Origin of the sequence: Pedosphaera parvula Ellin514 (assembly GCF_000172555.1) — a bacterium.
Taxonomy (GTDB): domain Bacteria; phylum Verrucomicrobiota; class Verrucomicrobiia; order Limisphaerales; family Pedosphaeraceae; genus Pedosphaera.
Window position 1 is genome coordinate 1 of record NZ_ABOX02000051.1, and the last position, 54129, is coordinate 54129.

Here is a 54129-nt window from a genome sequence, read left to right on the forward strand (position 1 = left end):
CCTTTGATCCCACGAAATGGCTCAGGCACGTTCTCAAACATTGCCTGCCGCACACTTTGATCCTGGTAAAAGAACGAAAACCGGTTCATCCACTCCATTGGTCGCAGAGCGTCCAATGATTCGTCGTAAAGCGTCGCCACCATCTCAGCGACTGATTTCTGTGCAGTGGGACCTGTTATTACAGCCGTCCATGTCTCCTTCTGATTCGGCTGCATCTTCGAAGTAAAATGTTCCCACGTGACTTTTAATTCCTTGTTGCTCCATGGCACTTCGACGCGGCGCGATTCCAAATAGGCCCGGTTCTCGCGCACCTGCGTCACATGAAGCGTGAAGCCGCCCCGCATCTCTTCACTCACCGCCTGCCTGATGAGCGACTGCGTTTGTCCCGGCTTCGTCCAATAACGCCGAATAATTTTATGCCGATGTTCGATCTCCACCATCGCCCTGCCCTCATCATAGCCTGTTCCCCATAACGCGGTCATCTCGGCTCCAGGTTCCAACGTCCAGGCGGGTGCGGCGACAACATTTGGAATCTTGATGGAGAGTTTGTTCGAGTTCGGATCCAGAACCGTAACCGGCAGAAGCGCCGTCACTTTCTTGCCAAAACGATCCTGGGTTTCCAGCAGCGCACGATATGCCCCCACGCCCAGTTTGGTGGAAACTTGCGCCTCTCCATTGGTTCCTGTGGTGAATCCCTTTTCCATTACCATCTCACCCAAAGGCCACGACTTGGGATCTGACCAATCCACGTTGGTTGCACCCCTGACTGCAAACTCATATGGCTCATATTCCTTAAGCGGAGGACGCTGCACTTTCTCAGGCTGCTTGAGCCTATAAATTTTCACCGAACCTTCTGCGACCTGCCCTTTATCATCCAGCGAAGTTGCTTTGATTGTAATATCGACGGGCTTTTCCGCGGTTTGCCAGTCCTCTGCAATCATCGCGGCTTTGAGCGCTGTGTAGCCGGCATTCACGACAGTTTCTGCCGACCGGGTTTCCCCTGCGCTGTCGGTCACATCGGCATAAACCTTAAATTGAAAGGTCGGTTCATCCTTTTCCGGCACGGACAAATCGGGCTTGGCTGTGAATTCCACCTTAAACGAACCATCCACCTCAGTCTTCACAGTAGCATGCAAAATTTCCTGACTGGATTCATTTCGCATCGGCCTTCTCCACGAATAATAGCCCCACCAGATGGGATACTGCACCTCACGGACCACCCGCAATTGCACGTTGGCTCCATCCACCGCCGCTCCGGTGTAGCTCATCGCATGACCTTGAAGTGAGACCTTCTGGTTCAGCTTGGCACCTTCCTTGGGCGTATCCAATGTCACCTGAAACTTGGGCCGCTTGTATTCCTCCACATTGAAGTTCGCCTGCCCTGTCGGCCCATTCTCGACACGGATTTGCATCATGCCCATGAGTCGATCGCGCGGCGCGGTAAAGCTGCCGGAGAAGGAACCATAGTCATTGCATTGCACCGCCTGCCGCGCGATTTCCTTGCCATTCAGGTCAGCAAACACAACCTTCACCTGCCTGCCTTTGAGCAATCGATAATTGTTGGCTTTCGGATTGGCACTCAGGCAAATGCCCTTATAGCGAATCGTCTGCCCCGGACGGTAAATGGCGCGATCCGTGAAGAATACGGTTTGTTCAAATTGTTGTTCCGGCTCACCTCCGTAGTACGCCGACTTCTCCATGGTGCCCAGTTGTTCTCCCTGGTGCTTTACCAAAAAAACGTAGCTCCGATATTGAGGCACAGACAAAGAGAAGAACCCGTTCGTATCCGTCGTTTTCGCCGGCTCAGCCACACGGTTTCCCTGGTTATCCAAATACCACCCTTTTACTTCCGCGCCGGCCAACGGTTCACCTGAAATGGCATCCAACACGAATCCTTCCAGCCCTTCCTGCGTCGAACGGGTAATCAGCGAAAGTGTGCTCACCCAAACATCGCTGTAACTTACCACGTTGTCCGTTCCACCAAATGCCGGATCGTGACTGGCCAGGATGAAATAAAAGCCCGGCTTCAAATTCTCCGGAGCGGGCAACTCGATTTGGCTCTCTTTATAATCGGTCGTTGCCGGCAGGTCAGCCGACCACTCCAGCACCGGCTGTTTTTGCAGCAACTCCTTGCGTTCCGCATCATTCAGGCTCTCCGGTCGACTGTGAGTTTTCTCGAGAAATTGATTCCAGTCATAAGCCACCGCACGGAAATACACCTTCGTTACGTTGCGATAAAACACCTGGATTTTTGGCAACGGCTGATTCCAAACCCTCTCCGTCACGATCCTTGATTGCTTCATTTCAATAGTCGCGATCAAATTCCGGCATTCTTTGCCTCCCGGACTGTTGGGAAACGCATGCACAGCTCTCAAGGCTGCCTCTCTCGCCTCCACCAGTTTGCCTTCCTGCTGCAGGAGACTCGCCAGTTGAAACGACGCCTCAGCCGAAATCTCATTATCTCCCCACTTATCAATGAACCGTTTTAGCGCGATCCGAAAGCGACTGTCCTTCTCCTCCCCGACCGCACTGTTTTTCCCATGGATCAATCGCTCCAAATCCACATCCACGAAGGCTGTCTGGTCGGCATCGCCCTTATGAAACTGCATCAAGTCTTGATAAAGACTTATGGCCCTCACTGCGGGTGCGTTGGTGTCCGTTCCTGCGGATTTCCACGCCATGAATTTCTCCGCCTCATCGAAGATGGGGCTGTCAGCAGAAATCTCGAATGCATCCTCCGGCTTGGCTGCGGCCTGTTCTGCCGATGTATAGAAGGTTAATGCTTCATGCGCGATGAAGTCATACAGTGTGGGGCGATACTTATCCGGCAAGGTTCCTTTGACCAGCAGGTCGTCATAGGCACTGACTGGAATCCGCTTCAAAGTATCCGCTGCCGAGAGCGCCTTTTGGAATTGCCTGTCAATCTCCTCGAATAACCTCTTCAAATCCCACGTGGTAAAATCCTTTCCCGGCGGCTGGGCGGTCGCGGTCCGTTGCATGAACCGCCACTGGTTCATTTGAAAATATTGCCAATACCACTCCGCCAGAATGGTATCGAGCAGCGGAACAATTTCCTTCGGTGCCCTGGCGATCTCCGCCTGCAACCGCGTTATTTTCTCCTCTGGTTTGTTTCCTTGAATCTCTCCTTCCAACGAGATTTTTTTCGCGATCGCCTTGGCTGCCTCTCCGTAAGCTTTATCCTTCAACGCTGCGCCTATAATCGGCTCCAGCTCTTCCAAGGCAGTTTTTGGCAACCCCTTCTTCACCGCCTCATCTACCTTGTGCCATTGCGCATCTCGCGGCCCCGCCTCCACGTTTAGGCACATGACCAAAGTGAGTAGCACCACCAGCCAGCTTAAATTCCTCATAATAGTTCCTACACCCGTACAAAGACCATGCCACTGCAGGCATTCCTGCCGTGACTCTGACATCATCATTCAAACCTCATTCCTTTTTCCCGGACGAATCCTCCTTATCAAAAATCTCGTAAACCTTGCCTGCAAGCACAAACTGAACATTTGATCCCAGCGCCAGCCATTGCGCCGTCTCTGGATGCTGTTTCAACAACGTAAAATATTCTGGCGACCCAAATTGCACCCTCACTTTTTCCTTCTGGGAAGACTTTTGAATCTCCGAATCCACCCAGGCACTTCCGTTCTCGAAGAAGTTTTTTCCGCCGACGAACTGCCCCTGTTGTGTGGAGTCCATGGCCTTCCTCGTCGAGTCACCTAAGCCGGTGCTTGTCGCGGGCGAACCTGCTACTGGAGGTGCTGCGGGACTTACCGAATTGTCACGAGACAGGTTACGCCCTGCTTCATAGGCACCATTTTGGATGCCCCACGAAGATGAATTTGCCGACTTCAGAGCCAGCCCGGACCGCGCCCCCGCTACCGCTCCAAGCCCATCTGCTTTCATTCTAAACTCGTTATAATTCAGAGACAGTTCCCGCCTAGCCTCACTATCGTCGGTCAACCGGGGCATTGATTGCATCGATTGTGCAACTCCGCGCTTGGATTCATCTTCGACTATCAAGTAAGCGGTGTAGGGCGTGACGATCCCATACTTTCGAGCCAAATCTGTCACTTCATCCTTCAGTTCCGAACTCTCCCCGTGGAGCCGAATTTCATCCAGCAAATAGCCCACTCGCCTGGTCGCCCAAAGCCGTGGAATAAAATCATGCTCGTCTGCATGCTCTGGAAAATTTAGGTCGTAGGTAAATTTCTTTTTATCTCCATTCACGTCCCCATCGATAACCGCGGCGGAACTGCCTTTGCCCGAATACCGGCCCACAAGCACCAGTTGTTCCCCCTTGAACAAATCAGGCAGTGGCGAAGGATACATTTTGGTCGTGCGAATATCTGCCGTAAACTTCAGTTTTGGATTTGCCAGCACCGGTTCGTTAATCTTGGAGAAGAAGCTCGAAACCTTCACTTCCAGATCTTCCTCCGGCAGCACGTATTGGCTGAATGCCCTGGTCTCTTCCGCGATCCTATCCAGCAGATGCGTGTTCACATCGGTGCCAATGCCGAAGCAGAAAATCCTCCGCTTTTCCTTGTTTCGCTCCTGCATGCCTTTGAGGATTTGGTCCTCGTCAGTCGTTCCCACTGTTGGCAGTCCATCGGTTAAGAATACCACCACAAAGGGTCTGCCCTCTTTGGATTCAAGTGACAATGCCTTTTTCAACGCCTCATCAATCGCCGTGCCTCCCATGGCCTTGAGATTCTTGATAAAGTCACCTGCTTTCTCCCGATTCTCTTTGGACACTGCCGCTAACTTATCGAATAAGGGCTCGCTTTCGGTGGAGAATCGGATAATTTCAAACCTGTCTCCATCGTTCAAACTCTCCACGCAAAACTGCAGCGCTTTTTTTGCCTGCTCCATCTTTTTGCCGGACATCGAACCGGACGTATCGAGTACAAACACCACATCCTTGGAAACGATTTGCTTTGCCTTCGCATCCACGCCGGGCGAAGCCAACAAAAGAAAATAACCATCCTCATCACCCGTTTTGTAAGCCATGAGGTTGACCCCGATTTCATCTTTTTCTGGAGCAAAGTACAATTGCAAATCAGCATCCGGCTTTACCTCACTCGCTTCATATCCCACCGTCGCCCGATTCGATCCGTCGCGTTTGACCTCCACCTCGTGACTGGGTGAATAAATGGTTTTGAGTGGGCGTTTGCTCTCCACATTTACTTTCACGCTCACAGATTTAATGGGCTTGGAGGAATATTTGCCCGCATTCATCGGCAGGACGTAATTCAACAAACCGGAATCGAGCTTCAACACCTGGGTGTAGGAAAGCGTGATGCGCTTTTTGCCATTCGGTTCAATAGGAAAGATTTTTAACTTCAGAACATCGCGTCCTTCGTACTCCATCAGCGCCGGATCTTTCATCTTCCGCACAATGCCTTCGTAAATATCCCGCGCCTTCTCGGCCTTCAGTATCTCCGCCTGCACCGGCTTGCCATCGATTTCCATCGAAAACTTGTCGATTTGCGCTCCCTTGGGAATTGGGAAAATGAACGTTCCTTCCAGGCGTTGGGAATTGGGATTGTAAAATTCCTGGTCGATGGTCGTTACTGCCACCTGATCCGTGATTTTCGTCTGAACCTTCTCAGACTGAACCTCCAACGGACAAAACCGATACACTCGCGTTTCATGCCAGTACGGAGGGGGAATGGGACGAGGTGGCCAAGGCCCGGGAGGAGGAATCGGGACAGGTGGAATTGGTCCTGGTGGAAGGATGTGGGAGGCGGTTGAATCACCTTCCCCATCAACAATAATGACTCCAGCCGCATAAGTTGGCAGGATTGCTGCCATCCATCCCAATATCACCAGTAACAGCCAAATCCGTCGCTTCATGACATATTAGACGGAGGCCTGATGAAAAATGCTCCCGAAAAAATTGGGAGCATGAGCTACAAAGAATAGCAGGTTATTTGGACGAATTTCGAGACAGTCCCTATTTCCCAGCGTCTGCCACTTGCAGCAATGTGAAGTTCATCTTCTGCCGGATGCCGGTTGAAAGCGATTGCCCGTGAACGTTCATTTTCAAGGTCATGTTATTATCCTCCAACGTGCCGACGCCCATACCGATTTCCGGATCGAACCAACTCTTTCCAGAAATCTTTCCACCCTCGACGGTCATGACCATGGGTGACGCCTGAGTTGCTCCCGGTTTGGATGTGATGTCCCCATCAAAAGTGACGACGGCGCATTTATGATTCTCATGCTGTTCCCAACCGGTGAAGGTAAACTTTATGTTGGTAATCAGCGTTCCCATTATGGGCAAGTTCATTTCCGTTTTGACCGGCCAGACGTCGCCGATCTTTAGTGGCTTTTCCGGCATATACTGGGAATCCACCCTCTGCTTCAAGATGTCTTCATTAACCATCCCTTTAAACATCTGTTGCAACTCGGGGGAGGCATCTGCAGTCATTCGTTTGAGCAGTTCATCCACCCCCTCGACCTTTTCGACGCGGCCTTTGGCATCTGTGAGAAACTTTATTTTTGCACCGACCATTTTCCTCATGCTGGCAGCTCCCGGCTTGGCGGCGTCATCTTTTGCATCAGCGGTTGAATCAAAGCTCAGAACTTCACGATCCCCCATTTTTGTGCTCACCTTTTGCGAAAGGAATTCAAGCTCCAGTTCCTTGCCGCCGCCTTCCCGCTCCTTCAACGTAGAAACGGCATAATCCTGCACTTCTTTGGTATCGCCTCTCATGGGCTGTGGCAACTGGGAACCGCTCGTTTCGCTGATCTCGGTCAGAACCACCCGGGTGGTGTATTTTTTACCCACAACCCATTTGAACCGCATCTCGACCGGCTCATTGGATGCCGGAGAAGTGGCTTCAGCCTTTGCCTGCGTGCCGGCCTCCCTGGCAATTGCTTCCTTTTTTGAGCATTCCCCGACCAGCACAGCCCCGGCCATTATTACGCAGCAAATAACCTTATGTTTTTTCATAGTTGTTGGTGTTCTTCACGCTACCGTCGCGTGTAAAACGATAAAAACAAACGGGAGCAGCTTTAACAACTTGTTTCCACCGCTCCCGCCCCCTCGCCTCCCTGGCACCTTTTTAATACATCCAATTTTCCGCCTTCTCCCTGACGCGAGTATTCATTATCTCACCACTGGGGGAGCGGACATTACAAAAAGCCGCGCTGTTTGGAGTCGGGCAGCAAGGCTTGAAAGTGGGAGGAGTATTTATTGAAGCCGGAGCCGGTAAAAGCGGGTTCGGTTTCCGGCGGGATTCGTCATCACGTTCTGACCGTTGATTATCTCCACGGCATCATTAGCATTTGTCCAGGCTCCACTTCCCAGGCTCGAAGTGGTCTCCAGGACATATCCTGCCGCTTTGTACGGCCAACTCAATGTATCGGTTCCGATTCGCAGTTTTGGCGCAGGCACATCGCCATCCAAAACCCCATCGAGGTCGCGATCAATGGCCATGCGCACGCCCGAACCTGGCGGCACTCCCATAACGGTGAGCCGACCGCCGGCTTGAATTTTTTGGATCAGTTGCGTCCTCGAAAGCACAACATCTCTGGTGGAGTCCGGAGTATAATTTCTGGTGATGGGCTTATAAAGCAGACCACGCAGCCTGCCATCAATGACGCCTTTTACAACAAGGTCGATATTGGTCACTGCTGCCTGTGCTTCCAGCAAGTTCCAGTCGTTTGAAATACTCAGCGTGCTGACGTTGGTCGACGCAACCGTACGCGTGTAGCCAACCGCGGGCGCTGTTCCGGTATCAAAGCATTGCACGAAGGCCCCGAGGTTCGCTTTGATGGTGGCGTTGCTTCGTATGTTTGCAAACACCGGACGGGACAGGAACGTGTTCAGGTTGTCATCATTGCCATCGTGCGTGAGTCCAAAGCCTCCAATGCTGTTAGTGCCGGGCGCACTATTGAAACTCATTTTTTGATAAACGTTCCGCAGCTGCGGGACTTTGAAGTCCTGCGATTCCTCCAAAGCCACCGCCGGAATGACAAGTTTGGTTGAACCTGGCCCGGGCGGAGCGTTGTGGCAGGTGTTGCAGGTCAATCCGAAATTATAATTATTGGTCAGAAACAGGCCGCGGCCTGCAACCGCGTTACCACCCGCGAAGCTGGTGGGATAGCTGCGATCGAGGTTTTGGTTTGGATTCGGTTGAAACTTGATGGTGTTGATAAACGAACGATAGGCATCCATGTCCGCGGTGGAAAGCGGAGTGCCGCCCATCAGGCTGCCAAAAGCTCCATCGAAGTGCAGGAAGTTCGTGCGGTCTCCCCGCCAATGATAGGGCTCCATTCCAGCCAGACCACGCAAAGTCTGGGTGGTCATCGGTCCTTTCATGGGATGCTCCTGCAAAGTGATCGCAATTCCATTCGTGGTGAGAGTATTGACTGATTGCACGCTGCCATTGGGATCACCCAAGTCCCAGGCGAGCAAATCCATTTCGGCGTCAATGTGACAGGCAGCACAGGCGGCATTGCCGTTGCCGGAAAGTTTGGCGTCGTAAAGAAATCCGCGTCCATTGCGAATCACGGTCGGAGTAGGATCATAGCTGCCCACGGGAATTTCCTTCAGCACCGTGTTGGAACTGGTATCGACGAGAGTCAAGGTATTGGAAATGCGATTCAGGACGTAGAGGCGTTGGGCACCGGCATTAAGCGCCAATCCGCGCGGGCCGCGCTTGCTTTTGGAGTCTGTAACGGAACCAGGAGTCGAGCCAATCTCGATGCGGGCAAGAACATTTCCGTTTGGGTCCACCTTGCCAACCCTGTCTGTTCCAAAGGCGGCGACGTAAAAGTAATTGCCGGTTGGATCGAACACAATTCCCGTGGGCTGCGCCAAGGCGTTGGTTTTGGCGGGCAGGTTCGGCAGGACGCTGTAATTGACGCCGGGATTCAGATCAAAGTATGTGGAGACGCCGTTGGTTATATTGATGCGGGTCACGCGATTATCCACGATATGTGCGCGGACGTTTGGCTCAAAATGAATGAGATTCCTCGAATCGGTATTTGCGATAAACAGGTCTCCACTTCCCGGTCGGATGGCAATTCCGAGATTTACCGTGCCCACGTTTGTGAAGTAGCGGGAAATCGTGAGTTTGCTGACGTCAATCTCAACGACATCATTGTCCGGCATTTTGTAAGCCACATGGTTGGTGCCGGGATTGTGCGCGTCTACGATCAAGCCCACCTGCGGTGGTGCAGGAAGACTCGTATTCGTCGGCTTGGATTGGGGAGGTGCGCTGGCTGGTGGAATCAGCGTGGTATGATTTCCTGAGAGCGCAAACACCGCATAAACCTTCGTTTCGTTCGTGTTGACGGCCAAGGCGCGGGGATTTTCGCCAAAAAGCGGGATGCTCGCCAACTGAACGTGATTGGTCACATCGAACACAACCACGCGATTTTTGCGTGCCGCCGTCACAAAGGCCTTGCCACCAGCGAAAACCACATCGGCCGGTTCATCCTTCACGTACAATGTGTCCACCACCATCTTTTGGGAAACTGAAACAATGCTGACGCTATCGGAGACTTCGTTGACCACCCAGACTTCGTCCGGAGTTCTTGGATTGACCGACACCGGTTCCACGCCGACAGGAATTTCTGCAATCAAAAGCGGATTGGAGGGTTTGGTAACATCGAAAACGGAAAGTCGCGCATCGGGGGTATTCACCGCAAACAACCTCGTGCCGTCCTGCGATAATCTTACCGGGCTGGTTTGTTTGCCTTCAAAATTGACGTAACTGGTTTGTGCAAAGATGCCGTTCGACAGGCAGATGAAGAGGCAGCGCAAAAACCATAATGAGAGCCTTTGTTTTGGATGCTGATCAAACCGGTTTGATTGGTCGGGCATAAAATTCCAAACAGCGAATGTGCTGACAGATGGTCTGTGGGGACATGGTAGGCAACCAGAGCCGCGTTTCAAGCCAAATGGCCAGGCGTCAAATAAGCAGGTCAATTTTCAAATACAGGAACGCTGGGCAGGTGCAAGAAGATGAGATGCTTGCAAAACCAGTCTTTTGGAATAATACTCGCTTAAGTTTTGGAGAGACCGCTGTTCAAGGCAATGAACAAACCCAGTCCTCTCTTATGCGTAAATCCATAAAGGCAATCAACCGAGCGATTCGGCGACTCACAGCCACGGAGCTGTGTCCAACCATCCGGTGGGATGATATCCTTCGTATTGAAGCCTTGGGTACGGATGCCTTCGGTGCTTTCGAGATTTCCCTCACCTTCATTTACGCCGACAACAGCGAGGTCTCAATTTTCGTGCACCACAAGGGCTACGATAAGATTCTGGAGTCATTGGCTGAACGGTTTCCTTCGATTCCATCAACATGGCATGACGAGATGGCGCAACAACCCTGGCATGTTGAGCGGGTCTTGTACGAGCGAGATTGAATTCCTAATTCTCGCGCTGGATGGGATCCAAATAATCCAGGCAACCCAGCCTCTCCAAGGAAAGGTCCCATTGGACTTGACCGGCCATGTTCTCCACGCTTTGCTTTTTGGCTGGAAGAGACATCGAAAAGGATGGAAATTCTCAAAAAAACACGTGGAAAGGATAAAGCGACGAAATATGAAATACTTTGTGTATGTTTTTGCTTTTATAGTTGTGGTCACTCGCGGCTTTTGCGCCGATCAGAACAACTCTCAAGCAGGCACGAATGGTGTCGTCTTTCGGAAGCCTTTCACACTCACGCTGCATGTGGACAAAGAGCATTATTACGAGGAGGAATTTCCAGGAATTCCTTACGTACACAAGGGCAATGTGTATCTTTTTAAAGGGGATTCATTTGGCATCAACCTGGACATCACCAATAATACGATTCGAAATGTCGTGTATCAGGCAGACACCAACAAAGCAGCAGTGACTTTGCAATTCACTCAAGATGTAAGCACCAACGGCGAGGCAATGATGATATTGGTGATCAAAAATAATACAGATAGAAAGCTGTTCTTTGATGCCCTGATGACCGTTCCAGGAAAAAAGAATGCTCTGAAAACCTCAATCCTCCCTGTTCGTCCCGGTTTGGTCAACTACGAGTCCTGGGGGCATCCAATCATTCAGTTGATGCTACGCAATATCAGTCTCAATGAGAAGACCGGGACTGAAGCACGCACTTCAGCGAATGGGAGCCAATCGACCAAGTCGGCTACAAATCAAACGCCAACGACTTCTGGCTCTCATCGTTAGACCTTGAGATGGCTCTGCCAACACGCTTGCGGCTGCAATAAAGAACGCTACAGTGGCTGAGCAGTGAGCACAACCGAGAGCATCAAAGCCAATTCCCGAACCACTCCGCCTTGGGGCGAGATTGCGCGCCAGCCGGTGTTTGCCACCACTCATTGGTCTGTGGTCCTGACGGCAGGGCGAAATGATCTTCCCCAGGCGCAGGATGCCCTGGAAAAACTTTGCCAGACCTATTGGTATCCACTCTACGTTTACGTGCGGCGGCGGGGATATGCCCAGGTGGATGCCGAGGATCTGACACAGAAATTCTTCGAGTGGTTGCTGGAGCGAAACTGGCTGGGACAGGCGGACCAGCAACGCGGTCGGTTCCGCTCCTTCCTCCTGACCAGCTTGAGCCGGTTCCTGGCGAACGAATGGGACAAGGCCAGGGCGCAAAAGCGGGGTCGTGGCCGGGTTGTGTCCCTGAATTTCGAAGACGCAGAAAATGGCTGCGCCCGGGAGCCGGTGGACAACGTCAGCCCGGAACAGAGTTTTGAATGGCGTTGGGCGCTGACCTTGTTGGACCAGGTCCTAAACCGGCTCTGTGCTGAATATGCAGCTCAAGGGAAGGCGGAATTATTTGCGGAACTGAAACCATGCCTGTTGGGCGAACGTGCGGCGCAACCCTACGCCATGTTGGCGTCCAAGCTGGGTATGACTGAAGGTTCGGTAAAAGTGGTGGTGCACCGGTTGCGTCAGCGGTATCGGCAATTGCTCCGGGATGAAATAGCCAATACGGTGGCAACACCGGAGGAAGTTGAAGAGGAATTGCGTCACTTATTTACCGTGCTGGCAAGACGATGACTGAGGTTGACCCTCTCAAAAATATTCCCTCAACACGGAGTGCTCTTATTTCCTGTGTAACCTTTCACCTGCTTTCCTTTATAACAGGGTGAAAGAATTAATATGGATGCAACCCAGATTTGTCCAACCTGCGGAAAAGCGGTAGTTCCAGACGCGCCGCAGGGCCTCTGCCCGGAGTGCCTGATAAAATCCGGTTTTGAAACCAAGGCGGGGAACGAACCTGCGGGCGGAAAATCGGCCTTTGTGCCACCCACTGTTGAGCAGATTGCCAAACTTTTTCCGCAATTCGAAATCAATGAACTTCTTGGCCATGGTGGCATGGGTGCGGTTTATAAAGCCCGCCAGCCACGATTGGACCGCTGGGTGGCGTTGAAGATCCTGGCACCGGAAAGACAGACTGACCCGCAATTTGCGGAACGATTCGAACGCGAAGCGCGTGCCCTGGCCTGGTTGAATCATCCAAACATCGTCACGGTTTACGACTTCGGCGAGACGCAGGGACATTATTATCTGCTGATGGAGTTTGTGGACGGGTTGACACTGCGCCAATTTCTGCAAGCGCGAAAACTCTCGCCGGAGGAATCGTTGATCATCATACCGCAGATTTGCCAGGCGCTGCAATACGCCCACGAGCATGGCATCATTCATCGCGATATAAAGCCGGAAAACATCCTGATCGACAAAGATAGCAACGTGAAAATCGCCGACTTCGGCATCGCCAAGCTTCTCGATCAGGAACCGCAGAATATTTCGCTCACCGGTGCACAGGACGTGATGGGCACACCGCATTACATGGCGCCAGAACAGATCGAGAAACCGCAAACCGTGGATTATCGCGCGGACATCTATTCACTGGGTGTCGTGTTCTATGAAATGCTTACCGGCGAACTGCCGCTCGGAAATTTTCAACGGCCATCGCAAAAAGCTCACATAGATGTGCGCCTCGATGAAGTGGTGCTGCACGCCCTGGAAAAGGATCCGGAACGTCGTTACCAAAAAGTTAGCCAGGTAAAAACGGACGTGGAAACCATCGCGGCGACACCTGATCACGTGGAGCCTCCCATTTCGCGCACTCCGCCGCCAATTCCAAAAGCGACACCCCCTCCAACGGGAATGTCCTTCGGCTGGAAAATAGCAATTGGGATTGCCGGGCTTGGTGCGGCTCTGTTGCTCATTGCTGTTTGCGTAGTTCTATTTTTTGCCGGAACGAAGCCGAAGCAATCCCAGACGTTGGCGGCAGGCGACCTCGTCAGCTCGAATGCATTCTGGAACTTGTTGAACGCAGACCAGCGTCTCGTGGTGCAATATACCGACTACAAATTCCACAAGTATTTTGACGCGCGCACTTTTGAAGGCTGGTCGAACGAGGAGCGCACCAATCTGGAGCGGCGGCTGATTGACACAATCAAAGGACCCCATTCAGAGGAGTATTACCTGGCCATCAATTCACTCGCCTCTTTGCATTCCACGAACGCGGTGCCTCTCCTGCTGGAGATGGCATTGGACCATAGAGCCTCGATCGTGCGGTTGGAGACCAGTAACCGGCACCGCTGGATGGCCATTCGCGCAATGGGTATTATTGGAGACCGGACCGTCGTGCCCAAATTGATCCACCTGCTTTATCACAACAATCCACACATTCGCTGGTGGGCACAGGTTTCCCTGGTGAGGCTGACCAGCCAGAATTTTGGCACCGATTGGAAGGCGTGGGGAAGTTGGTGGAGTTCCCAAAACCGGCAACCGCCATTCAATTCAGAGATCATTCATTGGTGGCGGGGTCAGGCTGAACCAAATCAACTCACCAAAGAATTCGCAGAAGCCGATCCAAAATTTCTTAAAAACCTCGAAGCCAGCCTATACAAAATGGGGTTTCCGGGCACGTTGACAAACGCGGCTATGGACACCGGCAAGGCGCAGGCAATTACAACACCAACAACCAACGCCCAAACCAACTCCATGACTCCTACATTGGACATTGATCCTGGCGACGGCACGAAGGCCATACAAAATCCGACCGAAGCCAACATTCGCAAAGCCGTAGCCTCACTCCGAGGCGATGCCGAGCCCGGCTTTCTAATTCTTCACAAGGACGCTGAAAACATGCTTCAGGCTACTTGCCTGGCGAAGGATTCCTTTACCATACAGTTACAGGAAGGCGGCGAGCAGCATCAATATCAGGCCACGAAAAATCTTTCCGCTGATACCACCACGAAGTTGTTGCTTGCCTATCGAAACGGTGACCCGGACTGGAAGATGTTCGCGGATTGGAAGCCGCTGTAATAGGACCGATACGCCGGATTTACGTGCGTCGAATAATTGACGCATTCAGTTTGTAACCTCTCGTCTCCTTTCCTTTATAGATTGGTGGAACTGATCTGCCTCGCGTAAACCACCGGGGCCATCAGTCCCACTAACAACTTAAAATTATGACAGAAAAATCTGATAAAAAACGGCTCATTGCTTTCCTTCTCTGCTTCTTCCTGGGAGTATTTGGCGCTCACCGGTTCTACGTCGGCAAAGCAGGCACTGCCATTTTACAAATTTTTACCTTCGGCGGCCTGGGCATCTGGTGCCTGGTGGATGTGATTATGATTCTCACCGGTTCATTTAAAGATAAGCAGGCCCGCAAATTGGAAGATTGGAAATAAACTCTCCTCATAAAAGGGGCGTAATTATGAAAATTCAACAAATCATTCCGTTATTGGTGTTACTTGGTTTTTGCGCCGCCAGCGCACAAACGATTAATTCAACCGCCACCACAACCGCGACAACCAGGACAAAGACCATGAGCTACAAATTGACGTTTTTCGACAGCCAGAAAACCATACCCAGCCCAACCGAAGCCGATATTCGGGCAGCCGTGACTTTGCATAAAGACGACTTCGGCCCAGTATTTATAATTGGTTTGGATGGCACGCACGGTTTTATTCGCGTCATTGCAGAGCAGGACAGCCATTTTTCATTTCAATACACCGTTGATGGGAGTGTTGTTTACATTTCCACAAAGGAAACCTTTTCAATTGAGGATGCAGTAAAGGTTTCGACAGCATATAAGAACGGTTCCGCAGATTGGAAGAAGCTGGTGGATTGGAAAGAACTCAAATAGTAAAAACCTTGTGTGACCTGACAAGAAAAGGAATGCAATTAACTAAATGACACCACGCTTATGAAAACATTGATCTTTGCCCTCACCGCGATTTTGGTCCTCCGATTGCAACCGTTGCTGGCGGCATCGCCAGATGAAGAGGCGCGATTTGTCGCAGCCGTCAAGCAGGCTTTTGAGAAGCGTGACGCCGACGCTTTGATGACGCTTACCTGTTGGGATAGAGTGCCTGACAAATTCAAAGCGAGTGGCAGGAAGCAATATGCCAGAGATGCCAGGCAGGGAGCCACGGACTTCACACTCACGAATCCAGACCCAAACGAGCCTGATCTTGTTTGGAAAGACACAGATGGCGTCTCGTATCGCTCGAACCTTTCAGTCGTCAAGCAGTTCAAGATTACATTTACAAAGGGTGGCGAGTTCAAAGATGGCACGTATCCGGTTGGAGAGAAAGATGGGAAGTTATATTTGTTGGAACCAGCACCCGTAAAATGATGCCTCGCGAGTGGGAGGTGGCTCAGCTTTTTTCGTAGGCGGTTTATATCACCATGCATTTTTTTCCATTTATTTTCGACTCGCAGCTTTGACCTTCGGCCTGGAAGGACAAGGACCGTGGCGCCAAAAAGGATGAGATGCTGCGCTTGCAAAAACAGGTTTTTAGGATAAGACTCGTTTCACTTATGGAGAGCCCAGTGCCGAAGCCGTTCATCAAGGTCCTGCTCAGTCTGCTTGTTGCTTGTGCCCTGTTTAGCTCATGCGAGACGGCGACAGTGGTTTCCACGCCGATTCAACCCGGCATGACCAAGGCCGAGTTGCGTTCCAACTTCGGCCCGCCGATTCGGAAGGTCGTTAATGATGATGGCAGTGAAGATTGGTTTTACCACTTCAGTTGTGAGCGCACACATACAGGGTCGTTCGTTGAATCTTCAGTCACGCCAGGAGACCCTTCACTCAACTATGGAACGAGTTCTTCCTGGTCGATGACCTTCAACGAGGGAGTCATCCGCCTCTCGAAAGACGGCGTGGTCACCGGCCAGATTCCACAGGGTCAAATCGTGCGATGGTGAAAGTGCCCGGTAGATCCGGAGAACCCGCCATCGAATGTCACATTATGAGAGCACCGAAGATCAATTTACATCGGATGCGCAATCGACCAACTGACGCTCAACTCGTGATCTTTTGGTCTCCATGCCAAAGTCTGCCTGCATGATCCTTGCCCTTGGCGCAGTCATCATCGGCGCGTTGGTGACGTCGATTGCATTTCTGCCGCCGCCGGGACGCCCCAATGTCACAGTGACACTTCTCGGTTATACGAATGACGCCACTGGCACCCGGCTCGCAAGAATTGCGGTCAACAATCTGAGCGCCTCCGCAATTCGGCGAGCTGCTCTCTACCACATTCAGATTCCAACACCAACAGGATGGACGAATTTATCTTACAGCCATTCGTTGGGCAGTGAAATGCTTGGCGCAGGCGCGTCACAGATTCTTACAGTGCCGTCGCCCACCAATCAGCCGTCGTGGAGGATTTCGTTTCTCACCTATCCCGATGCCGGGAAAGGACAGGTCGTAAAATGGGTGGTGACTGATCCTTTACTGCGCATCGGCCTGAAGCCAAGATACCGAATTATGTTCTACGAGATTCACGGCGACTGGATTGAAGGTGAGAAATGATTGCAGGAATGCAGTTGAACCAGAATTTTCACGAAGAAACATGCATGGTGCGTGTGGTTCGGTGGAATCGCGGGGCACGTGCGCGAGCTGGGAAATTGCGTTTGCCTGGCGAGAAGTGTGATCCGGCTTATGCCGGGATGCCACGAGAGGATGGATGACCGGCGATGGGCTCCTTTATGGTCGCAGCAACCATTCCAAGGCCTCCGACTCCGAAGCGAATATCTCGCACAACAGTCCACGATTTCGTGCGATCATGACACCGTAATGGTCCTCGCGGATGAATTCAGGGCGGCAGACCATCGCAACCTTGATTGGCGACGTGGCCTCAGCCGCAAGCCGCTCATTAAAAAAATATCTCGGGGCAGTCGTCGGCGGCTCAAATCCAGTCAGTCCGCTTACATCAACGAGCAGCTTCTCCGCGCCTTGATCGCAGGCGAGCCTGACTGCATCGCACACCAGGTTCGCGCATTCACCGAGCAAAACCTCTCCCTCTGGGTGAAAGGCAACATAGCCTTTTTTAGGTTCCAATTGAACAATTGTGCTCATGATTTCAACGGAAGTATCCTCACCCATAACTTCGGCCATTGGCGGCAACTTGTAAAGCGCGACGGTAATGCGCCCATGGTAATATGGCAATACATGGCAATCGATTTCCCGGAATCAATAAACCGTCGCTGGGACACGCCTCCGGAAACAGCAGCCCCATTGCAACTTGAATGGGACAGCATTGATCCATTCCAAATTAAGCACCCAATTATAGTAGGCGAACGAATCGCTCAGGTATATTCTCGGCGCCGGTGAGACTCAACCTGTTCCATTTTATTCTCGCCATCCACATAGTTGCCGGCACCGTGGCATTAATAATTGCGCCGCTGGCCATGGCTTCTGTCAAGGGTGGCCAATGGCATCGGCGTTGGGGCAAAATTTATTTCTGGGCAATGGCAGGAGTGGCGCTCACGGCCGCGCTCATGTGCTGGCTGGGAAGCGGCCTATTTTTGTTTCTGATAGCGATATTCAGTTTCTATCTTGCGCTCACCGGCTATCGGGTGTTGGGACGAAAAAAACCGGAAGAGGATAAACCGCATCTCTTTGATGTGTGCATCGCCTTGGCGATGATCCTGGCGGGGGGCGGATTGATTTTTCTGGGTGTCCGGGAGGCCGATGCACAACAGCGATGGGTGCCCATTATTTTTGGAGTCCTCGGTATGTTCCCGGGGATGCTGGACCTGGTCCGGCTTTTCAAACCGCCGCGCGCCAAACAAGCCTGGATGTTTGTCCACATGACGCGATTTCTGGGAGCTTACCTCGCGACGGTGACTGCGTTTTCGGTGGTCAATTTCCATTTCCTTCTATTTTACTGGCGCTGGCTCTGGCCCACAGCATTCGGAACGTTTGGGATTGCAATTTGGCGAACGTACTACGCCAGGAAGTTCAAAAGACAAAATCATGGAATCGTTCAATGACTTAATAACCAGGTGGCAGCCGTTCTTTTCCGCGGTCGCCGGTGTGACAGCCACTTTGGCTGGTTTGCTGTTTGTTTCCCTGTCCATCAACCGGGAAAAAATCACAGCGCAGGAAAATCGCAAACTGTTACGCCTCGCCCAGCGCAGTTTTGCCGATTACCTATATGCGCTGTTTATCTCGCTCATGTTTCTCATGCCGAACCATGAATCGTTTGGATTGGCGATCCCGCTGTTTATGGTTGTCGCCGTTAGAGTCTGGTTCCTCGTCCGTGTGATGCGGCGTTCGAGAAAAGGTGAAAACCCCGCGACGTTGGGCGGATTGCGGGAAAATGTCATTCAAATAATTTCCTGTCTTGGGTTGGTGGCTGCCGGTGTTGAAATTTATCGCGGCGAGGTGATCGCAACGTTCTTTCTCGTCCCGGTAATCGCGCTGCTTCTTTGTAACGCGAGCATGAATGCCTGGTTGCTTTTAGTAATGGAGAGGGCCGCGGACGAGAAATCATCGGACGCAAAATTGACCGTCTCTGAAACCACCACCTATAAATGAAAGCATTTCCTGCGGTGGCCGGCTATGAGATTGGGATGCTCGCGTAGCTCGCGCCGAGTGCTTGCGCACGCCACCATTCGGCGAAGTGTTGTGTTATTGGGAATAGGAATACGTTACCCAAGGCTTCGCCGTTGGGCTGGTATGGATCAGGCCGTTGGCCCTGGAGCGAACGATATCCGAGACTGGCAGCTTTCGGTGGCGACGGAACGGCTGGTTACGCTCTGTCGAGGTCTGAAAGCGAGAGCCCGCGTTTCCCACCCAATCTTGCTTGTCAGAGGCTGCTGAAGATGTACGTTGAGTGCCGTGTCGCGCTTGGGATTCACTATCGTCTTATTGCTTTGCTGCTTCGGTTGTAGCACCTCCCACATGGTTGTCGGCGCCGATGGGAAAACGCGTCGCGCATGTCGCAGTGAAGATTCCGCATCGCTCGTCCGCATGCTCGCGTTGCCGTCCGAGGATCTGCCCAAAAATCTACGCGAAATGGAACTTCCTTATCCGGAGATCTGCGAGATTTTGCTTGAGCGTCGGCAGACGGAGTTCCTGATCAATGCCTATCAGCAGTCCTCCGATGCACGCGTCCGATCCTATCTCGTCTCTCGCGTCCTTTACTACATCGAGGAACCTGCCGTGCTGGCGGTATTTCGTGCACAACTGAGCGAAGAGGAAGACGAAGAGAGCTACTACGTAGCCAACTATGTTGCGAAAACAGGCGATACAAAAGCGTTGAAAATACTGAATTGCCATTATTACCTTTATCCTGTGTCGTCTGTTCAGTGGTCCGATACCGTCGAGCTATTTGGCAAATTCGGTTATCGGCCAGCCATTCCGAACCTTATTGAGTCGCTGGATGCGGCGTCTTTCAACCTCGTTGACGCTGCAGAGGAATCATTGGAGAAGCTGTATCCGGATTCTCCACGGAAATTTGAGAGCCTTGAGGCGGCACGAGACTATTTCACGAAGAGAGCCGAGGAGGAACGGAAGAGGGAAGAAGTGAAACGGTAATTGTGATGGGATATTAAAATCCCAAGTACCAACCAAAAATCATGGCGCAGATCTTATTTTTCGCTTCGAAAGAAGATATCCTGCCTGTGCTCAAAGATTTTCCTGGCGGTGGGATGGGAGTTATTGGCCGCATCAGCGGGAGCGGGTAAAGGTTGGGGTGGGTCGCGGGCATCTTTAGGGAACGAGCGGCAGCTCATCCTTACCATAATTGATTGCTGACGCGCGGTATGGAGTCCCTAATCGCATACGCGTTCACCACGACGAATTGGAATACAGCGTGAGGGAGGTTTGGGAAGCGGCGCAGGTTTTTCCAGACGGGCAATTTTCCCTACCCCGACATTGATTGCTGGCGCGGAGATTTGGAATCGTGGGCCGCGTTCGCGGATAAACTCGATGGATGTTGGCGGGGTCACCGACGGGGTTAGAATTCCGGCGGAGCGTCATTCCACCATTTAATTGATGGCTGGCGCGGGGATTGAAGTCCGTGGGGCGCGTACGCGGGTTGAGGCAAAGGATAGGATGGAGTCGCGGGCTATGTTAGTGCGGCGCGGTAGGATGAATCCTTCCCGCGACAACCGCAAAAGCCGGCTTCCTCTTATCCCACAATGCGCTGGCTCATTTCACTTGCGCGTTCTATGCTATTGAAAATGAGCTGGGATTTGGAAACAGAAATGATTTCCCGCTGCTGCAAGGGCGATTCGTCCGCGTGGGACGAATTGTTTGACCGACATTATGCATCAGCGGGGCGTTTTGTTTTCCAGCTAGGCTACAATTTCACGCAGGAAGATGTGGAGGAGATTTGCCAGGAAGTGTTCCTCTCGGTGATTCGCAGTCTCGATTCCTTCCATGGTAACAGCCAGTTCCAAACATGGTTGTTTCGCATTGCAGCGAACAAGGCGCGGGATTACCGGCAAAAGCAACAGGCAGCGAAGCGTGGCGGCGGCCAGGTGACCCTCTCGCTGAATGCGGATGGCCCTGAGGAGGGTCCAACCCTGGATCCCCCTAGTCGTGCACCAGGACCCGATGACACCTTGATGACCACCGAGCGGATGGCTCTGCTCCATGGAACATTGGAAAAACTGGGCGAACCGTGCCGAGAAATTATTGAACTCCGTTACTTTGCTGAATTGAGCTACGAGGAATTGGGCCAGACATTGGAACTCAACCCGAAAACGGTGAGTTCCCGCCTCAGCAAGTGCCTGGATCACCTCGAGGAAATTGCCCGACCTGTTTTTTCCCGGGAGAAAATTCCCACAACTCCGTCTAATGGTTAGAGCGGTATGCCAAACGAACCGGAACGCGACATCGAAAAAGTGCTGAAATCTTACGCTAAAAAGCGGCAAGAGGACGCGGGCGCATCGTTGGAAATGCATCCGGCGACGCGACGCCTGCTGCAATCGGAAGTCGCCCGTAAATTTCAAAAGGCGGGAGAGCGTTCGGGCGGACTCAATCTTTTTTCGAGGTTTTGGCCTCGATTTGCCTTGGGCGGCTCCATTTTTATCGTGCTGATGATTGGCCTTTGGATGGTGATCTCTCAGCATCCTGAACCAAAAGCTAAAATGGACCTGGCTCTTGACCGGGAGTCAAGGCTCGGCGTGGTTAAGGATGAAACCAGGCTCTCGGCACGCAAATCACCGGCAGCGGAACCCTTCGTTCCACAAGCTCCTTCAACACCGGCGACTGACTCCTTCTATTTGGCTGATGAAAACAAAACAATTTTTACTGTGACGAACAGTTCATCGAAGCCGGTTCTATCATCCAGCAGTACCGATCTCGCCAAAAATCTTGTTAGAGCGGAAGAAGCTGACCGTCCAACGCCACAACTTTCCGCCCGTAGAGCCATTGGGCAGGCCGGAGCAGCTGGCAGTGTTGACGAGTTGAAAAAGAAAGAGAATGCTCCCCAGACTTCGAGAAGCAGGGATTATGCCCTCGCCGCCACTCCACCGCCGGTAGTTGCGCCCACGACTCCTCTACAGGCAGGAGATGCCGAGACACTGAATGCCCCGGCGGCGGCTTCAGCCATCAACGGCGGCGTCGCGACCTATTCCTCTGGAGGAGCGCTGAGTTCCAATCTTTCCATGAATGGTCTGTTAACCTGGGATCTGCGGCGCGACCAGGTCGAGAAAGTCCCTTCGAACTCTGCCTTCCTGCTCACTGAAGCTCCCGCTTCATCCACCCAGGTTTTTAGCCGCTTAACCATGCAAAACCGTGGCGACACTCGCACCAAGGCACAAGACGCTTCGCCTGTACTGGCCAGGTTCGCCGTTGAACAGACGGGCGATCAGCTACGCATCCTCGACGGTGATGGGTCGGTGTATTATGGATTTTACAATGCAGATGAAGCTTCCAAGTCAATTCAACTGCAATTTAACACTGAGCAGTTCAAACAAAAAACCGAAGTTTTTGCCGACAAAAATCTGGCGGGGGAGATCCCATCCAAGGATACAATCCACAAAAATAAACCGTTTCAAAAACGGTTCTTCCGGGTTTCGGGGACCAATTTGACTTTGCATCAACCGATTCTCTTCACAGGGAACATGACGCTTTCCACCAACCAGTTTCCGCAAACCTTTGATTTCGACCGAATTCAAAGCACGAATTCGGCAAGTTCTGCCGGGGTAGGCGGAGGAACAATTCAAGAACGCGAACCACAACTTGAGGGTAAAGTTGTCATCGGGGGAACGAACCAGATCCTGATCAACGCTGCACCCGTCGCGCCCGGGAAGTGACGGCGGAAAAAATGATCGGTAAATTCCATAGGTGCTTATAGTTTCAGAATGTGATTAAGTCCAAGCCAGTAGCCGTCAATCATCTTGACCATTTCCATCAAGGTATGAATGCCTACTGGTTTAACGAGGTAGGAATTGGCCCCGCACTCGTAAGCGCGTTTGATATCTTCCTCCTGACTGGAGGCTGTGAAGATAATCACCGGCAGAACTTTGCAGGCTTCCTGCTGCCGCATCCACTGCAAGACATCAAATCCGGTTTTCCGGGGCATTTTTAAGTCCAGCAGGACGAGGGCGGGGAAAGGATTTTTTTCCCGGTCGGCAAATTGGCCGGTCCCACTCAGGTATTCAATGGCCAATTCTCCGTCGCGAACCGAATGCAACACGAAAGACACTTGCGCCTTCCGACAGGCTTGTTGCATCAGAACCGAATCGCTCGGATCGTCATCCACGTGAAGAACATGCTGTTCAATGGCGTTCATTTTGTTTGGGAACTTCCAGGGAGCTCCACCCAGAAAAGGCTGCCCTCACCCGGTCGCGATTCCACTCCGACCGTTCCGCCCATTCGCTCCGCCCCTTTGCGGACAATTGCCAACCCGATCCCGGTTCCGAGGTAACCTTCACCATCGTGGAGACGCTCAAAGACCCGAAAAATCTGCTGTTGGTAAAGATCATCAATACCTATTCCATCATCCTTCACCCAAAATCGCACCTTGCGATTTTCCAACCGCCCGCCAATTTCGATATGAGGCACAGAACCGGCCTTTATAAACTTAAGCGCATTTGAAACCAGGTTGGAGAGAATTTGGTTGATAATGGTGGAGTTGGCCCAGGCTTGCGGCAACGGTCGATACACCTTCACTTCCGCTCTTCGAAATTTAATCTCGCTTTCAAGTTCCACAAGCACCCGATCAACTTCTGTCTCAAGATCGACTTTTCGACACACCGCCTCCATGTGAGTCAAGCGACCATAGACGAGCAGGTCCTTGATTAACTGATCCATGCGGTTCGCAGCCGAAATAATTCGCCAGGCATAATCCTTTCCAGCCTCGTCAAATCTGGGGGCATTGGTTTCCAGCAGGAGTTGGGTGAACCCTTCCATGGCACGCAAGGGCGCCCTAAGATCGTGCGCCACATGATATAACACGCCTTCCAGGGAACGAATGCTCTCCCCCAGCTTGGCAGTGCGCTCGACCACCCGGATCTCGAGGTCATGCGCAAGATGGGCCAACTGTTCCCGCGCCCGTTCCAAATCATGCTCGATCCGTTTCTGGTCCTCAATATCCGTCGAGGTTGCAAACCACCGCACCACCTGTCCTGCCTCATCTTTCACAGGCACGCCACGACTAAGATGCCAGCGGTATTCGCCGGTCACGCTCCGAATTCTCTTTTCCAGTTGAAAAGGCGCGTTTGTCTTCAAGGCTTTATGAACGACCTGCACCAGTAATTCCTTATCCTCTGGATGTACATTGCCAGTCCAACCTTGAGAAATATAGGTCTGCTCAGCGGTAAGACCAGTATACTCGAACCACTTTCGGTTGACGTAATCGACTTCCCCATTCGATCTGGTGCTCCAGACAATCTGTGGCATCGCATCAGCCAGTTCACGGAATCGCGCTTCCCGCTTCCGCGATTCTTCCTCAGCGCGCCTGCGCTCCGTGGCGTCTCGCACCAGTTTGGAAAAGCATACCAACTTGCCCGACTTGTCATGCAATGCGGTAATCACTGCGTTTGCCCAAAAACGCGATCCGTCCCGCCTCATCAACCAACCCTCATCTTCAAACCGCCCCTCAGCCTCCGCCTTCGCCAAAGCATTTTCCGGGCGGTGCAAGGCAATATCCTCCGGAGGATAGAACTGTGAAAAATGCTGCCCCAGAATTTGTTCCGCCGTGTAGCCCTTCATCCTTTGAGCCCCCGCGTTCCATTCAATTATTTTGCCCTCCTGGTCCAACATAAAAAGTGCGTAGTCTTTCGCCTCGTCCATCAACAACCTGAATCTTGCTTCACTTTGCCGCAATGAGTCTTCAGCACGCGCCCGCTCGGTCATTTCCTTTTGCAGTCGCTCAGCCGCCTTGCTTATCAAATCAATCTGATGCCTTGCGCGATGCAGATTTTCAATCACCCCCACGCCGATCAAAGCGGTGCAGGCATAGGTGATGATCGCGGTCACATCCATGGAATTCAACACACCGAAGCCATGGACAGGGGGGAGAAAAAAATAATCCCCCAACAGCAATCCCAGGAACAAGGCGAACAACCCGGCACTGACTCCTCCGTACCAGGCGGCAACGAGCGCTGCGGGAGTAAAAAATGCCAGTGGAACTCGCTGCCCCAGCATGGGCGCCAGTTCATAACGCAAAAGGAATGCAGCCAAAACACACCCACCCGCGAAACCGAATCGCCACAGCCACGGAGGAGAGCGCAGAATTCTCCTTTCCTCGATAAATTGAGCCAGTTCATGGCTGGTGACCTTCCCGATTCGCATAGAATAAAAACGGCGCTCCAACACGTCCGGACAGGAAAGAAAATGCAGTTTCCCTTAATCAGCTTTAAGGAAAACGCTGGCAAGCACAATAGGCTTGGCACCCCAGATAAGTGAATTGACCTTTTAATCTTAAGCGGACAGAGGAACCGGACTCCATGTTCCGGAAATCACAGGCGAAAAGCAGGATCGCTAAAGTCTTATCCCGGTTTCTGGATTCACTTAGGGATGCAGTTTGAAGATCCTTACAAGATTATGCCGTGACGGGCAGGACTGTCTTTTTATTCGTCAAAGGGCTGGCTGTTCGTTCAACGTCATCCAATATTGAGTCATGCCTTTGACAATTTCCACCAGCAACTCCAACTCCACCGGCTTGACCAGATAGGAATTTGCTCCCATTTCATAGGCCCGGTTTACCTCTGATGCCTGATTGGAGGCGGTAAAAACTATCACCACCAAATGCTTCAGCGCCGGCTGGCTTCGAATCCAGGCAAGCACCTCCATGCCATTCATTCGCGGCATCTTCAGATCCAGTAACACCAATGATGGAATGGGGTAAAGCTTACGATCTGCATAAATGTCCTGTCCGCCCAGGTACGCACTCGCCCTTTCAGGATCATTTACCACCTGCAAATTAAAAGATAATTTGCAACAACGAAGAGCGTGCTTCAACAGAAGTACATCGTTCTCATCATCATCCACGTATAGAATAGTTGGATTGTTTTCCATTACACAAACACTCGTTCGTTTTATCCTGCAGACAGTTCCACGCAAAACGGACTGCCTTTGCCGGAGTTCGATTCCATCCCTCAGCCCCCTTCATCGCTCAGCATTTAGTTCGCAGCCTGCATCTGGAGCAGGTTTCATTTTAGACATCATTTATCACCCCGCGTTCGAATACTCCAAAGATCGATCATGGGACACAACTCCGATGCGAATGTCGTCCAGATAACAACAACTTCCGATGCAATTAGTTTCCCCCAACATCCTTTTTCCCGCGTTGCCCCGTTTTCGTAGTGAGATGGAAGTCTAAAACCAAACCTCAAGATTCAGAGGACAAGGTGGCCGGCAGATCTATGAACTCATAACCGCAAGGCGGAGTTCAGGTTTCTGACACTTTTCTTAAAGAAGCGAGGGCAGTTTGAAAATCCGCCGGCCAGGGAGCCTCAAAACTGAGCTTCTTTCCCTTGCATGGATGGAGGAAGGAAAGTTTCCAGGCATGCAGCATCTGGCGTGGCGCGGCATAGCCAGTCACTTCGATCAAACGCTTGTTCTGCCGCGTTCCATAAGTGGCATCACCTACAATTGGATAGCCAAGATGCTGAAAATGTACGCGGATCTGATGGGTTCTGCCGGTATGTAAAAGAGCCTCCAGCCAGGTGGCGCCTGAAAATCGCTCGCGCACTTTGTAACTCGTCCAGGCTTCCCGTCCGCTCCCATCTGTCACGGTCATCCTTTTACGATGGGTCGGATGCCGGGCAATGGACGCCCGGATTTCCCCGCTATTCCGCACCACCTCGCCACAGACAATTGCCAGATAAGTTTTTTCCAAGGTGCGCCCGGAAAATTGTTCTGCCAGCGCCATATGCGCCGCATCATTCTTGGCCACCACGAGGCAACCGCTCGTCTCCTTGTCCAGGCGATGGACGATTCCAGGACGCGCCACTCCGCCAATGCCGCTCAATTGTCCCTCACAATGATGCAGCAATGCATTCACCAACGTGTGTTCCTCGTGACCCGCTGCGGGATGCACCACCAAACCCGGCGCCTTGTTGAGCACCAACAAGTCGGAATCTTCAAAAATAATATCCAGCGGGATATCTTCGGGCCTTGCTTCCGCTGGACGCGCCTCCGGCCAGTAAACTTCGATCAGCTCGCCGGCCCGAGGGTGATGGGTCGGCTTGATTGTCTGGCCATTAACCTTGATGTGTCCTTGTTCGATCAATCTCTGGATGGTGCCGCGGGAGACCGCCGGAAATCGTTCGCGTAGAAATGTGTCCAACCGCTCGGACGGTAAAGACACTTCCACGGTAAACGATTCTGAACGGGACGAAGTCATTTAAACAGAACTATGTTGGCAGAAATAACTTGGGTCAAGCAGAGGGCTGGGCCACCTTCGTCATCGTTGTCTCATTTCTCCAGGAAAGAATGAAGATAAGCCCCACTCCGATGCAGATGGCACTATCCGCAATGTTAAAGGCCGGGAAGCCAATATCCTCTGCGCCTCGGCGATGCAGGTAGAAGTAAAGAAAATCAATGACATGGCCAATCATCAAGCGATCTATAAGATTGCCAAGAATTCCCCCGAATACCAACCCCAGGGCGACCTGCCCCAAAATTGTATGTGCATCGAAATGATGGCGGCTCCAGAAGAGAACCACGAGAGCAACCAATGCCACGAGGGCCAGTACTCCGTTATTGTCCCTAAAAAGGCTCCAAGCCGCTCCGGTATTGCCCCAATGCACGAATTTAAAGAAGCCATCGATTATAACCTTCTCCTGCCCCATGTGCATCACTCGATAGACGAGCTGTTTCGTAAACTGGTCCAGCGCCAGAGTGAAAAGGGCGATCAGTGCTATGCGGCGATTTGCTAAGCTATTCATTCTTGTTAATGTTTGGCGCTCTTATCCTAATACGTCAGCAATGTTAAATCAAAATCGAACGTGGGGCGTCGTGGCATTTGCTTGTGTTTCGACAGCATTTAGCTCATTGGCAGCCTTCAAACCTCTGAAAATACAAAACAACGCGTATCCATGAAATGCAACGGCCAGGAAGCTTACACCAAAACGGAATGCAAACATCAGGACTAGAACTGAATCCAGGCTGTAAAGCACCAACCCTGTAATAAAACTCCAGGCATGCCTTTTTCGGGCGAAGATACCAAAAAAGATGAACAGTCCGACTACAATGAGGTTAAGAATAAGTCCGACTACAGTGCCAACGGTACTCCCGCTTACTTTGGCCGTTTCATCAATCGCCAGACTCATTCCCAAACCCAGAAAGAACCGGAATCCACCGCCAAACACAGCCACGCCCGTGTTAATCAGGGATAATCCAGCTATCCAAAAGAACCAATCCGCCCCTGACTTCATCTGTTTTTCCAAAGCCGGATTGCTCGGAGGCGCCGCGCTGGCGATCGCCGGAGTTATGACCGAAGCCCCGGAATTCGATACGAATACGGGGGATATGGCGGCCCCGGCCAGTTCCAATTCTGTATATTGCGCGGCCGGATGCCAGGCATTGACATCACTGCGCAATACTTGTGTGGTTGGCGTAATACGGCCTTCGCTGATCCAAATCTTGAGTTGATTCAAATTAATTGGACCATATTGTAGCCCGTCGGCTCCGAGTATGGTATAGGTAGATTCCATAGGGTCAGTAGTTCTTGGTTTTATGAGGCAGGTCGGGGATGGTTTAAACCGTCTGTCAGGAAAAGACAATTGAATTTTGCGGGGAAAGAAATGGCAAAATAGTTGAAATGGCTATTGACTTGGCCATCTATTTTGGTACTTTCTCCCCTCCTTTTAACAGGATTTAGATGAAAACGTATTTGCCGAAAGTAAATGTGGACCAGCGTAAATGGCATGTGATCGATGCCAACGGAGCCATTCTGGGCCGTTTGGCCGTTCAGATCGCCGATACCTTGCGCGGTAAAAACAAGCCTATTTTCACCTCGCACCTTGATGCTGGTGATTTTGTGGTGGTTATTAACGCCGATAAAGTCGCTGTGACCGGCAAAAAAGAAACGGACAAGTTCTTCATGACTTACTCCGGCTGGAAAGGTGGAGAAAAGTATCGTTCCGTCGCGCAAGTTCGCGCCAAGAATTCGGAAGAGCTGATTCACCACGCCGTCAAAGGCATGGTTCCCAAGAATCGCCTTGGCCGCCAGTTGCTGACCAAGCTGAAAGTCTATAAGGGTGACAAGCATCCTCATAGCGCTCAGCAGCCTGCTGAACTGGTTCCTGCGAAATAATTTTGAACTGAATCGCTGAAAGTATATGGCAGACTCCAATGAATTCCTCGGTACGGGCCGTCGCAAGACTTCTGTTGCACGGGTCCGTCTCGCTTCTGGCACCGGCAAAATCCAGGTCAATGGCCGGGCCTTTGAAACCTATTTCCCCACGGATACCCTCCGCATGGTGGTCACGCAGCCTCTGACGGTTACCGCGACAACTGGTAAATACGATGTTCGCGTCAACGTTCAGGGCGGCGGCCCAACCGGTCAGGCTGGCGCAGTCCGCCACGGCATCGCTCGTGCGCTGCTCGAAGTGGATGTAGCTTTTCGCCCCACTCTCAAGGCTGAAGGGTTGTTGACCCGCGATTCCCGTGAGAAGGAACGCAAAAAATACGGTCAACCCGGCGCGCGCAAGCGTTTCCAATACAGCAAACGTTGATCCTGTTCGATTTCACGCGCCCCGCAGGTTCAACCTTGCGGGGTTTTTCGTTTTGTAGCACGTATGCGACTCTTGAACTCGGAATTTTTTGTTTCCCTGAAGTCATGAGTTTCCACTAAAAGTATCAGATGGATAAGAAGGTGAAGGTTGGAATTGTCGGTGCCTCCGGTTATTCCGGTGAGGAGTTGGTGCGGTTGTTGTTGTCACATCCGCACGTCGAACTGACTGCAGTTACCTCGCGCCAATACGCTGGACAAACTCTCGCCCAGGTGTTTCCAAAATTCGGCCACCTGCCACAATCCAAACAACTTCGCTTTACTGAACCGAATTCCGAGTTACTGGCCAAACAGGCGCAACTCATTTTCCTCGCCCTGCCCCACGGCGTTTCTGCTGAGTATGCAGTTCCTCTGCTCCAACTGGGCTGCCAGGTGATTGATCTCAGCGCAGATTTTCGGCTGAAAAGTGCTGAAATTTACAAGGAATTCTACGCCCACGATCATCCGGCGCCTGAGTTACTGGCAACTTCGGTTTATGGTTTGCCCGAGGTTTATCGCTCCGCAATAAAGAAGGCGACACTTATTGCCTCTCCAGGATGTTATCCGACGAGTGTTTTGTTGCCCACCCTACCGCTTCTTCGCGCCGGGATTATCAAACATACCGGCATTATCGCCGATTCGATGAGTGGAGTCAGTGGCGCTGGTCGCAAGGCGGAAGTGGATTATCTTTTTGTGGAATGCAACGAAAGCGTCCGGCCTTATGGCATTCCCAAGCACCGGCATCTATCCGAGATTGAGCAGGAACTGAGCGTCGCGGCGTCGACTCCGGTGGTCATCCAATTCACCCCTCACCTCATCCCGATCAATCGCGGCATCCTAACCACTTTGTATCTCGCGCCGGAGAAGCATTTCTCGACAGTTGCAGAAGCGGAGGAGCTAAACAGGCAAATCACCGCCTGCTACCAGGCTGCGTATGCCAATGAACCCTTCGTGCGCATCCTCGAAGGCAAGGCCCTGCCCGATACCAAGAATGTCACCGGCACCAACGTCATTGAAATCGCCTGGCGCCTCGATCATCGCACCGGCAGACTCATCGTCATGAGCGCCGAGGATAATATCGTAAAAGGCGCCAGCGGCCAGGCCGTGCAAAGCATGAATATCATGTGCGGTTTTCCTGAAACTGCGGGACTGCTTTGAGTGATGCACCATTTTCCTGAAAATTCAGTCAAGGCCTGGGCGAAGGAATATGGCGCCGAACCTTTTTACTTTATCCAAACCTCGGAGGCCCGCACGCGATTGATTGCCTGGTCTGGCAACCCGGAACAGGTGAAAAGCGCCTTCTACAAATTGCTCGAGCACTTCTCCTTTGATGTGGAGGTTATGCTTAAAATCATGTTTTCACTGGAAGACAAGGACCCAATGTGGCAGAAGTTTCGCGCAGTGGTAAACCGTTCAAAGCTCGTGGACGTGGTTCATAAAAATGAAGCTTATGTTTTTGCCGACGGCATGAATCAGCTCTGGATTCGCAACCAGGAAAACAAGGAGTATTTCGCCTTCGACGACCATGGAATTTTCTTTGTGTACTCCAGCTCGCCGGTTTTCACTGAACTGTTCAGCTCACTGGGCTTCCAGGAACGTTACGAGGAACCTCTGTATGCCAGGTCCCACTTTCACCACCGCCCCTCGCATCTCGAATACTTGGAAATGAAGTTTGTGTCTGATTTAAATCTCGAAAAAGTTGCCTCTGACATTTAATTGGAAATGAAGATGAAGGAAATCCCTGGTTCCGTTATTGCTCCTCAAGGTTTTTTAGCCGCCGGAGTGTTTTGCGACATCAAACGCCTCGGCACCGGCAAAGGTTCCAACAAAGGCAAAAAACGCGACCTCGCTCTCATTCTCTCCGAGGTGCCTGCCGTCGTCGCCGGCATGTTCACGACCAGCCAGGTATGCGCCGCGCCGGTCAAGGTCAGCATGCCCCGCGCCAGCAAGGGAACGGCCCAGGCCATTGTGGTCAATTCCGGCAATGCCAATGCCTGCACCGCTGCACAAGGCATTCGTGACGCGCGCGAAATGACTGACGTGGTGGCGAAACTGTTTCGTATTTCGGCCGAGGACGTGCTCGTTGCCTCCACTGGCCGTATCGGAGTTACTCTCCCGATGGCAAATGTGAAGCGCGGCATCCGGGATGCAGCCGCTTTGCTCAATACCTTCAAGGAAAATGCTGATCACGCTGCCGAAGCCATCATGACCAGCGACACGCGTCCCAAGCAGGTCGCTGTGGAATTCAAGCTGGGCGGCAAAACCGTTCGCATTGGTGGCATCTGCAAAGGTGCAGGGATGATCCAACCTGGCATGAGCCCTACTGGAGCCCGCCCTGCAGCTGTTCCCGGCGGCAAATATCAAGGTTTGCATGCCACGATGCTTTGCTTCATCACAACCGATGCTGCCATTGAATCCAAGGCGCTGAAACTCGCGTTGAATGAAGCAGTGGCCAACAGCTTCAACCGCATCACGGTCGATGGCGACATGAGCACCAATGACACCGTCATTGTGCTTGCCAACGGCATGGCGGGGAATGCAAGTATCACCGCAGGTCGTCGCAGTGATCTGGCAGCCTTCCAGGCGGCTTTGAACCACGTCTGCCTTGAACTCGCCAAAATGATTGTGCGCGATGGCGAAGGTGTCACACGGTTTGTCACTGTAAAAGTCAGCGGAGCCAAAACGTTCGCCGATGCCGACGCCGCCGCTCGCGCGGTGGCGAACAGCTCTCTTGTGAAAACCAGCTGGTTTGGCGGCGATCCCAACTGGGGCCGCATTTTGGGCGCGCTCGGGTATTCAGCAGCAAACATTCTCGAAGAAAAGATTGATGTGGCCTACAGTGCGCCGGCAGGCAAACAACTTCTGTTTGCGCTTAAAAAGGGGCAGCCCACGAAGACATCCTTCAAGGCTCTTTGCAAGATGGTCGCGCAAAAGGAATTTGATCTGCACATCCAGCTCAACCTCGGCAAGGGCAGTGCCGTCATGTATGCCAGCGACCTCACCGAGGAATACGTGGATTTCAACAAAGGCGACGTTTCCGACCCCTCTTCTCTCGGAGGTTAAACGATGAAAGAACTTATCTCGAAAGCCGACGTGCTGCTCGAAGCGTTGCCTTACCTGCAACGTTTTCGCAATCAAACATTCGTCGTCAAATACGGCGGCAGTTTCATGGATTCTACCGATCCGGAAGTCCGTAGTGGTGTGGCACGCGATGTCGTTTTTCTCGAAGCCGCCGGCATTAATCCGGTGGTGGTTCACGGCGGCGGCAAAGCCATCACTCGCGCCATGGAAGTCTCTGGAACGAAGGCAAATTTCATCCAGGGCCAGCGCGTCACGGACGAAGCCACAGTGAAGGTTGTCGACCAGGTTCTCTCAAACCAAATTAATCCCGAAGTCGTTGCCACCATCAAATCCTTGGGCGGTTTTGCCAAAGGTTTCGCTGGCACGGAAATCTTCACCTGTCGCAAGCTGTGGCTGACCGGGCCTGCGGGAGAACAAATCGATATTGGTTTCGTCGGTGAAGTGATCGCCGTGAATACCGCGCCCTTGCTTGAGTGTATTTCACAAGGAATTACTCCCGTCATCAGTCCCACCGCCCTTGGTGAAGATGGACACGTCTACAATTGCAATGCCGACGTCGCCGCTGCCCAGACCGCGATTGCTTTGAAAGCGAAACGCCTGGTCTTCATGAGCGATGTTCCCGGCTTGATGCGCAATCCCAAGGATGAATCCACTCTCATTTCTCATCTACGTACTGGCGAAGTTGCTGATTTGAAGAAAGCCGGAATTGTGGATAAGGGGATGATTCCCAAGGTGGACAGCGCGGTTGCCGCCATTAAATCAGGTGTTGATAAAGTCTCGTTCATTGATGGACGGGTTCAGCATTCCATGCTACTCGAAGTATTTACAAATTCCGGTATCGGCACAGAAGTAGTGTTATGAAAGAAATCGTTCCCCAGCCCCCGTCCATTGTTCACAATGAAATGGCGGAGATTCAGTCTCTTTTTAACAAAAACGTCATCCCATCCTACGGGCGTTTTGATATCGTCCTGAGCCATGGCTCCGGCAGTCAGCTCTGGGATGTCACCGGCAAGCGCTACCTCGATCTCGGCGGCGGCATCGCGGTTTGTTCACTGGGGCATGCCCCTTCAGCCATAACTGAAGCCTTGATCGAACAATCGCGTAAACTCGTCCATGTTTCGAATCTTTATTTCCATGCTCCGCAAGGTCGCCTGGCTCAGGAATTGGTAAATCTCATCGGCCCGGGCAAATGCTTCTTTACCAACAGCGGTGTGGAGGCGAACGAGGGTCTGTTTAAACTGGCCCGCAAGTTCGGCCATGATGAAGGACGTTTTGAGATCATCACCACTTACAATTCTTTCCACGGACGGACACTCGCCGGAATTTCTGCCACAGGCCAGGACAAGGTTAAAAAAGGTTTTGAACCAATGGTCCCTGGTTTCCGCCACGTTCCCTACAACGATTTGCAGGCGATGCGAGATGCCATTTCTCCGGCGACAGTCGCCATCCTGGTTGAAGGCATTCAGGGTGAAGGTGGTGTGACCCCGGCTACGCCGGAATACCTCCTTGGTTTACGTCAACTTTGTGACGAAAAGAAGTTGTTGCTCATGATGGACAGCGTGCAATGTGGCCATTTCCGCAGTGGCCGCTTTCAAAGTTATCAACGCATTTTGGAAGGAGTTCCGCGCGGAGATAAATTTATGCCGGACGCCATCTCCATGGCCAAATCATTGGGCGGCGGTTTTCCGATTGGTGCCTTCTGGGTTCGTCAGCCGTATGCTGACCTGCTCAGCGCGGGCACGCATGGCACCACCTATGGCGGCTCGCCCCTGGCCTGTGCGGTCGCATTGAAAATCCTTGAGGTCATCCAGAAGGAAAAGCTGGCCGACAACGCACGCGAGGTCGGAGCCTATTTCAAAGGCGGCCTGCAGGCGCTGGCTCAGAAGTATCCGTCCGTCATCAAAACTGTCCGTGGCCTCGGGCTCATGGTCGGCATGGAACTAGCCCCAAGTATCCCCGCTTTCTCCGGCGAAGGAAAAACTCCTGCGGTGCGTTTCACCAACCTGCTTCACGAAGCCGGTCTCATAGCAATTCCCGCCGGCACACATATTCTCCGCTTCCTCCCGGCTTTGAACTTGCACAAGGATGAGGCAGCGGAAGGCCTGAAGATCATCGAATCGGTAGTGGCAAAATTAGCGTCATGAAACATCTGTTAAGCATCGAGTCGTTGGCCAAGGCCGACATGGATCAAATTCTGGCTGCCTCCGGCCCCATTAAAAAGGAACGTGGGCATCACAAGAAACAGCCGCTGGGTGGCCAAACCTGGGCGATGATCTTCACCAAGTCTTCCACGCGCACCCGTGTCTCTTTTGAAGTGGGCGTTCGTGAATTGGGTGGACAGGTGATGTTTCTGAACGCAAATGATATTCAATTGGGCCGCGGTGAACCGATCAAGGATACCGCGCGCGTGCTCGGGCGCATGGTGCATGGGGCCATCATTCGCACCTTCGCCCAGAAGGACGTGGAAGACTTCGCTCACTACTCCAGGATTCCCACCATTAACGCGCTAACCGATGATGAACACCCCTGCCAGATTTTAACGGACATATTTACGTTTCAGGAGAAACGTGGCCCGATTCAGGGCAAGGTGGTCACCTGGATCGGCGATGGCTCCAACAACATGGCTTATTCGTGGATTTTCGCCGCCGCCAAGCTCGGCTTCGAATTTCGTATCGCTGCGCCCAGGGAATACCAGCCTGCACCTGAAATTCTTTCCCGCGCTGGTGGCAAGATTGTGGTGACTGACGATGTGAAAGCCGCGGCTCACGGCGCTGACATGCTTTACACCGACGTGTGGATCTCAATGGGCCAGGAGGCTCAAGCTGCCGAGCGCATCAAAAAGATGGCGGGCTATCAGATCAATGCAGCCTCTGTGAAACTGGCCAAACCGGATGCGTTGGTAATGCATTGTCTGCCAGCTTATCGCGGCAAGGAAATTGACGAAGCCACCTTCGAAGCGCACGCACAGACAATTTTCGATCAGGCCGAAAATCGTCTGCATGTGCAAAAAGCGATTCTGGACTGGGCTGTTTCCTGATTAAAACGCCGCGGCTGCATACAGCCGCAGGTATTTGACTGCCACCTTAAGGTCTTTCGGCCAGGGCGCCACGATCTTGATTTCTGCATTGGTGAGCGGATGCACCAGGCTCAATTCCTCCGCGTGCAACGACACACGGTCCAACAAGGGCCGCTCGGTTTTGTTGGGCTTAAGCCGATAATCCCGCTTCAAACTTGAAAGCATCAACGGCTGACCTCCGTACAAGCTGTCACCCACAATCGGCAGACCGGCATATTGAAGGTGCACTCGAATCTGATGCTGCCGCCCGCTCAAAGGACGGCATTTGAGCAGTGAATAGCCGGCGAACTTTTCCACCAGTTCAAACTGGGTGCGGGACCTCTTCCCGTTTTTCTCATCAACCCGAATCAATCCCAGTTTTACCGGATGCGGCGCCAGCTTTGCATCCACCTCGAAACTTTTCTCCTCCGGTGAACGTTGCACGAGAGCCGAGTAAGTTTTGACCGGCTTTTCGGAACCAAACAAATTCGCGACCGCGACCAGCATCGGTTTGTCTTTAGCCAACAGGATGACTCCACTGGTCTCAAAATCGAGCCGATGGGCATTCATCAAATAGGTTAAACCGCGGCTTTTGGCCCAGGGAGTGCCACGCTCAATTCCAGCGTGCAACAGTTTCATCAGGTTGGGCCGCTTGGGATCGTAACGATCCGGAGAGGTGAGCAGTTTGCTGGGCTTATCCACAGCCAACAGATGCTCGTCCTCGTAAAGGACGGAAATTTCCCAGAACTCCCGCGTTTCGGGAGAGGATAGTTTAATCGACTCGCTTGCCATTGTTCAATTAATGTAAGCGACCAGTTCTAAAATCCCAATGTCAGACTTTTATGATCTGGGAGCGCGTCGCGTTCCAGCGCCCATCTGGCTCTCCTGCATGGTTTTGGTAAGACGGTCTCTGAAGGCAGGATCACGGTCCAACTGTTTCACGAACCATTGATTGAACGCATCCCCCTGACGAGCCTGGCGCACCATCGCCAAAAACTCAGGCAGTTCCTTATCCATCCTGCTCTGATCGAGGGGCAGAGATTTTTCGACATAAACGACGTATCCACCCTGATGAGACGGGATGAACTGGCTGACCTTGCCAACTGGGGTACTGAAGGCGACCTTCTTCAAAGTGGTAAAATCAATCCCTTTCTCTTCAAGTTCAGAAGGCAGACTGCGAGTGCTCAATGAAAAGGGCGGAAGATGTATCGGCTTAACTTTGGCTTCTGCTGCAATTGCCGAGAAGCTCTTATTTTGCGCTAGGCCATTAGGAACGGTGTTGGTGGCAAAAGCCAATCCAGAAGCTTGCGCCTGCAGAAAGGCTTGGTAGTAGCGGTAGTCATTGCTCACCTTTTCTTCGATGCTCTTGAATGGAGGAACTTCACTTGGAAACCGCTGTTTAAAAGCGATAACGTAGGCTGCGGAGTGAGGAGCTACGATTGGACCAGCAAAAGGCTCTTGCTCAGTCAAACCAAATGCATTCTGTGTGAAAGATTCAGGAACATCCATTCCCTGGGGTCCTTCGCCCCGGCTGAACGGAGCAGTAACGGATACCTTCAGGCCCTTTGCTTTGGCCAAGTCAGCAAAGGCAGCGGCATTTTTCTGAGGAAGTTTATCCAGTTCCTCTGCAAATGCGCCTGCGGCACGACGTGCATCCATCAAGGCAGTTTCGCGAATCATTTCTTCTTTGATCTTGGATTTGGCTTCCTCAGGGGTCTTGGCTTCACGATAGGCATTGGTGCCATATTGCTTGTAAACAGACTCCACATCCTGATCGATGTTGGTCATTCTGGACTGAGCCTGGCTCAAATAATTCGAGAGATTGAACTCCACATAATTGACCTGCACACGCTCAGGCAAAGTGTAAGAACTGGCATGACGATTATAAAATTCCTGCACGTCCGCAGGCTTTACGGTGACACCAGCCACGTAATTGGAAAGAGAAAAATTAACCAATAAGGCCGAAATCTCCTGATGCTCTTTTATATATAAATCCTTGGCTTCCTGAGGAGTGACCAGCTTTCCACTCAGGCCGGCAACTGAAAGCAGCTGTTGAATGCCCAATTCATGCTGCAAAAACCTTTGAAAGTCATTGGCGTCAAAATTGTTCGGCTTCAAGCCCTGATCAATAAATTGATCCAAAGATATTTTCCCTAACATTTCCCTGGCCATTTCGGCGACGGCCTGGGAACTGGGATGAATTCCAAATTCCTCCTGCTTGGCGATGACGAACAAGCGTTGGTAGGTCTGGCGGTCCTCATTATAGCCCATGCGACTGGCGTTCGGGTCCGAACTCGGCCAGCGTCCGTTGCTGATGAAATAACCCAACTGTACTTCCCTGCTCGCATTGATAAATTGTTCTTGTGTGATGGGTTTGCCGTTGATGGTGCCGAACTGGCTGCTGTTGCCCAGCAATCCTGAGCCTATCCTCGAATTGGTAGGTCCGAAAATGACAAAGCTGATAATTGTGAGCGCAGCAATTACAATCCAAAGCCAGGCTTGATGACGTCTAATAGTACCGAACATATCTTTTTTGTTATATAGGAGCGGTCACCCTAACCGCGCGCCCCAAGGCTGGTCAAACGCAAAAGCAGCCTTTTTTGCGCAACTTTGTCCCTAAATCCAACTTTACAACCCCCAGCCGCTTATGCCACCCTCTCCGCATATGCTTAGCATTAAGAAACTTTGGCCATTTTTATTACTGCCACTCCTCATCGCAGGCTGCACCACCACTCCGGCGTCCTTCACTAATTTGACCCCACAGGATCAGCTTCGCAACGCCAATAACCTTTATCCGGTGGAGGTTGCCTTTAATTCACGCCAACAAACTCTGCGTTGGGACAGTGTCCGCCCGTCGGTGGTGATCGGAACCGATTTCTTCCCAATGAAACAGACACCCCTGATGAAGAACCGGTATGAGACTCTCGTGCCCATTCCTCCGGGGAACAAAGTCGTCTATTACCGCTTTAGGATCGATTACGACTACACTGGATTTGGCAAGCCGGGAACCAACAGCACTCTTTCCGACGTTTACAGAATCCAGGTTATTGATAAATAACCTGCCGCAAGGCGCTTAGGAAAGCTTCCCATCTCCGCGAGGCCGGAAAGCGGCCTCGTAAAGTTCCACAAAATCCTTTTCCGATACGGCGCGGGGATTAAAGGTGGCAGTCCACTGATTGGCGGCTTCGGCCGCCATTATTTTTATCTTTGAACGGTCCACTCCACAATCAGCAAGAGACCGGGGAATTTGTGCCAAGTTCAGGAGACCTTCCAGACGGGCAATAAGCGCTTCCAAGGCTTCGTGATGTCCATCGCTCGCACAGGCGATCTCCGGCGCTGAGGCCAGTTCCGCATATCCCTTTCTGGCAATTGCATCCTGCCCGTTGAATCGCACCACTAGCGGCAGCATGATTCCCACCGCCTGACCATGGACCACACCAAAATGAGCTGTGAGCGGATTGGCTGCGGCATGAATTGCACCCAGCATGCTGTTTTCAATGGCAGTACCCGCCAGAGCCGCACCCAGCAACATTCTCCCGCGCGCCTCCAGATTTTTTGGCTCCCGCATCACGGTAGGAAAGCTATTAACGGTCAGCTTGAAAGCTTCGTGAGAATACATCAGCGAAAGCGCGTTTCTCTTTTTCGTCACTGCGGTTTCGACCGCATGAGCAATGGTATCAATCCCGGTGCAAGCCGCCACCCGCGCAGGCTGCGATAAGGTCAGGACCGGATCAAGAATGGCAATACGCGCTGCTGCTTTAGGATCGCCACAGGCCATTTTTTGATGGGTCTTCTCATCCGCGATGAGCGCGAAAGATTGGCACTCGCTGCCAGTTCCGGCGGTCGTGGGAATCGCGATCAAAGGCAGCATTGGTTTGGCCGCCTTCCCCATGCCCCAATAATCCTGTATGCGCCCGCCGTTGGTGAGAAGAAAGTTGCAGCCCTTGGCCGTATCCATGCTACTGCCCCCACCCAAACCAATTATGCTGTCGATCCCGGCCTCTCTGGCCACGGCCACGCATTCATCCACATCCTGAGTGTTTGGATTCTCACGCGCTTTTCCGTAGAGAACGACTGAGATTCCTGAAGCCTCCAGGATGCGCTGCACCCGTTCGGCATGTCCGGCCGCCACAATACCCGAGTCAGTTACCAGCAGTGACTTTCGGGCACCAAGGCCGCGCGCCAGTTCACCCAGACGCTCCACGCTGTTCGCACCAAATATTAGCCGCGTACGAGGTTGATGATCGAAGGAAATGGAACCGGGCTCGAGATCAGCGGTGACTTGGACCGAAGGATGGGTGTTTTGCACCGTCTCTTTCTGGCTATGTGCGGCTGATGACATGGTTTACGCAACTTTTATTCGGCCCACTACAGTTCTCCAATCTGACGGCACCCTGTTCATTTCTGTTCAATCAAATATCCTTCGAGCGTTCGATTGACCGGCGCTTATAAAGAAATTCGAACATGTTCCCTTCGTGGGGTTGCTCCCATGAAATCTTCATGGTGGAAATCGGTCCAAGGTTCAGTCGTTCGATATGCGATGATTCCAACAATTGATCAATAAAAGCCTGATCTTTCGTAATGGCAGTTACGACCAGTGATGGACCAATCCGATTTAACATCTCGGCTTGCGGCACCTCAACCACGCTGGCGTAGGGACATAGAAACTCACGATTTGCGAGCGGGTGCGCAAAGGAATTGCATAGCACAATGGTCGGCCTTAAATAAATCCCGCCTTCAAAAGTAACTTTTCGCGGGCCATTTCGGTAACTGGCCGTAACGTCGGCAGCTCCGGCAGTTTTCAAGTCCTGCTCAATCGCGCCATCGATGTACTCCGCCATTTTTGGATTGGCGAAGCCGGACAAACGCGCGTTCTCATCCGCGGCAGACAACGGAGCAATCGGCCCCAACTTCTTCGCCAGGGCATTCGCGATTTCAGCCGCATACTTGGGCACCACCACCGCCGAGGCATTAATACAACTACGCCCGCCATTATCGGAAATGGAACCAGCAATCAAATCAATGAATTCGGGCCAGTGTTCAATCTGATCCTCTCCGATCAAAACCTTGCTGTATCCCGGCCCATGAATTTGAATCGCCGGATTGTTCGCGTAGCGATCGGTGGTGGCTTTGTCACCAAAGATCAAGGCACGACCGCAGGATTTCAGAATTTCGGCAGCGCCTTCATGGTCAGTTGGATAAAAACCAAAAGCTTCGGCCGGACAGCCGGCAGCCATAAAAGCATAAATCAGCCGCAAAGGCGTCCAGGGTTCTTCACGCCCCGGCTTGATTATGACCGGCATCTTCAACGCAATGGCCGGCAGCCAAAGTGAATTCACGGCTGGAGAATTACTCGGCATGACCAGGCCCAGTGCCTGGGTCGTCGGATAATAACTGATGGGAGTGCCGAACTGTTGGCCATAACCCTTGTCCAGAATCGAAAGATCGAGCCCGCGCGTGAGGCCATTCAAAATTGTGCGCATGTTCGTGAGCGCATGATGAATTTTGGCCATGTTCCGCCGCACCATTGCATGCGGCAATCCGCTGGTGGCGGACAAGGTTTCCAGATATTGCCGGGCCGATTGGGTATGCCCTTTATCACCCAGCGGCAACGTGCCGTTCAGGAATAACTCACCAGCCTTCGCGCTGATTTCAATGAGCTGTTCGGTGGTAAACTTTTTTAGGGCCGCACGTGATTCCCCAATCCGTTGCAAATCCTTGCGAATGATACCGGCATTCACCTGGCTGATCGAAACCAGTGGGGCACCGGTCCGATGATCCGTGATGTTTACCTTGTCGAGACTCTCGTAGGCCTTGCCTCGTCGTAGAGCCGGGATGTGCGGAAGGTCACTCATATAAGCATGCCTGTTGCGTCCTGCAAATACATGGTGTCAGATTAGTAAACGCCTTCGACTATATTCTTTTCCATCGCGCCGAAGGGCCGCACTTCCGCCACGCCATCCCAAGCGTAAGGGGCGCGTGGTTCGCGACGAATCGCTTCATCGCGTTCGAGAAAACGTGGCATGAAAAATTCCCTGGTCAATGTGGTCAGCTCCACCCTACCCCACTCTCCATAATTCTTTACTTTAGTTGTGTCGCTGGGATCAACAATTCGCAGGACCGCCCTGGGCTGCGGAGCATAATAGGTGATTGAAAAATTATCTTCCGGACGCAAAGGCACGCTGGCGGCCAATCCCATCAAGGTGTTGCCATAAGTTGGATAGAAGCCGATCCGGCCTTCCAGGACTTCCTCCACAATAAAACGGACGTATTGCGGAGCCATGGTGGTGCCGCCACAGAACACACCGCGGATGCCAGCGTCCCACAAATTAATCTTCTCTCCCAAAGCTTCGAGCAGTTTTGGAGTCGTGAAAAGGGCGCTGATTTTGCGGTGCTTCAAAATGGTAACCGCCTGATCCACCACATGATCCATGTAAGCGCGGGCTTGCTCAAACTGCTTGTTCGAGATCACCTTTTTCACCCAGCGTGGATCTAGATCGACAAAATAGCAGGAACTGCCACGCACGTTGGCCAAATGCTCGACGGCCAGGCGCAGACGGCGCGGGCCGGTTGGCCCAACCATCAACCAATTTTTCCCCTTTGGGAAATGCTCATCAGGCAGCTTTTCGGAAAACTCTCTGTAATCCACCTTGTAATCATCCCAGCCGATGCGTTGCTTGGGCATTCCGGTGGTGCCGCCAGTTTCGAAGACGTTGAAGGGACGGCCTTGATATTTTTTGGGCACCCAAACCTCATTCTGCAGATCGCGCAGCCATTCATCCTGGAAATGCGGGAATTTAACCATGTCCGCAAAAGTATTTATTTCCTTGCGAGGATCGAAATTTTTCTTCGCCCAATCGAGCCAGAAGGAACATCCGGTTTCGGGGTTGAAGTGCCATTCAATGATTTCGCCCAGGTGCGCATCGAGTTGGGTCCTGGCTTGCTCGGGAGTGAGTTGGGTCATAGCGGAAATTGCTTGAGTTTAACGGCTGGCGACCGTGGATTTGGATTCTACCGTTGTTTCCACCGGCTCAGCTTTGGGTTCGGGCAACAAAAAAGTAAGCACCAGCGCGATGGCGAAGACTGCCGTCCCCACGATGCCGGCCGCAATGGCAACCTGATCGAAAGTGGATTTGGCGCCCGCCATCGGAGCAATAATATTTGTGGTCAATAATGCTGCCGAAGTGCCAAGCATGCGGCCACCCACATTGGTGGCGAAGCTGCCCCCTGTCCCACGCAAATGCAACGGAAACACTCTGGGCAGATACTCACCAAAGTAACTGAACTGCGCGACAATCAAGAGACCGCAAACGAAAATTCCCCACTGCATCTCGACAGCGGAATGTTTGTAGAACATCCAATAAGTAAGCGGGAGCATGATTAGGCCGGGAATTAAAAATAGTCGCAACAGGTTCCGCCGGGAAATGGCTGTCACCAATAAGATGGCCAGAATAATTCTTCCCACCAGGCCACCTGATTCTTGAGCTCCTTGCATGACGTTGCCCTGCTTTTTTACAGCCACATCGAAGGGTTCCTGCTGGTCTCGATTATCACCCAATTGCTTCAGAATCTTTTCGCGATCGATCACCGCCTTTTTCGCTTCGGGCTTGGACTGAGTCAGTTCCGTAAGGTTGGTGTCGAGCTGGCTGATGTGAGCGCCGAGTGTTGCGAGTTGGGCTTTGGCAGTTGTTTTCTGAACTTCGTCAGCATCGGGGTTATCAATGGTCTTTTTCGCCGACCTTATCTGAGTGCGGGTTCGGCCACGCTGCACGGTCAATTCCTCCAAGCCAGGAACATCACTCAAGGCCTGATGGAAAGCCGGCAGTGCCGCGAGCAAATCTGTATTGAGCTTGCGGGCATCGTCCTGAAGAGGCTTGAGAGCTTTGCGTTGTTCTGCAAGTTCCGGCAGGCCGGGAGCAACCCGCAATGGTGTGAGTTGCAGCGCGCCGAAAGCCGCAGCATAGGCACAGGCTGAAAGCAAGGCTGTGACCAGCGTCACCCGACGCAGTTCAGGTGCGAACAAAGCGCCGAAGCTGGGCCGTTTGAGAGTGCCAGCCTGCTTTTTCTCGCGCCAGGTCTGCGACTCAGGAACGAAGGGAAGCAGGACCATGATTGGAATCGCTGGCAGTATGCCGGTCATGAGCGCGTAGCGCCAGGCGGCGTGGCCATTAAAAATGTCGGGCAATGGCAATGTCGGCAACGTATTGGCACGAGTGATGATCCAGGCATTGATCCCGGTTACGAGCAGACCGCCTAACGATGCAAAAGCCTGTGTGCTGCCAAGGACGATTTCCTTCCGCCGCTTTTGCGGAAAGAGTTCGGCCAGCCAGGTAATCGCAGCCACAAACTCCACGCAGACACCGATGAAGGTCAGGCAGCGAAAGAACACAAACATCCCCAGACTCGTGCTAAAGGCCGCTGCAAAGGGTGAGAGTGAATAGACAAGAATGCTGGCCACCATGATTCGCTTGCGGCCGAAGCGATCGATGAGCCATCCGCCCAAAAGTCCGAACACACCACCGCACAGTGCACTCAGCCAAAGAATATTGCCCATCCACTTCGTAACCAGCGGATTGTTCGCCGGCACCTGAAGCAATTCGGCGATTGCTGGCACCCCCACGAGCGGGGTCATCAGCAACTCATAGGTGTCGAACAGAAACCCAATGCTCGCAATAATGATTACAAGCCACTGGGTTATCGTGAAGCGGGATGGGGATTCAGAAGTCATGTGGCGCCGGAGATTGAAGGCACTACTTCTGGATGTCCACCTTGGCAGGTTGATCCTTCAACGCGTCCGCTTTCGATTCATCATGGAATGAATAGAGGTGCGTGTTGGAAGCCACGTAAATGGAACCATTGGCCACCACTGGAGTGGAGTAAACCGGAGCGCCCAGGTTCGTTTCACTGATGATCTTCTTTTCCTTGGAGGCAGCCATCACGATGAAATCGCCATCTTCATCACCGGCGTAGAGCTTGCCATCGGCCACCATTGTGGAACCCCACATATGCGCTTTCATGTCATGCGTCCAATAAAGCTTGCCGGTCTCAGCATCGAGGCAATGGATGAAACCCGAGAAATCGCCCACAAACAACAGGCCCGTTTTCGGATCAATCGAAACGGTTGAAAGACTGCGATGAATTTTGTCGTACGACCAAATTTTGCCGGTCTTGGTGATGTCGCCCGTTTTAGTTGCATCGATGCAGGTCAGGTTACCAACTCCTTCGCCATGTTCCGGATCTTGTCCAACGGCAACGTAAATGCGGTTTTTGTAAAGCACAGGAGTTGCGTTTACTTCGCTGGGGCCATCGGCGGCTGGATATTTGTAAGGCTTGCCATCTTTGTCAGCCTTGTGTTCCGGAGGATTGCAGTCGTACCACCAGGCTTTCTTAAGATAACTCGTATCGCCTTCCTTCACCGGCTTGGCATCGAAGGCATAGCAGAAGCCGTCGCCACCGCCAAAGAAAACCAGTTGCTTGCCATTCACAACTCCAGCTGAAGGAGAGCTCCATTGACCGTGAAAAATATGCGGCCCAATGTGAGCATCATCTTCGCCCATCAATTCACCCGTCTTTTTGTTCAGGGCGATGAAGCTCGGAGAATTGGGTGAAGGAATGTTCGAGTGCGTCCAGTCCTGACCGTTGGAGGTGCAGACATAAATCATGTCCCCCAGAACCAGGATTGAACAATTAGAGGCGTTGTGCGGGAAGACACCCAGTTCATCCATCATGTCGTAACGCCAGATGATATCGGCATCCTTAGGCCCGATCTTGGCTTTAGGTTTGCCGGGTCCAACTACGTATTGCGCCTCGTCGGTGAAAGGACCTTGATTGCCATTGGCCTGGCCGTTCAGATTCAGACAGAGGACTTCACAACGACTTGTCACCACGTAGACGCGATCCCCTTCCACACAAGGAGAAGAGAGCAGGCCGAGATTTTCCCAGTCGTTCACCTTGCCGGAAGCCAGCTTGGGGACCACCAGTTGCCAGAGAAAGTCGCCGGTTTTTTCGTCGAAACAGAGGAGGATGCTGCGGTCGCCTTGATGTTGAGGGTCGCGCGGGTTTTCATTATTGGTGCCGATCAACACCTTGCCATTGGCAACCACCACGTTGCCGTAACTTTGCGATCCCAGTTTCGCCACCCACTTGACGTTCTTGGTGGTCTTCATGTCCACATCGTCGGTCCCGGACTTCAATTTGCCGGGATCGAAATGATCGGGGAGGCCGGTTTCAGGCGAGTAGAAATTGCGGGCAGGATCAGATCCGCCCCAGCGCGGCCAATCAGCAGCAAAGGCGCTGGGCAGCAACAGGCTGACACCAACAACACCGGTCAGCAAGGTGGTGGAAAGAAACTTGTGATTCACTGTTTTCATGTTCTTTTGTCAGGGCTGGATAACTCTATTTAACCTGCTCTGTTTGATTCTTTAAATCTATTTATTTGAGGTCACCGTAATATTATCGATGAACACACGCTTCTGGGGGGCAAAAGCGAACAATCCGGGTGAACCGCTTTCATTGGCATGTTTATGCGGAACTTCAATGAGCCATTTATCCGGTTCAGCCTCGCCTTTTTTCCAGGCCTTCGCGCGGATCACGCCCGAACCGTCAGATGCCACGTCCACCCGGGTCTTCAAATGATACCACACCTTGGGAGACCAATCGAAAGGCACCGCTTTACGGAACAATTCCTGGGTTGAATTCACCTCGAGTTCCTTGGAATTACCTTTCATCACAATGTAATAACGCTGGTTGACCAGGCCCACTTCGGACATGTTACGTTTATTCCCATCGCTCATGACATCGGCCTCGATGGTGTAGTTTTTGGTGTTGGGATCACCAATGAAAACTGTGGCGCGCTGGAAGAACGGATTATCAATCGTTTTCGCAAGCACTTTGCTGCCTTCCATGTCCCGAATCTCAAATTTGAAGCGTGCACCGATCCAGGGGAGTGGTGGATAGGCGAACGTCACATTTTCGGCGGCGTTGGTTTCCATGAGCGAAGCCCACTCAAAATCCTGCTTGATCGGGAGATAGGGCAGGACGCGACCGCGCATATAACCTTTCAAGCCACCCACGCTGGCTTCGAAAGCCCCCGCGGAAGGCACGGGATCATTGGCCGCAACCAATTGATTCTTCTCGTCGAAAGAGGCTTTCATGCTGGACTTCACCTTCGCTGTGGCGGGAATGAAGGAAGCCCACTTTACAGACTTGGCATCCTTGATATTTTCCACCGTAAACCCATTGGCATCGAGCGAGCGAACGCGGAACGATTCCGTCTGGCCGGGACGCATCAAGACTTCCGAAGGGATTACCTGCAACTGAGCAGCCTTGCCGGGCGCCGGCCATTGCTCAGCCACCTGTTCAGGTGGCAGACCTGGATTTTTGCCCTTCTTGCCAAAGCAATACAAGTGGCGCGTGGTCTGCATGTAGATCTTGCCATTGTAAGCTGTGGGTGTACCGAAGCAACGACCATCCAGCGAAGCATGGGCGAGAATTTCGCCATCCTTGTCCGTAGGTCTAATGACATAGAGAACGCCCTTGGTTCCTGCCTCGCCTGAGCCTTCAGTTTTGATCGCAGGATCATCCAACATGGGGACATACAGCTTGCCGTCCGCATACAAAGGACAGGAGTTGCGCTCTTCAATGCCAATCTTTTTCTTCCAGAGGATGTTGCCGTTATTGGCATCAACACAACAGAGATCGCCCTTTTCACTGACCACATACACACGGTCGCCAACCAGGATAGGCGAACTGGTGGAGGTGGAGATATCATCGGCCCACAATTGCGCCGTGGAACGTTCCACAACTACGGGTGCTGCCGCCGCATTCGTCGGAGTGACATGGGGAATTTTCAGAGCGACGAGCTGGCCGGGCTCATAGGGTGTTCCGTAAATACAAATCACCTTGTCATTGTTGTGCACCAACACGGCGGCATTGATCCCAGCCTTGGTCATCGGAATGCGCCAGATCGGCTCGCCCGTTCGTGCGTTGGCGCAAACCACACCGCCGTCGCCGGTGGCTGAATAAAACACCCGTTTGCCATCGAGAAATCCCATGGAAGGATTGGAATACGAATTGTCCTTGGGACGATCACCGGGACTGGAAGACCAGATGAGTTCACCGGTCTTCTTGTCGAAGGCATAGAAGCGGTCGGCAGCGGGACCTTGCGCTCCCCAGTTGGCGGTGATGCCCCGGGTGATGACCAAATCCTTATCGATCACGGGTGAGGCAGTACGGCTATTGGGGAAGGTCAGGCGGCCAAATTCCTCCATGAGCGAGTGCTTCCAGAGCAATTTACCGTCGGCGGTGAATGCCGCAAGAATGCCCTGAGTGCCTTGCATGTAAACATTGCCGGTTTCCTCATCCACGGTTGGACTGGACGTGGCGTAACGCAGGTAAATGGTGTCGCTCAGAAAGTCGCTGAAGAGTTGCTGCCAAAGCTTTTTGCCAGTTTCAGCATCGAAGCAGACAACCCCTTCCTGCAGATCGGCACCCTCCCCCAGATAGCCCATGATGTACACCTTGCCGTTGGCGATGACGGAGGTGGATTGGCCGGGGAGATCAGCAACCCAGAGTGGGTGTTGCGGGTCTATGGTGTCGGGAAGACCTTTTTCAAGGGAAGTTCCGTTCTGTTGAGGACCACGCCAATTCAGCCATCCCTTTGCGGGAGCGGCCACAGTAGTCGAGGTGAATGAGGAGCCCGTGAGAAAAAGTCCGAAAACGCCAACCGCAATTCGAGTCGTCAGTTTCATAGCCGAATTTAGAAGCATCCGGGCCACACACATCCCACATGGGCAGTTGGGCGGCCAAGCCTAATTTACTTCCAAGAGTTGCTGCATTATTCTACATAGCAGGAAGTAAATCAACAAAAATACTACTCATACGTAATAATATGTCTAACGACGGAAGTGTCAAAAGCAAGCCGCAGGAAATCCAAGCCACTGTTGCGCTACCCATCGATGCCCCGGAAAGACGTCGCCTGCCGCTTTTATTACGTCGTTGCTGGTATGGCCTGAATCAAACTTTTCGACGAAGAATAGCCCATCTGGAAATTACCCCCGATCAGTTCACGGTCATGCGGACCTTGCAGGAAGGAAATCCCAAGGGATTAACCCAGCGCGAACTTACGGACCTGATGAGCAGCGATCCAAATACTATCGCGTCACTTTTAGAGCGCATGGAAGCACTTGGCCTGGTGGAACGCCATCCCCACGAAACAGATCGTCGCGCCTACCAAATCCAACTCAAGCCGGTCGGCAAGCAAAAGTATGAGGAGGCACGGGAGATCGCAGTGAGCTTGCAGAAAGAAATTCTGGCGGTGTTGCCCGAAGCAAAACGTGAGGAGTTTTTGGAACACCTGGCTCTGATAGCTGGCGCCTGTCGCGTTGTGTCAGAGAAAACGACGGCTCGGACTACCTAGACAGGTTGAATGCGGGATGCATTCGGGCAGGAAACAATTTGGCGGCCGAATGCTGAATCATTTATTGCCGAGGACCTGGCGCAAAGTGCGTAAAAGAGTCTCCGCCTTATAGGGCTTTGCGAGGACGGCCTTTACACCTGTAGCTTCCCAATTTTTGGAGAAGTTCCCGCTTGCGGCGACAATTTTTACTTCAGGATGCATTTTTCTTAACCGCTCGATCATGACCATGCCATCCATAATCGGCATCATCATATCGGTGAGAACGACGGCAATTTCCGATTGCCGCTGCCGGTAGATGGCCAGGGCTTCGGCTCCGTCATTTGCAGTAATTACCTGATAGCCGAACGATTGCAGGGCCTTCTGCGTGGCCTTTCGCACCGCTGCCTCATCTTCGACCAACATCACCAACTCGCCATTGCCTTTGACAAAGTTCGCGGTTTCCTGCGTGTCTGCAGCTGACACGGAATCCAGGCTCGTCTGCGAGGGCAGGTAAACCGTGAACGTGCTTCCCTTTTCTAATTCACTGCTGACATCAACAAATCCACCGTGGCTTTTGACGATGGCCAACATCGTCGAAAGCCCCAAGCCGCTGCCTTTGCCAATCTCCTTCGTGGTAAAGAAAGGCTCGAAAATGCGCGCCTTCACTTCCGGTGCAATCCCGGTGCCAGTATCCGTCACTCTTAATGCGACATAAGATCCCGGTTTCGCATGGGGACTCACAGCCTTATACTTATCATCCAATAAGACGCTCTCCGCGGACAATACCAGTGTACCACCATCGGGCATCGCATCACGCGCATTAACGCACAAGTTCAAAAGTATCTGGTGCAATTGGGTGGGATCCCCCACGAGACAGGCAACACTGGGTTCCATCCGTTTTTGAATGCGAATCGACTTCGGAAAAGTTTCACCCATGATCTTTTCCATTTCTTCCAGCAACCTGGCCACTGAAATGGTGATGCGATCCCCTTGCACACCGCGGGCATAGGATAATACCTGCTTGATCATGTCCGCTCCGCGGTTTGCGCTGCCCTCAAGCGTCTCCAACACCTCGGTCGTCTCCGGCTCCGGATGCATTTTCTTCAACAGCGCAATCGACATTAAAATCGGCGCCAACACATTGTTCAGATCATGCGCAATGCCGCCCGCCAGAGTGCCAATGCTTTCCATTCGTTGCGCCCGGAGAAACTGCACTTCCAGTTTCTTGCGTTCCGTGATGTCCGTGTTGATCACAAATACTGTCCGCGGCGCCCCCGAATTATCACGGACCAGTGTCCACCTGCTTTCAACAAGAATTTCACGTCCTTCCTTGGTTATCTGCGAAAGTTCGCCTGCCCATTCGCCATTTTCCAATGCAGCCGATTTTGCTGTCTCGAACTTCGCCACATCGCGCAACAATAGCTCTTTCACCGATTGACCGATCACTTCCGACGTCGTCCAGCCATATAATCTGGTGGCGCTTTCATTCCAAAAAACCACCTTATTCTCCCAATCACACACCAGAATGGCATCTCGCGCCTTGTCCAGCAAAGCGGCATGCTCGCGCACCAACTGCTCGGCTTTTTCCCGTTCCTTGATTTGCTCGGCCAGTTGAGTGTTTTGCGTACGCACCGCCTTGTAAAGACGATCGTTCGTCACTGCCAATGCAATATGGTTGGCCACGATTTGGAGATGTTCCACGTCGGCGCTCGTAAACCGGCGCACTTCCTTCTCGGAATAAATCCCCAGTATGCCAACAACTTTTTCCTCTACCAGCAACGGAGCGCCGGCAAATGATTTGAACCTATAGGCGTTCGGCTCGGACTCGAAGAGCTGGGCAGTGACTGGATTGGTATGGACATCTTCGATTGCCGCCGGACGCTTCTGGTTGACAATCTCGCCCGAAATACCCAATCCGAGGGCTATTTGCTGTGGCAGTTTCTCTTTTGGAATTCCCGCACTGGCGAGCAAAACCATATGCTCTTCTTCCAAAACACGGATCACACATCCATCCACCGCAAACGCCTTGCGCACCTGGTCGGCCAATTCCTCCGCCTGCACCGCCAACGGAGTAGCTCCCACCACCGCACCCGTGACTCGGGCGATCAATCCCAGACGTTCGTTGCTCAACTTCAAAGCCTGCTGCGCCTGCTGACGCTCAGTCACGTCAATGATCAACCCCTCCAGGAAGAGCATCTCTCCCTCGGATGAAAAAACGCCCTGCCCCTGTTCCCATACCCATTTCTCGACACCTTTTGCCGTGCGAATCCGGTAGGTCAACCGAAACTCCCTTTTCTCCTGAACTGCTTTCTGAACCCCCAGCCACACATGCTCCCGATCTTCCTCGTGGATCAGGGCTCCATAAGCGGCAGCCTTGTTACCCAGCAAATCGTCAGGCTCATATCCCGTGAGTTCCACGCAACCCTGACTCACGAAGATCAACGTCCAATCCTGGTCATTCATGCACCGGTAGGCCATGCCTGGCAAACTGGACATTAAACTGGCCAGGGTTCGTTGACTCTCCTGCAAAACAGCTTGAAACCCCTGCCTCCGTGCCAATTCACGTTGAATCAAAAAATAGAGAAACCCTGCCGTAACGGCCATGAAAGCCCAACCTTTGGCAATTTCCAATTTCTCCAAAAGCTCCGGATCACGCACCAACAAATTGAGCAATCTGTTCGAGAAAAATATCCAACCCAACCCGAGCATGAGGTAAAATCCAGAGATCCGCAACGGGGCCGAAATTTCGATTTTTTTCATTTTGCAAAATGGCGTTCTCAGTACAAACGACTCACCCCGCCCACCGACTCGGCCCCATCCCCAAACAACTCCAGTAGGCTACCCTGCCCCCCTGCTTTTGAAAGCAAAAATGAACTTCCTCATTATCTGCTCTGATGCAGTTTTTCACCCGTTGATAGACCATTCGAACACACCTGGTAAGTTGTAACTCCCAGCTTTCATTCGACATTCGAAATTTCCCTAACCTTCCGATACCTTCCGATACCTTCCGATGGCTTCCGAGAACCCGAACATCGCCGACCATCGACACGTCCCCGGACCTTCCGAAAATCCACAAATTGATATGTCCATATTTCATTCGAAATTCGGAATTCGTAATTTCCCATCACCTGTCCCCATAATGAACTATCTCTCCCGACTCCATTAACACCGACGCACTGACTCCGCGCCTCGGCTTCGCCGCCTCCTGCCGCAACGCCTTGGCCCAAAACCGGTCGCAATGACTATCCGCACTCTCCCCGATAAACCGGATATTCCCGCTCGTCGTCACCTCCTTCTTGATCCCCCGCAAATCCGCCCGCAACAGCGGGTCCCGCGTAATCCTCACCCGACGATCCTCAAACGCCATCCGCAGATTATACGCCAGTTCCTCCTTCACATGTCCTGTGAACGTCACCGCCTCCACCTTCCACCCAAACCGATACTTCGCCCGCTCCGCCAGTTGCATCCCCAGCCCCGTCGCATCAATGCACGCCCGCTTCAACTTCGGCAACTCCAATAGCCGATACAGCTCAGCTTCCTGTTCCGAGAAAGTCTTCCCCGCCAATTCAATCCGCATCCGGTCCCACATCACATCGCCCACCTTCTCACCCACATCGATCACCGAAAGATCACGCTTGCGCCCCACATCGAACCCGAGATACAGCGGATTCTCGCACTTCCTCAAATACTCAAAATCCTTCAGGCAATCATCCTCACACGCGTCAATCAGGTCATAGCCAATAAACACGCTCGATTCATCCGCCGGCACACAGCAATACTCCTGCAACCACTGCTCCTCATCCAGGCACTCCGCCCTCACCCGCGCAAGATATCCTTCCCGCGACTCCGCCTCACCCGTCTTCCCATTAATCCGCTCCACCACTCCCTGCTCGATCGCCTCCTGCAGCGTCACCTTGTGATGCGACCACCCCATCGGATTGCCCCGATGATGAATATCATGAATAATCCCATTAAACACCGTCCCCACTCCCCGATGCGTCGAAATGATTTCCAACTGCCCGCCCCATGTCGTCACCGGCTTCGCAATCCGGTACAACATCCGCTGGTCCCCATGCAGCGCAAACTCATCCAGGATCACGTGACCCCGCTTACCCGCCAGCGCATTCGGATTGGAGCTCAACGAATAAATTCTCAGCTTCGTCGCAAACTCCAAAACATACGCCGAGAACTTCTTCTCCCGGTCAAAAATGATCTCCCCGAGGTCATGCGCCACCACATCCAGAAGCTGCGCCCAAGCCTTGCAATCCTCCAGGAACAACCGCGCCAGCGGTTCATCCCGCGACGACACCCAGATATCCAGCCGCGCCCCCTTTTCAATCACCCGCCTCACCGCCGAAAACGCCGCCGCATGCGTCAACCCGATCTGCCGCGACTTCTCCATGATCTTGAGCCGCGCCCCATCCTCAATCCACCGCTTCTGATAACCCAAAAAATAATCCTCCCTAAGCTTCATAATTTTCCTTTCGAGTATTTCGTGGTTTGGTTTGTCATGCTGAAAACGTTCCGAGGCCCAAAGGGCAAACCTTATCTTAGCGAAGCCCAACGGGCTGGTTACTTTTCCAAAAGAAGCCCCAAGGCCTGAAGGTCCGGCTTACCCTTCATCACCTCTACCGCCGACACATTTCCACTCATTGGCCATTCCTTGGACCTTTGGTCATTTGTAATTGGGCATTCCAACATCCGCGTCCATGTGTGTTCATCTGCGGTTCTCCTATTCCGAATTTTTTTGCGCTTTTTGTGCCTTTTCGTGGCTACTTCGCTTTCCGTCTTTCGTGGTTCAAAGCAACCTGAGTTCCTTCTCAATCCTCCGCAACGTCTCCGGCCGAATCCCACCCTCGCCCCGACTCAACTCCTGCTCCAACGTCTCCCGCTGCTTCTCCACCTTCGCCTTGAACTTCTCCAACTCCAGCGACCGCCGATTCACCAATACAAACGCCTTCAACAACTCCATGTACGTCTTCGGGTCACCCTCCTCCAACTCCGCGCGCAACCTTGCCAGATCAAACCGCGACAACATCCCGAACAACTGCGTCCCCAGAATCTTAATCCCCGCCTCCTGCACCGGACACTCCGGATGCTGCGCCATCACCGACTGCGCAAACTCCGCATCCACCTGCAA

The 54129-nt window shown here is 52.5% G+C and carries 46 protein-coding genes; 24 read left to right on the forward strand and 22 right to left on the reverse strand.

What is annotated here, in order from left to right; all coding sequences use genetic code 11:
- The 4 genes from CFLAV_RS26200 to CFLAV_RS26215 all read right to left on the reverse strand — a co-directional run.
- A partial coding sequence (locus CFLAV_RS26200) for an MG2 domain-containing protein (RefSeq protein ID WP_007417902.1) occupies positions 1-3368 on the reverse strand: 3368 nt, incomplete at its 3' end.
- A 76-nt stretch (positions 3369-3444) separates the two neighbouring features.
- The gene (locus CFLAV_RS26205; RefSeq protein ID WP_007417903.1) at positions 3445-5865 is read right to left on the reverse strand and encodes a VIT domain-containing protein; all 2421 of its coding nucleotides are present in this window, start codon (positions 5863-5865) and stop codon (positions 3445-3447) included.
- Positions 5866-5965: 100 nt separating this feature from the next.
- Positions 5966-6967: a DUF6263 family protein gene (locus CFLAV_RS26210; protein WP_007417904.1), complete on the reverse strand. Its 1002-nt coding sequence runs from the start codon at positions 6965-6967 to the stop codon at positions 5966-5968.
- A gap of 240 nt (positions 6968-7207) precedes the next feature.
- Entirely contained in the window at positions 7208-9847 is a 2640-nt protein-coding gene (locus CFLAV_RS26215; RefSeq protein WP_007417905.1) for a beta-propeller fold lactonase family protein, read from the reverse strand.
- Between the two features lie 236 nt (positions 9848-10083).
- On the opposite strand from CFLAV_RS26215, the gene CFLAV_RS35220 reads away from it, so the two are divergent.
- From CFLAV_RS35220 to CFLAV_RS26260, 9 genes are all read left to right on the forward strand, one after another.
- Positions 10084-10395 (forward strand): hypothetical protein, encoded by a 312-nt coding sequence (locus tag CFLAV_RS35220; RefSeq protein ID WP_150107606.1) that lies wholly within the window; start codon positions 10084-10086, stop codon positions 10393-10395.
- 178 nt (positions 10396-10573) lie between these two features.
- Positions 10574-11191, forward strand: a complete 618-nt coding sequence (locus CFLAV_RS26225; protein ID WP_040550280.1) for a hypothetical protein — start codon at positions 10574-10576, stop codon at positions 11189-11191.
- A 63-nt stretch (positions 11192-11254) separates the two neighbouring features.
- Positions 11255-12031, forward strand: coding sequence for an RNA polymerase sigma factor (locus tag CFLAV_RS26230; protein ID WP_007417908.1), 777 nt, complete (start codon positions 11255-11257; stop codon positions 12029-12031).
- Positions 12032-12133: 102 nt separating this feature from the next.
- On the forward strand, positions 12134-14311 hold the full coding sequence (locus CFLAV_RS33220) for a serine/threonine-protein kinase (RefSeq protein WP_007417909.1): 2178 nt from the start codon (positions 12134-12136) through the stop codon (positions 14309-14311).
- Between the two features lie 146 nt (positions 14312-14457).
- Entirely contained in the window at positions 14458-14679 is a 222-nt protein-coding gene (locus CFLAV_RS26240) for a TM2 domain-containing protein (RefSeq protein WP_007417910.1), read from the forward strand.
- A gap of 26 nt (positions 14680-14705) precedes the next feature.
- Positions 14706-15137: a hypothetical protein gene (locus tag CFLAV_RS26245; RefSeq protein ID WP_007417911.1), complete on the forward strand. Its 432-nt coding sequence runs from the start codon at positions 14706-14708 to the stop codon at positions 15135-15137.
- Positions 15138-15197: 60 nt separating this feature from the next.
- Positions 15198-15629, forward strand: coding sequence for a hypothetical protein (locus tag CFLAV_RS26250; RefSeq protein ID WP_007417912.1), 432 nt, complete (start codon positions 15198-15200; stop codon positions 15627-15629).
- A 185-nt stretch (positions 15630-15814) separates the two neighbouring features.
- Entirely contained in the window at positions 15815-16201 is a 387-nt protein-coding gene (locus tag CFLAV_RS26255) for a hypothetical protein (protein WP_040550282.1), read from the forward strand.
- 139 nt (positions 16202-16340) lie between these two features.
- Positions 16341-16808, forward strand: a complete 468-nt coding sequence (locus CFLAV_RS26260; protein WP_007417914.1) for a hypothetical protein — start codon at positions 16341-16343, stop codon at positions 16806-16808.
- A 174-nt stretch (positions 16809-16982) separates the two neighbouring features.
- Here the strand turns inward: CFLAV_RS26260 and CFLAV_RS26265 are convergent, their stop codons facing one another.
- The gene (locus CFLAV_RS26265) at positions 16983-17393 is read right to left on the reverse strand and encodes a hypothetical protein (protein ID WP_007417915.1); all 411 of its coding nucleotides are present in this window, start codon (positions 17391-17393) and stop codon (positions 16983-16985) included.
- A gap of 212 nt (positions 17394-17605) precedes the next feature.
- Here CFLAV_RS26265 and CFLAV_RS26270 point away from each other — a divergent pair, with 212 nt between their 5' ends.
- The 5 genes from CFLAV_RS26270 to CFLAV_RS26290 all read left to right on the forward strand — a co-directional run bounded on the left by CFLAV_RS26270 (position 17606) and on the right by CFLAV_RS26290 (position 22549).
- Positions 17606-18271, forward strand: a complete 666-nt coding sequence (locus tag CFLAV_RS26270; protein WP_007417916.1) for a DUF2306 domain-containing protein — start codon at positions 17606-17608, stop codon at positions 18269-18271.
- Positions 18255-18818 (forward strand): hypothetical protein, encoded by a 564-nt coding sequence (locus CFLAV_RS26275; RefSeq protein ID WP_007417917.1) that lies wholly within the window; start codon positions 18255-18257, stop codon positions 18816-18818. Before CFLAV_RS26270 ends, CFLAV_RS26275 begins: the two co-directional genes overlap by 17 nt.
- Before the next feature lie 366 nt (positions 18819-19184).
- The gene (locus tag CFLAV_RS26280) at positions 19185-19820 is read left to right on the forward strand and encodes a hypothetical protein (protein ID WP_007417918.1); all 636 of its coding nucleotides are present in this window, start codon (positions 19185-19187) and stop codon (positions 19818-19820) included.
- A 647-nt stretch (positions 19821-20467) separates the two neighbouring features.
- Complete coding sequence (locus tag CFLAV_RS26285) at positions 20468-21094, forward strand: RNA polymerase sigma factor (RefSeq protein WP_040550286.1); 627 nt, start codon at positions 20468-20470, stop codon at positions 21092-21094.
- Positions 21095-21100: 6 nt separating this feature from the next.
- Positions 21101-22549 carry a hypothetical protein gene (locus tag CFLAV_RS26290; RefSeq protein WP_007417921.1) on the forward strand — a complete coding sequence of 483 codons (1449 nt, stop codon included), beginning with the start codon at positions 21101-21103 and terminating at the stop codon, positions 22547-22549.
- 35 nt (positions 22550-22584) lie between these two features.
- Here CFLAV_RS26290 and CFLAV_RS26295 read toward each other — a convergent pair whose 3' ends face one another.
- The 6 genes from CFLAV_RS26295 to CFLAV_RS26320 form a co-directional block, all read right to left on the reverse strand.
- Positions 22585-23028: a response regulator gene (locus tag CFLAV_RS26295; protein ID WP_007417922.1), complete on the reverse strand. Its 444-nt coding sequence runs from the start codon at positions 23026-23028 to the stop codon at positions 22585-22587.
- Positions 23025-25031 (reverse strand): PAS domain S-box protein, encoded by a 2007-nt coding sequence (locus CFLAV_RS26300; protein ID WP_007417923.1) that lies wholly within the window; start codon positions 25029-25031, stop codon positions 23025-23027. Before CFLAV_RS26300 ends, CFLAV_RS26295 begins: the two co-directional genes overlap by 4 nt.
- Positions 25032-25316: 285 nt before the next feature.
- Positions 25317-25757, reverse strand: a complete 441-nt coding sequence (locus CFLAV_RS26305) for a response regulator (RefSeq protein WP_007417924.1) — start codon at positions 25755-25757, stop codon at positions 25317-25319.
- Between the two features lie 373 nt (positions 25758-26130).
- Positions 26131-27087 (reverse strand): RluA family pseudouridine synthase, encoded by a 957-nt coding sequence (locus tag CFLAV_RS26310; RefSeq protein ID WP_007417925.1) that lies wholly within the window; start codon positions 27085-27087, stop codon positions 26131-26133.
- 34 nt (positions 27088-27121) lie between these two features.
- Positions 27122-27631 (reverse strand): signal peptidase II, encoded by a 510-nt coding sequence (lspA, locus tag CFLAV_RS26315; RefSeq protein WP_007417926.1) that lies wholly within the window; start codon positions 27629-27631, stop codon positions 27122-27124.
- A gap of 48 nt (positions 27632-27679) precedes the next feature.
- A complete protein-coding gene (locus CFLAV_RS26320; protein WP_007417927.1) occupies positions 27680-28399 on the reverse strand; it encodes a DUF4339 domain-containing protein in 720 nt (239 codons plus the stop codon).
- Positions 28400-28566: 167 nt separating this feature from the next.
- Here CFLAV_RS26320 and rplM point away from each other — a divergent pair, with 167 nt between their 5' ends.
- From rplM to argF, 8 genes are all read left to right on the forward strand, one after another.
- Complete coding sequence (gene rplM, locus CFLAV_RS26325) at positions 28567-29001, forward strand: 50S ribosomal protein L13 (protein ID WP_007417928.1); 435 nt, start codon at positions 28567-28569, stop codon at positions 28999-29001.
- Positions 29002-29026: 25 nt separating this feature from the next.
- On the forward strand, positions 29027-29422 hold the full coding sequence (rpsI, locus tag CFLAV_RS26330) for a 30S ribosomal protein S9 (protein WP_007417929.1): 396 nt from the start codon (positions 29027-29029) through the stop codon (positions 29420-29422).
- A 128-nt stretch (positions 29423-29550) separates the two neighbouring features.
- Positions 29551-30615, forward strand: coding sequence for an N-acetyl-gamma-glutamyl-phosphate reductase (gene argC / locus CFLAV_RS26335; protein ID WP_007417930.1), 1065 nt, complete (start codon positions 29551-29553; stop codon positions 30613-30615).
- A gap of 3 nt (positions 30616-30618) precedes the next feature.
- Positions 30619-31173, forward strand: coding sequence for a hypothetical protein (locus tag CFLAV_RS26340; protein WP_007417931.1), 555 nt, complete (start codon positions 30619-30621; stop codon positions 31171-31173).
- A 6-nt stretch (positions 31174-31179) separates the two neighbouring features.
- Positions 31180-32520, forward strand: coding sequence for a bifunctional glutamate N-acetyltransferase/amino-acid acetyltransferase ArgJ (gene argJ / locus CFLAV_RS26345; protein ID WP_007417932.1), 1341 nt, complete (start codon positions 31180-31182; stop codon positions 32518-32520).
- Between the two features lie 3 nt (positions 32521-32523).
- On the forward strand, positions 32524-33399 hold the full coding sequence (gene argB, locus CFLAV_RS26350; protein ID WP_007417933.1) for an acetylglutamate kinase: 876 nt from the start codon (positions 32524-32526) through the stop codon (positions 33397-33399).
- A complete protein-coding gene (locus CFLAV_RS26355) occupies positions 33396-34682 on the forward strand; it encodes an aspartate aminotransferase family protein (RefSeq protein WP_007417934.1) in 1287 nt (428 codons plus the stop codon). The genes argB and CFLAV_RS26355 overlap by 4 nt, the downstream gene beginning before the upstream one ends.
- Positions 34679-35575 (forward strand): ornithine carbamoyltransferase, encoded by an 897-nt coding sequence (argF, locus tag CFLAV_RS26360; RefSeq protein WP_007417935.1) that lies wholly within the window; start codon positions 34679-34681, stop codon positions 35573-35575. The genes CFLAV_RS26355 and argF overlap by 4 nt, the downstream gene beginning before the upstream one ends.
- Here the strand turns inward: argF and CFLAV_RS26365 are convergent, their stop codons facing one another.
- Both CFLAV_RS26365 and CFLAV_RS26370 read right to left on the reverse strand, forming a co-directional pair.
- Positions 35576-36385 carry an RluA family pseudouridine synthase gene (locus CFLAV_RS26365; RefSeq protein ID WP_007417936.1) on the reverse strand — a complete coding sequence of 270 codons (810 nt, stop codon included), beginning with the start codon at positions 36383-36385 and terminating at the stop codon, positions 35576-35578. It lies immediately after the preceding gene.
- Positions 36386-36433: 48 nt separating this feature from the next.
- Positions 36434-38119: a SurA N-terminal domain-containing protein gene (locus tag CFLAV_RS26370; protein WP_007417937.1), complete on the reverse strand. Its 1686-nt coding sequence runs from the start codon at positions 38117-38119 to the stop codon at positions 36434-36436.
- A gap of 139 nt (positions 38120-38258) precedes the next feature.
- Between CFLAV_RS26370 and CFLAV_RS26375 the strand changes: the two genes are divergently transcribed.
- Entirely contained in the window at positions 38259-38651 is a 393-nt protein-coding gene (locus CFLAV_RS26375) for a hypothetical protein (protein WP_007417938.1), read from the forward strand.
- A 15-nt stretch (positions 38652-38666) separates the two neighbouring features.
- On the opposite strand, the gene CFLAV_RS26380 is transcribed toward CFLAV_RS26375, so the two are convergent.
- The 6 genes from CFLAV_RS26380 to CFLAV_RS26405 form a co-directional block, all read right to left on the reverse strand.
- Entirely contained in the window at positions 38667-39935 is a 1269-nt protein-coding gene (locus CFLAV_RS26380; RefSeq protein WP_007417939.1) for an iron-containing alcohol dehydrogenase, read from the reverse strand.
- A gap of 70 nt (positions 39936-40005) precedes the next feature.
- Positions 40006-41448, reverse strand: coding sequence for an aldehyde dehydrogenase family protein (locus tag CFLAV_RS26385; protein ID WP_007417940.1), 1443 nt, complete (start codon positions 41446-41448; stop codon positions 40006-40008).
- Positions 41449-41489: 41 nt separating this feature from the next.
- On the reverse strand, positions 41490-42557 hold the full coding sequence (locus CFLAV_RS26390; protein ID WP_007417941.1) for a hypothetical protein: 1068 nt from the start codon (positions 42555-42557) through the stop codon (positions 41490-41492).
- Between the two features lie 18 nt (positions 42558-42575).
- Positions 42576-44321 (reverse strand): MFS transporter, encoded by a 1746-nt coding sequence (locus tag CFLAV_RS33225; RefSeq protein ID WP_007417942.1) that lies wholly within the window; start codon positions 44319-44321, stop codon positions 42576-42578.
- A gap of 22 nt (positions 44322-44343) precedes the next feature.
- Positions 44344-45963 (reverse strand): outer membrane protein assembly factor BamB family protein, encoded by a 1620-nt coding sequence (locus CFLAV_RS26400; RefSeq protein WP_007417943.1) that lies wholly within the window; start codon positions 45961-45963, stop codon positions 44344-44346.
- A 57-nt stretch (positions 45964-46020) separates the two neighbouring features.
- A complete protein-coding gene (locus CFLAV_RS26405) occupies positions 46021-48342 on the reverse strand; it encodes an outer membrane protein assembly factor BamB family protein (RefSeq protein ID WP_040550291.1) in 2322 nt (773 codons plus the stop codon).
- Between the two features lie 140 nt (positions 48343-48482).
- On the opposite strand from CFLAV_RS26405, the gene CFLAV_RS26410 reads away from it, so the two are divergent.
- Positions 48483-49010, forward strand: a complete 528-nt coding sequence (locus tag CFLAV_RS26410; RefSeq protein WP_007417945.1) for a MarR family winged helix-turn-helix transcriptional regulator — start codon at positions 48483-48485, stop codon at positions 49008-49010.
- A gap of 57 nt (positions 49011-49067) precedes the next feature.
- On the opposite strand, the gene CFLAV_RS26415 is transcribed toward CFLAV_RS26410, so the two are convergent.
- From CFLAV_RS26415 to CFLAV_RS35775, 3 genes are all read right to left on the reverse strand, one after another.
- Positions 49068-51749, reverse strand: coding sequence for a PAS domain S-box protein (locus CFLAV_RS26415; RefSeq protein WP_007417946.1), 2682 nt, complete (start codon positions 51747-51749; stop codon positions 49068-49070).
- Between the two features lie 364 nt (positions 51750-52113).
- Complete coding sequence (locus CFLAV_RS26425) at positions 52114-53463, reverse strand: phage terminase large subunit family protein (RefSeq protein ID WP_007417948.1); 1350 nt, start codon at positions 53461-53463, stop codon at positions 52114-52116.
- 324 nt (positions 53464-53787) lie between these two features.
- The coding region (locus CFLAV_RS35775; protein ID WP_160164664.1) for a hypothetical protein at positions 53788-54129 on the reverse strand (342 nt) is incomplete at its 5' end.

Bases quoted from the DNA above. Each gene is read 5' to 3' on its own strand.
- CFLAV_RS26205 (WP_007417903.1), bottom strand. From the start codon at position 5,865: ATGAAGCGACGGATTTGGCTGTTACTGGTGATATTGGGATGGATGGCA.
- CFLAV_RS26210 (WP_007417904.1), bottom strand. From the start codon at position 6,967: ATGAAAAAACATAAGGTTATTTGCTGCGTAATAATGGCCGGGGCTGTG.
- CFLAV_RS26215 (WP_007417905.1), bottom strand. From the start codon at position 9,847: ATGCCCGACCAATCAAACCGGTTTGATCAGCATCCAAAACAAAGGCTC.
- CFLAV_RS35220 (WP_150107606.1), top strand. From the start codon at position 10,084: ATGCGTAAATCCATAAAGGCAATCAACCGAGCGATTCGGCGACTCACA.
- CFLAV_RS26225 (WP_040550280.1), top strand. From the start codon at position 10,574: ATGAAATACTTTGTGTATGTTTTTGCTTTTATAGTTGTGGTCACTCGC.
- CFLAV_RS33220 (WP_007417909.1), top strand. From the start codon at position 12,134: ATGGATGCAACCCAGATTTGTCCAACCTGCGGAAAAGCGGTAGTTCCA.
- CFLAV_RS26240 (WP_007417910.1), top strand. From the start codon at position 14,458: ATGACAGAAAAATCTGATAAAAAACGGCTCATTGCTTTCCTTCTCTGC.
- CFLAV_RS26245 (WP_007417911.1), top strand. From the start codon at position 14,706: ATGAAAATTCAACAAATCATTCCGTTATTGGTGTTACTTGGTTTTTGC.
- CFLAV_RS26250 (WP_007417912.1), top strand. From the start codon at position 15,198: ATGAAAACATTGATCTTTGCCCTCACCGCGATTTTGGTCCTCCGATTG.
- CFLAV_RS26255 (WP_040550282.1), top strand. From the start codon at position 15,815: ATGGAGAGCCCAGTGCCGAAGCCGTTCATCAAGGTCCTGCTCAGTCTG.
- CFLAV_RS26260 (WP_007417914.1), top strand. From the start codon at position 16,341: ATGATCCTTGCCCTTGGCGCAGTCATCATCGGCGCGTTGGTGACGTCG.
- CFLAV_RS26265 (WP_007417915.1), bottom strand. From the start codon at position 17,393: ATGGCCGAAGTTATGGGTGAGGATACTTCCGTTGAAATCATGAGCACA.
- CFLAV_RS26275 (WP_007417917.1), top strand. From the start codon at position 18,255: ATGGAATCGTTCAATGACTTAATAACCAGGTGGCAGCCGTTCTTTTCC.
- CFLAV_RS26280 (WP_007417918.1), top strand. From the start codon at position 19,185: ATGGTTGTCGGCGCCGATGGGAAAACGCGTCGCGCATGTCGCAGTGAA.
- CFLAV_RS26285 (WP_040550286.1), top strand. From the start codon at position 20,468: ATGAGCTGGGATTTGGAAACAGAAATGATTTCCCGCTGCTGCAAGGGC.
- CFLAV_RS26290 (WP_007417921.1), top strand. From the start codon at position 21,101: ATGCCAAACGAACCGGAACGCGACATCGAAAAAGTGCTGAAATCTTAC.
- CFLAV_RS26295 (WP_007417922.1), bottom strand. From the start codon at position 23,028: ATGAACGCCATTGAACAGCATGTTCTTCACGTGGATGACGATCCGAGC.
- CFLAV_RS26300 (WP_007417923.1), bottom strand. From the start codon at position 25,031: ATGCGAATCGGGAAGGTCACCAGCCATGAACTGGCTCAATTTATCGAG.
- CFLAV_RS26305 (WP_007417924.1), bottom strand. From the start codon at position 25,757: ATGGAAAACAATCCAACTATTCTATACGTGGATGATGATGAGAACGAT.
- CFLAV_RS26310 (WP_007417925.1), bottom strand. From the start codon at position 27,087: ATGACTTCGTCCCGTTCAGAATCGTTTACCGTGGAAGTGTCTTTACCG.
- lspA (WP_007417926.1), bottom strand. From the start codon at position 27,631: ATGAATAGCTTAGCAAATCGCCGCATAGCACTGATCGCCCTTTTCACT.
- CFLAV_RS26320 (WP_007417927.1), bottom strand. From the start codon at position 28,399: ATGGAATCTACCTATACCATACTCGGAGCCGACGGGCTACAATATGGT.
- rplM (WP_007417928.1), top strand. From the start codon at position 28,567: ATGAAAACGTATTTGCCGAAAGTAAATGTGGACCAGCGTAAATGGCAT.
- rpsI (WP_007417929.1), top strand. From the start codon at position 29,027: ATGGCAGACTCCAATGAATTCCTCGGTACGGGCCGTCGCAAGACTTCT.
- argC (WP_007417930.1), top strand. From the start codon at position 29,551: ATGGATAAGAAGGTGAAGGTTGGAATTGTCGGTGCCTCCGGTTATTCC.
- CFLAV_RS26340 (WP_007417931.1), top strand. From the start codon at position 30,619: ATGCACCATTTTCCTGAAAATTCAGTCAAGGCCTGGGCGAAGGAATAT.
- argJ (WP_007417932.1), top strand. From the start codon at position 31,180: ATGAAGATGAAGGAAATCCCTGGTTCCGTTATTGCTCCTCAAGGTTTT.
- argB (WP_007417933.1), top strand. From the start codon at position 32,524: ATGAAAGAACTTATCTCGAAAGCCGACGTGCTGCTCGAAGCGTTGCCT.
- CFLAV_RS26355 (WP_007417934.1), top strand. From the start codon at position 33,396: ATGAAAGAAATCGTTCCCCAGCCCCCGTCCATTGTTCACAATGAAATG.
- argF (WP_007417935.1), top strand. From the start codon at position 34,679: ATGAAACATCTGTTAAGCATCGAGTCGTTGGCCAAGGCCGACATGGAT.
- CFLAV_RS26365 (WP_007417936.1), bottom strand. From the start codon at position 36,385: ATGGCAAGCGAGTCGATTAAACTATCCTCTCCCGAAACGCGGGAGTTC.
- CFLAV_RS26370 (WP_007417937.1), bottom strand. From the start codon at position 38,119: ATGTTCGGTACTATTAGACGTCATCAAGCCTGGCTTTGGATTGTAATT.
- CFLAV_RS26375 (WP_007417938.1), top strand. From the start codon at position 38,259: ATGCTTAGCATTAAGAAACTTTGGCCATTTTTATTACTGCCACTCCTC.
- CFLAV_RS26380 (WP_007417939.1), bottom strand. From the start codon at position 39,935: ATGTCATCAGCCGCACATAGCCAGAAAGAGACGGTGCAAAACACCCAT.
- CFLAV_RS26385 (WP_007417940.1), bottom strand. From the start codon at position 41,448: ATGAGTGACCTTCCGCACATCCCGGCTCTACGACGAGGCAAGGCCTAC.
- CFLAV_RS26390 (WP_007417941.1), bottom strand. From the start codon at position 42,557: ATGACCCAACTCACTCCCGAGCAAGCCAGGACCCAACTCGATGCGCAC.
- CFLAV_RS33225 (WP_007417942.1), bottom strand. From the start codon at position 44,321: ATGACTTCTGAATCCCCATCCCGCTTCACGATAACCCAGTGGCTTGTA.
- CFLAV_RS26400 (WP_007417943.1), bottom strand. From the start codon at position 45,963: ATGAAAACAGTGAATCACAAGTTTCTTTCCACCACCTTGCTGACCGGT.
- CFLAV_RS26405 (WP_040550291.1), bottom strand. From the start codon at position 48,342: ATGAAACTGACGACTCGAATTGCGGTTGGCGTTTTCGGACTTTTTCTC.
- CFLAV_RS26410 (WP_007417945.1), top strand. From the start codon at position 48,483: ATGTCTAACGACGGAAGTGTCAAAAGCAAGCCGCAGGAAATCCAAGCC.
- CFLAV_RS26415 (WP_007417946.1), bottom strand. From the start codon at position 51,749: ATGAAAAAAATCGAAATTTCGGCCCCGTTGCGGATCTCTGGATTTTAC.
- CFLAV_RS26425 (WP_007417948.1), bottom strand. From the start codon at position 53,463: ATGAAGCTTAGGGAGGATTATTTTTTGGGTTATCAGAAGCGGTGGATT.